Below are 44,759 nucleotides of genomic sequence, written 5' to 3' on the forward strand. Positions count from 1 at the left end.
CGCGGTTCTGGCCAACGACAGCTTCGAGAACCCCGCCCGCGCCATCACCGCGATCAACGGCAGCCCGGTCACGGCCGGCGGCGCGGCGGTGAGCGTTCCCAACGGCAGCGTGCGCCTCAACGCCGACGGCACGCTGAGCTACACGCCGGCGGCCGACTTCAACGGCCTTGCCAGCTTCACCTACACCGTCACCTCCGGCGGCGTCACCGAGACGGCAAGCGTCAGCGTCACCGTCACGCCGGTCAACGATGCACCGGTGAACATCGCCCCGGGCACGCAGTCGGTCGCCGAGGACGGACCGCTCGCCTTCACCAACGGCGCGTCCGTGCGCGTCTCCGACGTCGACGGCGACAGCCTCGTTACGACGCTCACCGTCGCCAACGGCACGGCCACCGTCGCCACTGGCGGCGGCGCGGCAATCTCCGGCAACGGCGGCACGACCGTGGTGATCGCGGGCACCGCCGCGCAGATCAACGCGGCGCTGGCCGGCCTGACCTACCGGAGCACGCCCGATTTCAACGGCGCCGCGCAGATCGTCGTCCAGACCAGTGACGGCACGGCGAGCGACACCGACACCATCGCGCTCCAAGTCACCCCCGTCGCCGACATCGTTCCCGACACCCTGACCACGAGCGAGGACACGCCGCTCACCGCCAACCTGATCCTCGGCACCGGCGGCGCGAGCGCCGACAATTTCGAGAATCCGGGCCGCACCCTGATCGCGGTGACGCAGCCGCCCGCGGGCCAGGGCAGCGTGACCTTCGCCGCCGACGGGACGATCACCTATACGCCGGCCCCGAACTTCAACGGCACGACGAGCTTCACCTACACCGTCGCCTCGGGCGGCGTGATCGAGACCGCAACCGTGACGGTCACCGTCACACCCGTCGACGATGCCCCCGCGAATTTCGTGCCCGGCCCGCAGATCACGGCGGAGGACACCGCCCGCATCTTCTCGGCGGCCAACGGCAACGCGATCGGCGTCGCGGATGTCGACAGCGGCGTTCTCACAGTCGCGATCACCGTGACCAACGGCACGCTCACGCTCTCGGGGATCGCCGGCCTCACCTTCACGACCGGTGACGGCACGGCGGATGCCGCGCTGGTCTTCGCCGGCACGGCCGCCGCCATCAACGCGGCCCTCGAAGGCGCGGCCTACGCACCGAACCCGGACTACAATGGTCCGGCTCAGCTCACGATCCAGACCTCCGACGGAAGCTTGAGCGCCACCGACACGGTCGCGCTCACGGTCACGCCGGTGGCCGACATCGCCGACGACACGGCGGTGACCGACGAGGATACGCCGGTGCTGATCCGGGTGCTCGTCAACGACACCTTCGAGGATACGGGGCGCACCGTTACCGCGGTGAACGGAACCGCTCTGGTCGCGGGCGGCGCGGCGGTCGCGGTGGCCAACGGCAGCGTCACCCTGACGGCGCAGGGCGAGTTGGTCTTCGGGCCGGCCACCGACTTCAACGGCGTCACGAGCTTCACCTACACCGTGAGCGCGGGCGGCGTGACCGAGACGGCAAGCGTGCAGGTCGCCGTTGCGGCGATCAACACGCCGCCGGTCAACACCTTGCCCGCGGCTTTCGCCTCCCGCGAGGATACGGGATTGGCGCTGACCGGCCTCTCCCTCTCCGACGCGGATGCCGGCAACGGCAGCCTGCGCGTCACGCTGAGCGTGAATGCCGGCAGCCTGAGCGCGGTCTCCGCGGCCGGCGTGACGGTCGGCGGCGCGGGCACGGGCGTGCTGACCCTCGACGGCACGCTCGCCGCGCTCAACGCCTATCTCGCGGGCGCCAGCGCGCCGGTCTTCACCCCGGTGCCGAACGCCACGGCGAGCGTCACCCTGACGATGGCGTCGAACGACAACGGCAATACCGGCGGAGCGGCGCTCACCGACATCGACACCGCGACGATCACCATCACGCCGGTCAACGATGCGCCCGCGGGCGCGGACCGGGCCGTCACACTCGCCGAGGACACGACCTACACGTTCTCCGCAGCCGATTTCGGCTTCACCGACCCGGCCGACAATCCCGCCAACGCCCTCGAGGCGGTGATCGTCGACACCCTGCCGGCGGGCGGTACCCTCGCCCTCGGCGGGACGCCCGTCGCAGCAGGCCAGGCGATCACGGCGGCCAACCTCGGGCTGCTCACCTTCACGCCCGCGGCCGATGTCGGCGGCGTCTTCTCCTTCACCTTCCGGGTCCGCGACAACGGCGGCATCGCGGACGGGGGCCAGGACACCGATCTCACCGCCAACACCGTTACGCTCACCGTGACGCCGGTGAACGACGCGCCGGTCAACACTCTGCCCGCGACCTTCGGCGTCGCCGAGGATGCCGGCCTGCAACTGACCGGGCTCGCCATTGCCGACGTCGATGCGGGTGCCGCGTCCGTGACGGTGGCCCTGTCGGTCGATCTCGGGACGCTGACCGCGCTCAGCGGCGCGGGCGTGGCGGTCAACGGCTCCGGCACCGGCCGACTCGTGCTCACGGGCACGGTCGGGGCGATCAACGCCTATCTCGGTGCAAGCTCCGCACCGGCCTACCGGGCGCCGGCTGACTTCAACGGCTCCATCTCCCTGACGATGGTCACGGATGACGGCGGCGCCAGCGGCGCGGGCGGGGCACTGCGCGACACCGACACCACGACGATCACCGTGACGCCGGTCAACGATGCGCCGGTCGGCGCGGACGCGACCGTCGTCGTCACCGAGGATACGACACTGCTCGGCCGCCTGCCGGTGGCCACCGATGTCGACGGCGACGCGCTGACCTACGGGCCGGGCAGCCTCGCCCCCGCCAACGGGCAGCTCACCGTCAACCCGGACGGCAGCTTCGTCTTCACCCCGAACCCGAATTTCAGCGGCGCCGACAGCTTCAGCTATACGGTGAGCGACGGCACCGTCACCCGTACCTATACGGTCGCCGTCGCGGTCGGGCCGGTCAACGACGCGCCGGTCGCCGTGGCCGACGCGGCGGCGACGGATGCCGGCACCCCGGTCGCCGCCAACCTCCTCCTGAACGACAGCGATGCGGACGGCGATCGACTCATCATCGTCGCGGTCAATGGCGCTGCCGGCAATGTCGGGGCGATGGTGGCGGGCTCGGGCGGGGGCATGTTCATCCTCGCTGCCGACGGCACCGCCCGGTTCGATCCGGGGGGAGCCTTCGCCGACCTGCCCGAGGGTGCGACCCGTGTCAGCGCGGTCACCTACCGCGTCGCCGACCCGTCGGGCGCGAGCAGCGAGGCGACCTTCACCGTCACCGTGACCGGCCGCAACGATGCGCCGGTGTCGGTCCCGATCCCCGACCAGACCGCGCAGGACGGCGCCGCCTTCACCCTGCCGCTCTCCGGCAATTTCAGCGATCCTGACAGCGGCGCGACCCTGATCTTCTCGGCCACCGGCCTGCCGCCGGGGCTGACCATCGATCCAGCGACCGGCACGATCGGCGGCACGCTCGCGAGCAATGCGAGCGTCGCCGCACCCTACGCCATCACCATCACCGCGACAGACGCCGCCGGACTGGCCACGAGCCGCGCCTTCACCCTGACGGTGACGAATCCGGCCCCCGTCGCGCGCGACGACGCCTTCACGACGACGCAGAACGCAGCCGTCGCCGGATCGGTTCTGGCCGGCAATGGCGCGGGCGCCGACAGCGATCCCGATGGCGACCCGCTCACCGTCGCCGCGGTCAACGGCGCCTCGGCGCTCGTCGGTGTCGCGGTCGTGGGCTCGGCCGGCGGCACGTTCGTCATCGATGCCGGCGGCGCCTTCAGCTTCGTGCCGGATGCGAGTTTCGTCGATCTCGGTGCCGGCGAGTCCCGCACGACCAGCGCGACCTACACGATCTCCGACGGCCAGGGCGGGACGGCGAGCGCGACGCTCACCGTCGCCGTCACCGGCGTGAACGACGCGCCCGTCGCGCGCGACGACGTCTTCGCCACGATCGAGGAACAGGCGGTCACCTTCGATCCGCGCGCCAACGACGCGGATCCCGAGGGCGATCCGCTGACGATCACGGCAATCGCCGGACAGGCGATCCTTCCCGGCGGTACGGTCGCCGTGACGGGCGGAGCCGTGACACTGAACCCGAACGGCACGCTCACCTTCGTACCCGGCACCAACGTCAACGGCCCCGTCTCGTTTAGCTACACCGTCTCGGACGGCCGGGGCGGCGTCACCACGGCGACTGTCACCGGCAGCATCGCACCGGTCAACGATGCGCCCTTTGCGACAGCCGACAGCTTCGTCACGAACGAGGACACGGCGGCCGTGGTCGCGGTGCTCGGCAATGATGGCGACGCCGACGGCGATCCGCTCGCGATCGTCGCGGTGAATGGCCAGGCGATCACCGCAGGCAGCGCCGTCGCAATCGGAGGCGGCACGGTCGCGCTGAACGGGGACGGCACACTGCGCTTCACCCCGATCGCGAACTTCAACGGTCCCGTCAGTTTCACCTACACGGTCTCGGACGCGCAGGGCGGCACGGCGAGTGCGACCGTCACCGGCTCCGTGATCCCGGTTCAGGACCTGCCGGTAGCCGGAGACGACAGCTTCGTCGGGCGCGAGGACACGCCGTCGCTGATCGCCGTGCTCGGCAACGACGGCGATGTGGACGGCGATCCGCTCACGATCACCGCGATCAACGGGGCGGCGGTGGTCCCCGGCGGCTCGGTCGCGGTCGCCGACGGCAGCGTGAGGCTGAATCCGGACAACACCCTCGTCTTCACGCCGAACCTGAACTTCAACGGGCCCGTCAGCTTCTCCTACACCGTGTCCGACGGGCAGGGCGGCAGCGCCACGGCGAGCGTCTCGGGCAGCATCGCCCCGGTCAACGACGCCCCGGTGCTCGGCGACGACAGCTTCACGGTTGCCGAGGACGGCACCGTCACCTTCGACGTGCGCCTCAACGACACCGATCCCGATGGCGACGCGCTCGGCCTGATCCAGATCAACGGTGCCTTCATCGCCGCCGGCGGCTCGATCGCCGTGGCGGGCGGCACCGTGACGCTGAACCCGGACGGCACGCTCACCTTCGTGCCGCTGCCGAACTTCAACGGCCCGGTCAGCTTCGCCTACTCCCTGTCGGACGGGAACGGCGGCACGGCCAGCGCCACGGTGACCGGCCTCGTCACGCCGGTCAACGACGCTCCGGGTGCGAGCGCCGACAGCTTCACCGGCATCGAGGATACGCCCTCCACCGTCGCCGTTCTGGCCAATGACGGCGACATCGACGGAGATCCGCTCACGATCACCGCGATCAACGGGACGGCCATCGCGCCCGGCGGCTCGGTCGCCGTGGTCAACGGCCGCGTCACGCTGAACCTCGACGGCACGCTCACCTTCGTGCCGAACGCCAACATCAACGGTCCTGTCGGCTTCACCTACACCGTCTCGGACGGCCGGGGCGGCAGTGCCACGGCCGCGGTTTCCGGCAACATCAGTCCCGTCAACGACCTGCCGGTCGCGGCGGATGCGAGCTTCGCGACGAACGAGGACGTGGCGCTCAGCGGCCGGCTCCCCGCTGCCATCGACGCGGACAACGACGCGATCACCTACGAGGCCGGCACAACGACCCCGGCGAACGGCCGCGTCGCGATCAACCCGGACGGCACCTTCACCTACACGCCGAACGCCGACGTCAGCGGCACCGACCGGTTCAGCTACGTCGTCAGCGACGGGCGGGGCGGTACGAGCGAATATTACGTCACCGTAGCGATTGCGCCGGTCAACGACGCACCGGTCTCCACGCCTCTTCCCGATCGCATGCGGATCGACGGCCAAGGCGTCAGCTTCGACGCCTCCGCCTATTTCAGCGACGTGGATGGCGACCGCCTCAGCTTCTCGGCGGTCGGCCTGCCCCCCGGTCTGACGATCTCGCCGGCCGGCCTGGTCTCGGGCACGATCGACCGCAACGCCAGCCAGGGCGGTCCTTCGGGCAACGGAACCTACACGGTGACGGTCACCGCCGATGACGGGCGCGGCGGGATCGCCTCACGCAGCTACGCCGTCGTCGTGACGAACCCGAGTCCGATCGCGGTCAACGATGCGGTTGCCACCAGCGAGGACACGCCCGTCACCCTCAACGTGCTCGACGGCACCGCCAGCGGCGGCACGCCCGATCGCGACCCCGACGGCGATCCCCTCCGGGTGATCTCCGCGAGCGCCGGCCACGGCACGGTGCTGATCGGTCAGGACGGCGCCATCACCTACACGCCGAACGCCAACTTCAACGGCAACGACACGATCGTCTACACGATTTTCGACGGTCAAGGCGGCACGGCGAGCGCCGTGGTCACGGTCACGGTCCTCCCCGTGAACGACGCTCCGGTCGGCGCGCCCATCGCCGACCGCACCCGCAACGACGGCGACATCGACAACATCAATGCCGGCGCCTTCTTCAGCGACGCGGAGGGCCAAGCGCTCACCTTTTCGGCGACGGGGCTGCCGCCGGGCCTGATCATCGACCCCGCGACGGGCCGCATCACCGGCCGCCTCTCGGCGGACGCCTCCGGCCCGACCGGCGCCGCGACCTACTCGGTCAGTGTCACCGCGCGCGATACGGATGGCGCCACGGCCACCGTGCGCTTCGCCTACACAGTGCTGAACTTGCCGCCGCAAGCGCGCGACGACGTCGCCACCACGGCCGAGGACACGCCGGTCGACGTGCCGATTCTGGCCAACGACACCGATCCGGACGGCGACACCGACCGCGTCATCGCGGTCAACAACATCGTCCTGACGGTCGGCGGTCCGGCCGTCGACACGGCCAACGGCAGCGTCCGGCTCGTCCTCGATGCCAACGGAAACGAGGTGCTGCGCTTCACCCCTGATCCGGACTTCAACGGCCAGGAATCCTTCACCTACACCATCATCGACGGCAACGGCGGCACCGACACGGCGACCCTGACGATTACGGTCACGCCCGCCAACGACACGCCGCAGACGCTCGCCCCGATCCCCGACCGGGTTCGGGCCGACGGCCAGAGCTTCACCTACGATCTCGCCGACTTCTTCCGCGATCCCGACGGCGACGCCCTGCGCTTCACCGCCTCCGGCCTGCCGGCCGGGCTCGGCGTCGATCCGGCCACCGGCTTCCTCAGCGGCACGATCGACCGCAACGCGAGCCAGGGCGGAGCGGGGGGCATCTATACCGTCCTCGTCACCGCCGCCGATCCGGGCGGTCAGGCCATCAGCCAGAGCTTCGCGCTGACGGTCACGAACCCCGCGCCCACCGCCAGCAACGACACGGTCACGACGACGGAGGACGTGCCCGTCAGCATCGACGTCCTTGCGGACGACAGCGATCCGGACGGCGATCCGCTGACCATCGTCGCGGCGAATGCCGGCCGGGGCAGCGTCTCTGTCCTGGGCGGTGTCATCACCTACCTGCCGCCCGCCAACTTCAGCGGCACCGATACGGTCGTCTACACCATCTCCGACGGCAACGGCGGCATCGCCAGCGCGACGCTGACGATCGTGGTGAACCCGGCCAATGATGCCCCCATCGCGACCGGCACCATCGCCGACCTGATCGACAACGACGGGCAGCAACTGCTCGGCGGCGATGCCGTCAACCTCTCGGTGTACTTCGCAGATCCGGACGGGGATCCGCTGACGTACACCGCCACGAACCTGCCGCCGGGCCTCTCGATCGACCCCGTGACCGGCATCGTTTCGGGCATGATCACGAGCGGAGCGTCGGGGCCCGAGGGCGGCCGCGCCTACACGGTCACGGTCACGGCGAGCGACACCAATGTCGTCGGAGCGCCCGCGGCGACCCAGACCTTCACCTGGTTCATCGACAACATCCCGCCGACCGCGTTCTCCGACCAGCTGACCGTCTCGGAGGATGCCGGCGCGGCACTCGGCAACGTGCTTGCCAACGATACCGACCCGGACGGCGACGGCTTCGCGGTCTCGGCGGTGAACGGTCTCGCCGTGGTGGCCGGTGCACCGGTCACGGTGACGGGCTCGGCGGGCGGCCTCTTCACGGTCGGCGCCGACGGCGCTTACACGTTCACCGCCGGGACCGCCTTCGCCGACCTCCAGGCCGGTGAAACCCGCGCCACCAGCATCGTCTACACCCTGCGCGACGACAACGGGGGGCTCGACACCGCGACGCTGACCGTCCTGGTCACCGGCGTGAACGACGCGCCCGCGGCGGGCTCGATCCCGGCCTACGTCCGGGCGGACGGCGACGATCTCACCGTCGATCCCTTGAGCGTCAGCGCCTTCTTCAGCGATCCGGAAGGCGATGCCCTCACGTTCAGCGCGACGGGCCTGCCGGCCGGATTGATCATGAAGCCGGACGGGTCTCTCGCCGGCACGATCGCCAACGATGCCAGCCGCGGCGGACCGCTCGGCAACGGGACCTATACCGTCACGGTCACGGCGTCGGACGGCGCCGCACTCACCACGGCGAATTTCGTTCTCACCGTCACCAACCCGGCTCCGACCGCAGTCAACGACGCGATCACGACCCTGGAGGACACGCCGATCGACATCGACGTGGTCGGCAACGACGTCGATCCCGATGGCGACGCGCTGTTCGTCGATCCCGGCTTCGCGCCGCTCGCCGGCAACGGTATCGTCGCGATCAACCCCGACGGCACCCTGCGCTACACGCCGAACGCGAACTACAGCGGCATCGACACGATCGTCTACCGGGTCAGCGACGGTCAGGGCGGTCTCTCGACCGCGGTGGTCAACGTCTCCGTCGGCGCCGTCAACGACGCGCCGATCGCGGCGGCGCCGATCCCGGATGCCCTGCGCAACGACGGCGACAGCGTGACCTTCGATCTCTCCGGCGCCTTCCGCGACCCGGAGGGCGAGCGGCTGACCTTCACCGCCGCGGGCCTGCCGCCGGGGCTGACGATCAGCCCAGCCGGCGTCATTTCGGGCCAGATTCTGGCCGGCGCCTCGGGACCGACGGGCACGCGCGACTACCTCATCACCGTCACCGCCATGGATAGCCAGGGCGGCATGGCGTCGAGCCAGTTCGTCTACACCATCAACAACCTCACGCCGCAGGCTCAGAACGACATCGTTCTCAATGCGGTCGAGGATACGCCCGTCAACGTCGACGTCCTGGGCAACGACATCGATCCCGACGGCGACACCAACGTCGTGATCCGCGTCGAGAACATCACGGTGGTGGTCGGCGGTCCGGCGGTGGCCACGACGAACGGCACGGTGCAGCTCATCGATGTCGGAATCGGCCGCCCGGTCCTGCGCTTCACGCCCGACGCGAATTTCAACGGGACGGAGTCCTTCACCTACACGATCGACGACGGCAATGGCGGCACCGACACGGCGACGGTCGCCATCGTCGTCGCACCGGTCAACGACGCGCCGACCGTGGGCCAGATCCCCGACCGCGTCCGCTCGGATGGCGAAGGCGTCAGCTTCGACGTATCGGGCTTCTTCGCCGACATCGATGGGGACGGCCTCTCCTTCACGGCCCCTGTGCTGCCCCCCGGCCTGAACCTCAGCCCGGCCGGTGTGATCTCCGGGACGCTGACCGCCGACGCCTCGCGCGGCAGCCCCTACCTCGTCACGGTCACGGCGACCGATGCCAGCGGCGCACGGGTTTCCTCGACCTTCGCCTTCACGGTCCTCAACCCGGCTCCGGTCGCCGTCAACGATACGGTCGCGACGAGCGAGGACACGCCGGTCACCTTCAACCCGCTGACCGGCGCCGGCACCGTGAGCGGTGCTGCGGGCGCCGATACGGACCGGGACGGCGACGCGCTCGCGATCGTCCGCATCGATGGCCAGGCGATCACGACGGGCCAGACCGTGACCGTGACCGACGGCGCGGTGACGCTCAATCCCGACGGCAGCCTGACCTTCCGTCCGAATGCGGATTTCAACGGCACCACCACGCTGACCTATGCGATCCGGGATGCCGACGGCGACATGGCGGACGCCGCGGTGAGCATCAGCGTCGCGGCGGTGAACGACGCGCCGGTGATCGACCTCGACCCGACGACGCCCGGACTCGGTAGCACGGTCGTCTTCACCGAGGGCGGCGGCCCAGTCGCGGTGGCGGCCGGTGTCAGCATCGCGGATGCGGAGAACGACATCTTCGCCCTTCTGCTCACCATCGGCGGCGAGGCGGCGGATGCGGGCAGCGAGATCCTGCACCTCAACGGTCTCGTCGACATCGTACGGGCGACGTCGTCGGCCGGCACGATCACCTTCGGCGGAAGCACGCTCGGCTATGGCTACGACGGTGCCGGCACGCTCACGGTGCTGAACGCCGCGGGTGCCGGCACGCCGCTGCCCACCGGCACCCTTCGCGCCTTCGTGGCCGCCCTGCGCTACGAGAACGTTAGCGACAACCCGACGCTGGGTGCCCGCACCTTCAGCTTCAGCGTGGCCGATACCGCCGGAAACCTGTCCGCGGCCGCCCAGGCGGTGGTGACGGTGGCGCCGGTCAACGATGCGCCCCTGACCTCCGACGATGCCGGCACGACGAGCGAGGACGGGCCGATCCTGGCCGGCGCCTCCGTGCTCGGCAACGACCGCGATCCCGAAGGCGCCGCCCTCACGGTGGTCGCGGTAGCCGGCACGCCCGGCGGCGTCGGAACGCTCGTGGCCGGCTCGGCCGGCGGCGTGTTCCTCGTCAGGGCCGACGGCACCTACGATTTCGATCCGGGTATCGCGTTCCAGAACCTGCAGGCCGGCGAAAGCCGCACCACGAGCGTCAGCTATACCGTCGCCGACCCGAGCGGCGCCTCCGCCTCGGCGACGCTCACCGTCACCGTCACGGGCGCCAACGACGCGCCTCTGGCCGCCGACCTCGGCGTCACCACGGCGGAGGACCAGGCGCTGGCCGGCCCGCTGCCGGTCGCATTCGACGCCGATGGCGACGCCCTCGTCTACGCGGAGGTGTCGCAGCCCACGAACGGCACGGTGGCGATCAGCAGCACCGGCAGCTTCACCTACACGCCGAACCCGGACTTCACCGGCCTCGACAGCTTCACCTTCGCGGTCAGCGACGGCATCGCGAGCACGACCTACACGGTCACCGTCAACGTGACGCCGGTCAACGACGCGCCCGTGGCCGGGCCGATTCCGGATCAGACCTTCACGGATGCCCAGGCCGTCGGCCTCGACGTGTCGGACGCCTTCACCGACATCGACGGCGATGCCCTGACCTTCTCCCTGAGCGGCCAGCCCGCCGGCCTCACGATCGATCCCGCCACGGGCGTGATCAGCGGCATCGTGGACCGGTCGGCCTCGCAGGTGAACGGCGGCGTCTACACGGTCACGGTGACGGCGCAGGATCCCTCGGGCACGACAGCCGCGCGGACCTTCAGCCTGCGGATCACCAACCCCGCGCCGGTCGCGGAGAGCGACGCTTTCGCGGCGGTGCAGGATGGCACGGTCACGGGCTCCGTCCTCATCGACAACGGCGCCGGCCCCGATCGCGACCCCGATGGCGACCCGCTCAGCGTCGTCGCGGTGGACGGCACGAGCGCCGGTGTCGGCAGCCCCCGCGCGGGCTCGGCGGGCGGCCTGTTCACGATCCTGGCGGGCGGCGGCTTTACCTTCGCCGCGGGCAACGACTTCGACGACCTGCCCGCAGGCGTCACCCGCGTCACCAGCATCGACTACACGATCTCGGACGGCCAGGGTGGCACCGCGACCGCCGTGCTCAGCGTCACGGTCACGGGTGTGAACGACGCGCCCGTCGGCGCCGGTGCCAGTATCGCCGTGATCGAGGACACGCCCGCGAGCGGCGTCCTTCCGCGCGCCACCGACATCGACGGGGAGCTGCTGACCTACGCACTGGCCGCCGCGCCCGCCAACGGCACGGTCTCGATCGATCCGGCCGGCACCTACACCTACACCCCGGCGCCCAACTTCACCGGGCCGGACAGCTTCACCTACACGGTGAGCGACGGCACGAGCGCCGTGACCTACACGGTTGCGGTCAGTGTCGGTGCGGTCAACGACGTGCCCGTGGCCGGGGCCGACAGCTTCACCACGGCCGAGGATGCGGCCGTGACGGTCGCGGTGCTGGAGAACGACCGCGATATCGACGGCAACCCGCTCGCCGTCACGCAGATCGATGGGGCCGCAATCCTGCCCGGCGGCTCGGTCCCGGTCGGGGCCGGCACCATCACGCTCGGGCCGGATGGCACGTTGCTGTTCACGCCGACGGCGAACTTCAACGGCGCTGTCTCCTTCACCTACACCGTCTCCGACAGTCAGGGCGGTACGGCGCAGGGTCTGGTCACCGGCACCGTCACCGCGGTCAACGATGCACCGCTGGCCGCCGACGATGCGGCCGTGACCGGCCAGGACGCGGAGGTCAGCGGCAACGTGATCCTCGACGCGCCGGGCACGGACACCGACGTCGATGGGGACGCCCTCACCGTAGTCGGCGTCGGCGCACCCGCGGGTGGGATCGCCACCGCGGTGGCGGGCAGCAACGGCGGCACGTTCACGATCCAGGCGGGCGGCGCCTTCCAGTTCGATCCCGCCGCTGACTTCGCCGACCTGCCGGCGGGGCAGTCGCGCACCACGAGCGTCACCTACACGGTGTCGGACGGAGGCGGCGGCCTCGCCAGCGCCACGCTCACCGTCCGGGTCGACGGGGCCAACGACGCGCCCGACGCCGACGCCCTGCCGCCGCTCATGGGATCGGATGGCGCACCCGTCAGCCTCGCGCTCGGCGCATCCTTCCGCGATGTCGACGGCGACGCGCTCACCTTCGCGGCGGTCGGCCTGCCGCCCGGGCTCGGCATCGATCCCCTCACCGGCGCGGTCACCGGCACGATCTCTGCCGGCGCGTCCGGCCCGGCGGGCAACGCGACCTACCGGATCACGGTCACCGCGACCGATCCGGCGGGCGCCGCGGTGAGCCGCAGCTTCGATTGGATGATCCTCAACTCCGCGCCCGTCGCGGCGGACGACGCCATCACCACCAGCGAGGACCTTGCCGTGTCCGGCAGCGTGGCGCTCGACAACGGCGCCGGCCCGGACGTCGATTCCGACGGCGATCCGCTGAGCTACGTCCTCGTCGCGGGGCCGGCCAACGGCAGCCTCGTCCTCGCGGCGGACGGCCGCTTCACCTACACTCCGGCCCCCGATTTCAACGGGATCGACCGCTTCACTTACCGGGTCTCCGACGGGAACGGCGGCACGAGTCTCGCGACCGTCACGCTCACGGTCGCACCCGTCAACGACGCGCCGAGCGCGGGAAGCGACGGCTTCACGGTCGCCGAGGACGGCAGCGCGATCATTGCGGTGCTCGGCAACGACGCCGACATCGACGGCGATCCGCTCACCGTCACCGCCATCGACGGCACCGCAGTGACGCCCGGCGGCAGCGTCGCGGTCCAGGGCGGCACGGTGACCCTTAATCCGGACGGCACCCTGACCTTCGCGGCGGGACCGGATTACTTCGGTCCGTCGACCTTCAGCTACACGGTCTCCGACGGTACGACCGCGACTCACGGACAGGTCGCCGGCACGGTCGGCGCCGTCAACGACGCGCCGGTCAACGGGCTGCCGCCGAGCTTCACCGCGCTTGAGGACACGCCACTCGTCCTCGCCGGCCTCTCCGTGGCTGATGTCGATGCGGGTCAGCTCACGCTCACGCTGAGCGTCGATGCCGGGCGCCTCGACGCGGCCTCGGCGGGCGGCGTGACGGTCGCGGGCAGCGGCACCGGCACACTGACCCTCAGCGGCACCCGCGACGCGCTCAACGCCTACCTCGCCGCCGCGGCGCCGGTCTTCACGCCGCCCGCGAACGCCACCGATCCGGTCACGCTGGTGATGCGGACCCTGGACGACGGCAGCGGTGGCGCCGGCGGCCCCTTGAGCGACACCGACACCGCGACGATCCTGATCGACCCCCTCAATGACGTACCCCAGACCGGTGACTTCGCGCTCGCGACCGACGAGGACCAGCCCGTGGCGGGAGCGATCCCCGCGGCCGATCTCGACGGCGACGCTCTGACCTTCGTGCTGGTGGCGCAGCCGGCCAACGGCACGGTCCGGCTCGATCCAGACGGCAGCTTCATCTTCAAGCCGAACCCGGATTTCAGCGGGACCGAGACGTTCCAGGTCCGCGTCAGCGACGGCCAGGGCGGGGTCGCCGTCTCGACGGTCACCGTCGCGGTGCGGGCGGTGAACGACGCGCCCGTCGGAGCACCGCTCTCAACGGCGACGCTGGAGGACACGCCCCTCAGCGGCACCCTGCCCCCGGCCTTCGATCCGGAAGGTGCGGCGATCGCTTACGCCCTTGGCGCCGCGGCGGCCAACGGTACCGCCACGGTCACGCCGGACGGACGCTTCACCTATGTGCCGGATCCAGACTTCAACGGCAGTGACAGCTTCACCTACACCGTCTCGGACGGCGTTCTGACGAGTACCTACACCGTCACGGTGGGGGTCGGCGCCGTGAACGACGCGCCGGTGGCGGCGGCGGACGGCTTCGTCGTAGCCGAGGACACATCTGTCGTCCTGTCACCGTTGGCCAACGACCGCGACGTGGACGGCGATCCGTTGACGATCACCGCCATCGATGGGCAGGCAATCTTGCCCGGCGGCTCCGTCGCGGTGGCGGGCGGCATCGTACGACTGAACGGCGACGGTACCCTGCTGTTCGCGCCCGCGGCCGACTTCAACGGTCCCGTCTCGTTCAGCTACACCGTCTCCGACGGCCAGGGCGGCATCGCCACCGCGCAGGTGACGGGCACCGTCGCGCCCGTCAACGACGCGCCGGTCGCAAGGCCTGACAGCTTCTCCGGCACCGAGGACACGCCCACGACCCTGGCGGTGCTCGCCAACGACGGCGACGTCGAGGGCAACGCGCTCAGCATGACGGCCATCGACGGGCAGGCGATCCTGCCGGGCGGCTCCGTCGCAGTGGCGGCAGGCTTCGTGACCCTGAACCCGGACGGCACGCTCACCTTCGTGCCGACGGCCAACCTCAACGGCTCTGTCTCGTTCACCTACACCGTCTCGGACGGTCAGGGCGGCTCGGCCACAGCGGTCGTCAGCGGAGTGCTCGCGGCGGTCAACGATGCGCCGGTGCTCGGCCCCGACAGCTTCAACGTGGCCGAAGACACGCCGGTCCTGCTGGCGCCGCTGGCCAACGACCGCGACGTGGACGGCGATCCATTGACGATCACCGCTATCGACGGACAGGCGATCCTGCCGGGCGGCTCCGTCGCGGTGGCGGGCGGTATCGTACGGCTGAACGGCGACGGTACTGTGCTGTTCACGCCCGCGGTCGACTTCAACGGTCCTGTCTCCTTCAGCTACACCGTCTCCGACGGACAGGGTGGCACGGCCACGGCGGCCTTCAGCGGCGGCGTTGCGGCCGTCAACGACGCTCCCGATGCCGGTCCGGACAGCTTCGCCGGCACCGAAGACACGCCCGCGATCCTCGCGGTGCTTGCCAACGACAGCGATGTCGAGGGCAACGCGCTCAGCATCACGGCCATCGACGGACAGGCAATCCTGCCGGGCGGCTCCGTCGCGGTGGCGGCGGGCACGGTGACCCTGAACCCGGACGGTACCCTCGCCTTCGTGCCGGCGCCGAACGTCAACGGACCCGTCAGCTTCACCTACACCGTCTCGGATGGCACAGGGGGCCTCACCACGACCGCGGTCAGCGGAGTGCTCGCGGCGGTCAACGATGCGCCGGTGATCGGCCCGGACAGCTTCAGCGTGGCCGAAGACACGCCGGTCCTGCTGGCGCCGCTGGCCAATGACAGCGACGTGGACGGCGATCCGCTGACGATCACCGCCATCGACGGGCAGGCGATCCTGACCGGCGGTTCGGTCACCGTCGCGGGCGGCGTGGTCACGCTGAACGGTGACGGCACCCTGCTGTTCACGCCAGCAGCCGATTTCAGCGGGCCGATCGCCTTCAGCTACACGGTCTCAGACGGCCAGGGCGGCACCGCCACGGCGGCGTTCGACGGCAGCGTGGCGGCGGTCAACGACGCGCCGGTCGCGGGCGCCGACAGCTTCATCGTGGCCGAGGATAGCGCCGTCGTCATCGACGTGCTCGGCAACGATCGCGACGCCGACGGCGATCCCCTTGCCGTCACGGCGATCAACGGCATCCCCCTGGCGGCCGACGGGGCGGTGGCGGTCGCGGGCGGCAGCGTGCGGCTCGGGGCGGGAGGCACCCTCGTCTTCACGCCCGCTCCCGACTTCAACGGGATAATCGGCTTCGCCTACACGGTGACGGACGGACGAGGCGCCAGCGCCTCCGGATCGGTGCTCGGCACGATCACGCCGGTGCCGGACGCTCCGGTCGCCGCGGACGACCTCTTCCTCGGCGACGAGAACGGCGTCTCCATCATCCCGGTGCTGGCCAACGACCGGGACGCGGACGGCGACCCGCTCACGGTGACGGCGGTGGACGGTCAGGCGATCGCACCGGGCCGCTCCGTTGCGGTCACGGGTGGACGCGTCACCCTGAACGCGGACGGGAGCTTGAGTTTCACGGCGGCCGCCGGCTTCACCGGCGCGACGGGGTTCACCTACGCCGTCTCCGACGGCCAGGGCGGCAGTGCCACTGCGACGGTTCGGGGGGCGATCGCGCCGTTCCAGGCCGGGGACAACGTCTTCCGCGACCGCGGTGACGAGAGCCGTGAGCGGCTGTTCTACGGCACGGGCTGGATCGTCGAGGCGGTGCCGCTGCCCGCGCCGCTGCCCTGCCCCGACGTGGGATCGCTGCGGATCCTCCCTCACGTCATCGAGCACGCGCGCTTCCGCTACGGCACGGGCTTCCCCCTCGCCGACGCCCTCCCCCACCACGCACCCGGGGCCGCGATCGACATCCTGTACGAGGGCCGTTCCCTCTGCACGAGCCTGCGGATCGAACCCGAGGTCGTGGCGCCGCTCCAGGCCCTGCGGGTCTGGAGCGGTCCGTTCCCACCGGTCGAGCTGCCGCCCTTCCCCTCCCTCTTCACTACCCCCTCCCCCACCCCCTTCCCCGCACCCATGCCCGAGCCGGCTCTGCCGCGCGAAGGCCCCGGGACACCCGCTCCGATCGAGCGCCCGCCCGTGCTGATGCGCAAGGGCGCGTCGGCCCCCGCCGACTGGATGTTCCGGGACGATCCTGCCGAGCCCTCCCCCGCCCCCGGTGAGGCGAGCGCTGCAGAGTTCGCTTCGGGCTTCGACCTGGGGCTCGCCCAGAAACTGCGCGGCTTCGCGAACCGGTTCGAACGCGGTCAGGACCGCCTCGAAGCCGCCTTCGCGGAGCTTCCGCCCCCCGACCTCACCCATTCCCATCGCGACATCCAGGCCGAGGCCGACCGCTCATGATCCGCCGATCCGCTCGCCCCACCCTGAACAGCCGCGGCGGATGCCGGCCTGTGCGGCCCGGCCGTCTTGCCGCGGCGGCCCTGCTGATCGGCGCCCTTGGCGGCTGCGTCCTGCCCGAACCGGTTACCGAAGCGGAGCGCCTCGACGTGGCGCTCAAGGATCTCGACGCGATCACCCGCGCCCAGGCGCCGGTCGAGGGCCGGATCAACCTGTACGGGGCCATGGCCCGGGCGCTGCGCTACAACCTCGACCGCCGCATTCGGCTGGTCGAGCAGTTCTATGCCTCCGGCGAATTCGATCTCGCCAAGTACAAGCTCCTGCCCGATGCCAGCATCGGCGGTGGCTATCTCGGCCGCAGCAACCAGGCCGGCTCGTCGAGCCAATCGCTGCTGACGGGCCGCCAGTCCCTCGAGCCCTCGACCTCGCTGGAACGCAATCGCGGCGTCGCCGATGCCCGAGTGCTATGGAGCACGCTCGACTTCGGCGTGAGCTATGTGAAGATGCAGCAGGACGGCAACGCCGTTTGGCTGGCGCGTGAAGTCGAGCGCAAGACCACCGCCCGCATCCTCGCCGACACCCGCCGGGCCTACTGGCGAGCCTACGCGGCCGAGCGCATCGGCGCGCAGCTTCCGGCGATCGCGGAAGCCGCCAACGCCGCCATTCGCGCCGCGCACCAGGCGCAAGCTCGCGGGGACCTCACGCCGGAGGTCGCCCTCGATTACGAGCGCCGGATGCTGCGGACGCTGCGCGAGATCGAGCGCCGCCAGGAACTGATGGCGCTCTCGCGCGCCGAACTCGCGGCGCTCATCAGCGTCGATCCGGCCACGCCCCTGCGGCTGGGCAGCCACGAGACCCTGACACCGCCGAAGCTCCCGGGCGACGCCGAGGGGCTGCGTACCGTCGCTCTGATGTACCGCCCCGAACTCTACGAGCACGATTACAAGCTGCGCATCGCCGGGTTGGAGCGCCAGATCGAGATTCTCTCGACCATGCCCGGCCTGCGCATCGATACGGGCTACAGCTACGACACGAACCGCTACCTCTACAACAACAACTGGCTCGATCTGGGCGCGCGCCTCTCCCTGCAGCTGACGCAGTTCATCAGCCTGCCCGCGCGCCTGGAGCAGAACGAGACCAAGCAAGTCCTGATCGAAACTCAGCGCAAGGCGATGACGCTTTCCGTCATCACCCAGGTGCATCTCGCCATGCGCGCCTACGGCACCAAGCTGCGCGACTTCGCGCTCGCCAACCGCATCCTGCAGAACGAGGGGCGCGCGCTCACCACCATGCGAGCCAACAAGGAGGCGACCACCGCCGGCGAGGCAGCGCTGATCGAGGCCCGGGCCGCCCACGCGCTCGCCTCGCTCGACTACTACTACACCTATGCCGAGCTTCAGGAGGCCTACGCAACGGTGCTGACCTCGCTCGGCATCGACAACTTCGATGGCGAGCGCGAGGGCGACCTGCCGGCCCTCACCGCGTCGCTTCGCGACTTCGTGGAGCGTGGCCTGACCGAGCGCCTCGCTCGCCACCTCGCAGAAGCGCGCGAAGCTCGCCGCACCATCACCACCGGCTCGGTCGGCGTCCGAGAGGAGAGCAATTCGGCCCCGGCTCCCGAGGCCGCAGCACTGGCCCGGCGCCGAGAGGCGAGTGCGAGCGTGACGGTGGCAGAATGAGACCGCATCATCGTCTCGCGATCCTCGTCCCTTTTCTGCTCCTCGCCCTTCTCGGCGAAGCGGGGGCGCAGGAAGTGCGCGCCATGCTCCTGCCCGACCGGGAGGCGACGCTGACCTCGGACGGCCCGCTCCTGCTCGACCGTGTCGAGGTCGATCTCGGCGACCGCTTCTCGGCCGATCAGGTGCTGGTGCGCTTCGACTGCTCCCTGCGCGAAGCCAGGCTCACGGCAACGAGTGGCGTACACAAAGGGGCGCTCGCCCGGCTCGCCTCCAAGCAGCGCCTCGTCAAGCTCGGGGCGGTCGGCGCCCTCGAGGTCGAACTCGCCACCGCCGATGCCCAGAAGTCGGAGGGCGAGCTGGCGGAGGCGCGAAACGCCGTCAACCATTGCGTCCTGAAAGCGCCGTTCGCCGGCCGCGTCGCCAAGCGCCACGCCAATGCCCACGAGGTGGTGGCCGCCGACCGGCCGCTCCTCTCGATCGTCAGCGACGGGCCGTTGCGTCTCACGACAATCGTGCCCTCCTCGTGGCTGCCGCGGCTCAAGGTCGGCGACCGGTTCACGATCCGGGTGGACGAGACCGGGCGCAGCTACCGCGCCTCGGTCGCGGCGGTCTCGGGCCGGGTCGATCCGGCAAGTCAGTCGGTCGAGATCCTGGGGCGGATCGAGGGCGCGGAGGATCTCCTGCCCGGTATGAGCGGCACGGCGATCTTCCCCGGCGCGACGGCGGCGCGGTGAGGCTTTGATGACGAGCCATCCCCCGCCCCACAGCTTCTCGACCGATCGCCGGGCGCAGCGGCTCGCCGCCGCGCTCCAGTTGGAGGCGGCCTTCCGGACCGCGCGAAATGCGGCGGAACTGGCCTTCGCGGCGGTCAACGAGATGCAGCGGGTGGTGGTCTACGACACCGCTGCCCTGTTCTGGGCCGGGCGGCTCCGGCCCGGCCTCGTCGCCGTCTCCGCCGTCGCCGAGATCGACCGCAACGCGCCCTTCGCCCATGCCCTGGAGCGCCTCGGCGCGGATCTTCGCGGACAGGATGCCCCCTCCCTGGCCCTGGAAGCGTTCGCCGGCCCGGTCCCGGACGTGTCGCCGGCCGGTTCTGTCGCGGTGAAGGCCGTGCCGGAGGCGGCTTGGCCGGAAGGCATGCCGCGCCATGCGCTCTACCTCCCGCTGCGGCGCGGTGGCCATGGTCTGGGCGGCTTGATCCTGTTCCGACGGAGTCCCTGGACCGAGACCGAGCGCCACGCGGCCGAGCACATGGCGGAGGCGCTGGCCCATGCGGCGGCCCTCTTCCGTCGTCAGGAGCGTTCCTGGCAGGATCTGACGAGCCTTCGTACAGGGGTCGTTGTCGCGCTCGTCCTGGCGTTGCTGGCCGCCCTACCGGTGCGCCAGTCGGTGCTCGCCCCGGCCGAAATCGTGCCCAGGGAAGCGGCGATCGTCGCCGCTCCGGCGAGCGGCGTGGTCACGGGCATCCTCGTTGCCCCGAATGCCGAGGTGGCGGTCGGGCAGCCGCTGTTTCGCCTCGACGACACTGAGCTGCGCGGCAAATACGAGGTGGCGCTCCGCCAGCTCGAAGTGGCGCGGGCCGAACTGCTCGGTGCGCAGCAGAAAGCTTTCGGCGCCGACAGGAACGCCGACCGGAACCGGACCGAGGCGGCGGTGCTGGAGCGCCGCATCGACCTGAGGCAGGCGGAGGCCGCCACCTACCGCGAACTTCTCGCGCGCACGCAGGTGCTGGCTCCCCGTGCCGGCATCGCCGTGATGGGAGACCCTGAGGAGTGGAGCGGGCGCCCGGTGAAGCTCGGCGAGCGGGTGATGACCATCGCCTCGCCGAGCCGGTCCCGCCTCCAGATCTGGGTCCCGGTCGACGACGCCATCGACCTCGAACCGGGCGCGTCGGTCCGACTCTTCCTCAACATCGATCCCTTGCGTCCCGTCGAGGCGCGCCTCGTCCAGACGAGCTACGACGCCGAGATGTCGCCGCTCAACGTTCTGTCTTACCGTGTCCGCGCCGAGTTCGAAGGCGAGGGAGGGGAAGCAGGCGGGGCGACGGCTCCGCGCCTCGGCCTGAAGGGAACGGCGAAGCTCTACGGCGAATCCGTCTCGCTGGCCTATTTCGTCTTCCGGCGTCCGCTCGCCGTGATTCGCCGGACGCTCGGGCTGTGAGCGCGGCCCCCATCCCCCTCGGCCGGATCATTCCCGACCTGTCCGGTTCTGCCGGACCCAAGTCTCCGCCGCGCCTGCCTTCCTTGCGCCAGGAACTCGATCTCGTCGAGGGACCGCGCACGAAGGAAGGCGCTCCGACCTGGACGCTGCACGATCCCGTGCGCAATGCCTATTTTCGCCTCGGCTGGAGCGCGTTCGAGATCCTGGCTCGCTGGGCCCCCGTCACCGCTGACGAATTGGCAGCCCGCGTGAAGGCGGAGACCCGGCTCGACGTCGATCGCGAGGAGGTCGAGTCGCTGCTTCGCATGCTGCAGGACAATCATCTGGTGGCGGCCGGGGCGCCGGGCGCCTGGCGCGTCTACGCCGCCCACCGCGAGCGGCGCCGCGCTGGGCCTTGGTCGTGGCTGCTGCACCATTACCTGTTCTTCCGGGTGCCGCTGCTGCGGCCCGATGCGGCCCTGGACCGGCTCTCTCCCTTCGCGCGTCCGTTCTTCACGCGGCGTTTCGCTTCCCTCGTCGTCCTCGCCCTTATCGCCGGGCTCTATCTCACCGGGCGGCAATGGGACGGCTTCGTCGCCCGGCTGGCGGCCCTGACCTCGTTCGAGAATCTGTCCTGGCTGATCCTGGCCCTGGCCGGGGCCAAGGCGGTGCACGAACTCGGCCACGCCGTGGTGGCCAAGCGCTTCGGCGTGCGGGTACCCTCGGCGGGACTCGCCTTCATCGTGTTCTGGCCCCGCTTCTACACCGAGACGACCGACGCGTGGCGCCTGACCGATCGGCGTGCTCAGGTCGCCATCGACGGGGCGGGCATCGCAGCCGAGCTGGTGCTCGCGGTCGCCGCGCTTCTCGCTTGGAGCTTCTTGCCGGACGGAACGCTGCGGGACGCTGCACTGATGATCGCGACGGTGAGCTGGGCATCGACGCTGGCGATCAATCTCAACCCGTTCATGCGCTTCGACGGCTATTATCTGCTCGCCGACGCCGTCGGCATACCGAACCTGCAGCCGCGCGCCTTCGCTCTGGCCGTCTGTCATCTGCGCCGGACGCTCCTCGGCTTCGACGAGGCCGCGCCCGAACTCGTGCCATCGACCGTGCGGGCGTGGATGATCGCCTATGCCTGGATGGTGTGGATCTACCGGCTGGTGCTGTTCGCGGGCATCGCGCTCGTGGTCTACCACTTCTTCATCAAGCTCGTCGGGATCGGCCTCTTCCTCGTCGAGATCGGCTGGTTCATCGCGCGGCCGGTCTGGCGGGAGGCGCGCACGTGGTGGGGCCGGCGCGCGGAGCTTCGCCCGACTCGTTCGGGAATCGCCGCCCTCGCCGTTCTGACCGCGGGCTTCGTGGCCCTGGTGGTGCCGTGGCGCGGACGCGTCGAGGCGCCGGCGGCCCTGCGCGCGGCCGAGTTCGTGCGGGTCTTTCCTGCCACCCCCGGCCGGCTCGCGACGGTCCATGTCGCGGAAGGGGCGCGGGTCGCGGCCGGCGATCCGCTCGTAACCCTGGAAGCGCCCGACATCGAAGGTCAGATCGCCGTCGTTCGAGCGCGGATCGCCGAGACGCAGAGGGAGATCGACCTGAGCGCAGTGGCGCAGGCGAGCGCGGAGCGCCTGGGAATCCTCGCCGAGACCCTCGCCACGAATCGACGCGAGCTGGCCCTGCAGGAGGACCTCAAATCGCGCCTGACCGTCCGTGCCGCTCTCGGCGGTCAGGTGCGCCAGCTGGGCGAGCATCTGGCACCCGGTCGCTGGATGTCGGAGACGGAGAGCATTGCCCTCTTGGTCGCCCCGGAAGTGTGGACCATTCACGCCTACGTCTCGGAGAGCGATGTCGCCACCGTCGAGCCGGGGATGCAGGCACGTTTCCACGCTGCTCAGGCCGATGTGGCGCCCGTTCCGGCCGTGATCGAGACCGTCGAGCGGACCGACCTGCGTACGCTACCCGACGCTGCCCTAGCCGAACCGCTCGGTGGCCCGATTGCCGTGCGCCAGCGGGAGGGACGCTACGAGCCTGTCTCGGCCTTTTACCGCGTCCGCCTCAGGGCCGAGCCCCCCACAGCCGCATGGCATCGGACGATGCGCGGCGAGATCGCCATCGCAGGCGCGCCCCGCAGCCTGCTGCGGCGCTGGTGGCAGGCTATCGCGGCCGTGCTCGTTCGCGAGAGCGGATTCTAGAGTCATATCCGCTCCACTTGCATCCGCGGGGCATAACTGAATTAGCAGCAGGCCTCGTGAAAGTGGACATGGCCCGAATCGATAGCTCGTCGAGAAGCTGTTCTCAAAGTTGAGCACGTTCGGTGAGACTTGGAGCGCTTTGATTTCAGGTAGTGCACATCCTAGGAACAGCATAAGGCTATTGACCTGATCGTGATGCCGGCCGTTTGGGAACGCCAGCAGCTCTCGCCGGAACGCCTCAGCCACGGCGCCCCGCGTTGCAGTAAGTCACGACCGCTCTCGAGCCGCGCTGTCTGCGCCTTGAGCCCCATGCGCTTGTCCCGTCTGACCGGCCAATCGACGGCGTACCGTGCGCGGTTGCGCTCCTCCTGGCTCACTTGCTGCAGCATCGTGACGGGCCTGAATGCCGGCTCGACCCATCTCGTCCCGATGATCGGCCTGACGCCGATGGGCCGGCCAGGTGAGCCGGCGAGGTCGCCCGCCTCGTTCGCTTCCTGGCGGGCGACGAGGCGAGCTTCATCACCGGGGCGAATTTCGTGATCGACGGCGGCTTCACCGCCGGCGGCGCCTATCGCAGCGTCGCCGTAGAGCCGCCGGTGCCATCACATCGGCGACGCTCCGGCCCTGCGCGATCAACACCTCCGCCTGCCGCAGCTTGGCGACCACATCCTCCGGCTTGTACCGCTTCGTTCCCATCTGTCCGTCCTCGTCCTGGCCCGCGGGCCATACCTCAGAGAGGACCACTTCGAGGGGGACGGATCATCCGGGTGTTGTGGCTGCCGGGACCTGCCATTTCATGCCGGTGGCAGCTTTCGGAGGCCAAGCGGCCATTCCGCTGTTTCTGAGTGAAGATCTGCAAATGGCGCACCGCAGAACAAAACGAGCGCGAACTCCTGACCCTAAGCTGACTTCAAACGCTGATCCCTCGAAGGGCTGCTCTCCACCCCAAAGCAGACGCCTTGCGGACAGCCATAATGTCATAATATCATTTCCATTAACATGGACCTGCGGGCGTCTACGACATTGGTTCAGGCCAGGGACAGTTGCCAGCGTAGATTCTGCCGTGAGATAGGTCACATCCGCCGGATCGTCCGGCCACCCGTCGATTTAAGAGCGCCTAACAAAACGGGTTATGGCGCGTTGGCGAGGATGGCCAAACCGATCCTCCCCGACGATCTCTGGCTGGAGATCGCCCCGCTTCTTCCTGCCGCGAAGCCTCGTCCACAAGGCGGTCGTCCTCCCCTGGAGAACCGAGCTGCTCTGACTGGCATCCTGTTCGTTCTGCGCACGGGCATCCCGTGGGAGTGGCTGCCGGTCGAGATGAAGTGCGGCTCGGGCATGAGCTGCTGGCGGCGGCTGCGGGACTGGCAAGAGGCCGGCGTGTGGGCTCGGCTGCATCAGGGTCTCTTGAAGCGCCTTCACGCAGCCGGCGAGATCGACTGGAGCCGAGCGAGCCTGGACAGCGCCTCCGTCCCGGCGAAAAAAGGGGCTCTGCCACTGGCCCGAACCCGACGGACCGGGGCAAGCCGGGCACGAAGCGGCACCTCGTCACCGATGCCCGCGGCACGCCGCTCGGCCTCCTCCTGACGGGCGCCAATCGGCACGACAGCCCGCAGATGGCGCCTACTCTCGATGCCATTCCGCCGCTGAGCACGGGTCGGCGCGGCCGGCCGCGGCACCGGCCGGACAAGCTGCACGCCGACAAAGCTTACGACGCGAGGATCCGGCGGCAGGAGTGTCGTGCACGCGGCATCGTCCCGCGCATCGCCCGCAAGGGTGTCGAGAGCAGCGAGAAACTCGGCCGTCACCGCTGGGTCGTCGAGCGGACCCACGCTTGGTTCAACCGCTTCCGGCGCCTGCCCGTGCGCTACGAACGCCGACACGACATCTACGAGGCCTTCACGACCCTCGCTGCAAGCCTCATCACCCTGAACCAGATCAGGCGGTTCTGTTAGGCGCTCTAAGTCGTGGGTCCTGCGGCCGATCCTAGGATCCGGACGCCCATTCGGTTGGAGGCCGGGCCTCTTTCGTATTTCTTACCCGCTCATTGGATGGCGTGCCGATGCCTGCGCTGGATGGTCAATTTACCTCAAGTTTTTGATGCCTGACGGTTCCGGCATCCGGGTCAGGAGAAGAGCCGAGGCGGTCCCGACGGCGCTGGAGACGAGGAACGCCGCGGTGAACCCGCTGAGGTCGACGATGCTGCCGGCGAGCACGTTCGACAGTGCGATGGCTATCCCCTGGACGGTCGCGATGGCTCCCGAGGCAAGGTTGTAGCGGCTCTTGTCCTCCATGAAGTCGGCGATCATCAGCGGCTTGATGGCGCTGTAGAGACCGGTGCTCACGCCCTCCAAGGACTGGACGGCGAACAGCCAGATGGGGTCGTCAGACAGGGTGTAGAGCAGCGCCCGGACGGGCAGCATCGCGAATGCGAACAGGATGATGGGCTTGCGCCCCCAGCCGTCGGCGAAGCGCCCGACCATGATGGCCATCGGCAGCATCACCACCTGGGCCGCGATGATGGTCGTCGACGTGATCGCGGCCGACCAGTCCTCGTGCGCCAGCGAGATCTTCTGGGCGACGAGCGAAGCCATAGGTCCGTTCGCCAGCTGGAACAGGAAAATCGACGCGGCGAAGATGAGGAGGGGGCGGTTGCCGAGGAGCACCTTGAGCGCTGAGCCGCCCTTCCCCTTCGGCTTCACCTCCTCGGCGAGCGCCTGGCCCACGATCTCGCGCGGGATGGACAGCACCGCCGCGGCGGCGGCGAGTGACAAGGCGGGAACAATGAAGAAAACGGCCCGGTCCGGGAAGCCATAGCCGACCAAGGCGATCAGGACGGCGATGCAGACGTTGCCACCGCGGTACCAAGCGCTGTTGCGGCCCATGCGGCGCGACAGGCGCGCCTTCGGAAAGATGCCGAGCGTGAGGCCGGCGATGGTCGGGGTGAAGCTGCTGCCCGCCGCTGTCAGCACCGTGAAGGCTACCAGCACCGGCCAGAACTGGGGCCAGACCGCGATCACAGCGGCTCCGGCCGACGCCGCCAGAAGGGCGGCCACGATGGCCATTCGCTTGTCGCGCGCCGCGTCGATGACGGCGCCGAGGGGGGCCTGCAGGCCGACTCCGATGAGACCCGCGATGGTGGTCACCAACCCGACCGTCGTCGCGCTCCATTCTCGGTGAACGAGCAGGAAGACGTTAAGATAGGGCCGGAGCCCGCCGTTCACGTCGACCAGGGTCAGGTTCAGAAGGTCGAACTTGCGCGGGTGCAGATCCCGCGCCTGCTTGTCTCCGTCCGCCGTGTCCGGCCGTTCTGCCGTCCCGCTCATGCCCTCATGACACCTGTTCCGTTGCCGACGTAACGGGAAGTGACGTCCATCCACCGATTGCGTTCCATCGGTGCGGTCACTCGCTCCCTTGCAGCGATGGATGTCGCCGATCGTGTCATCGGCACCCTGGCGCCATCAAGGATCGTGCTGATCCGGACCGGGACGGTGCGCGACCTGCTGGACAACCGGCCTGGCATCGCCCGCGGGCTGCGGCTGGCCGGGCTGGTGGAGGCGGCGACGGCGCGGCAGTGGTTGGCGAGCGTGGGGCGCCGCTCGTGCGATGAGCGACTGACGCACTTCCTGTGCGAGCTCCTCGTCCGGCTGGGTACCGCGGGCCGCGCGTACGCGATGCCGTCCTGGCTACGCGCCAGACGCCGAAGCGTTGCGCCCGTCCGGTGGATCCCGACCGCTGGTCCCCTCCTCGGATATTGGGTTGCGTTCGCTGCGTCATCGGCTCGGATCCGGCGCCGCGGTCCGGCCGGCGAGTGGGCCGCCCCGTCCGCGACGATATCGCCTAGGTCGGATCCAACGGTCCGGGGCCACCAATCTTTGACAGCCCATGTGCGGCATGGAACGGACGAGGCATGTCGAGCACGCCGACCCGCAACATCGCCCTCACGCCTGTCCTGGAAAGCTATATTCGAGCGCAGGTCGCATCCGGCCACTACTCGAACGCCAGCGAGGTCGTCCGAGCCGGGTTGCGCCTGCTGATGGAGCGCGACTTGGTCGCGCCTCGGCCAACGGCGCCCGACGCGGGCCGGCCGGCCCGATGAGCGCCCTCGCATACGCCGATGTCTCGCGCGACTTCCAGGCCGACATCGGCCTCGTCGGCGGTATCGAGGCCGTGGCTACCATCCTCGACGTCGCCTGCCGCGTCACCGGCATGGGCTTCGCCGCCGTCGCCCGCGTCACAGAAGACCGCTGGGTCGCCTGCCGGGTCAAGGACGAGATCGCCTTCGGATTGGAGCCCGGCGGCGAACTGGAGGTCGCCTCCACCATCTGCCATGAGATCCGTCAGAGCCGGGCGCCCGTCGTGATTGAGCACGTGGCCAAGGACGCCGCCTACTGCGACCACCCGGCCCCAGCGCGCTACGGCTTCCAGAGCTACGTCTCGATGCCCATCGTGCTGCCCGACGGCAGGTTCTTCGGCACGCTCTGCGCCATCGACCCGAAGCCGGCGCCCGTTGACCGGCCGGAGGTTGTCGGCACGTTCCGGATGTTCGCCGACCTGATCGCCTTCCACGTCGACGCGCACCGGCGCAACGCCTCGGCGAACGCTGCCATCCGCAGCGAGGCGTTCGTCCGGGGCATTCTCGCGGCGAGCCCGGATTGCGTGAAGGTGCTCTCATCCGAGGGGAGGCTGGAGTACATGAACGAGCGCGGGGTCGCGATGAACCAGCTCGGCTCGTTGGAGGACGTGCTTGGGCAGCAGTTCGCCGACCTCTGGCCGGAAGGCGAGCGCGCCAAGATCCGGGACGCCATCGGCCGCGCCGCGGGTGGCGAGATCGCGCGCGCCGAAGGCTTCTGCCCGACCGCCAAGGGGGAGCCGCGTTGGTGGGAAGCGAGCTTCGCCCCGTTTCGGCTTGAGGGCACGGGCGAGCTCAAGCTGGTTGGCGTCTCGCGCGACATCAGCGAGCGGGTGAAGGCCGAGGAGGAGCGGCGGGCGAGCGCCGCCGCGCTGGAGGTCCTGAACGCCACCCTCGCCGAACATGTCGAGACGCGGACGCAGGAGCGCGACCGCATCTGGCAGGTGAGCCACGACATGCTCGGGGTGGCGGACGGCAACGGAATTTGGCTCAGTGTCAACCCGGCCTGGACCGCCATCCTCCGCTGGCCGTCCGACGAGGTCATCGGACGCACCTCGGAATGGCTAGAGCACCCGGACGACCGCGAGGCGACGCGGGCGGAGGTCGGGCGGCTCGCGGCCGGCCGGTCGACGCTCGCGTTCGAGAACCGGTTCCGTACGCGCGACGGCGACTACCGCACCCTGTCGTGGCGGGCGGTTCCGGTCGAGGGACTGCTCTACTGCGTCGCCCGCGACGTGACCGAGCAGCGCGAGCGCGCCGTGCAACTCGAACATGCCGAGGAGGCTCTACGGCAGTCGCAGAAGCTGGAGGCGGTCGGACAATTGACCGGTGGCGTCGCGCATGACTTCAACAACCTGCTCACCATCATTCGCTCGTCGGTCGACTTCCTGCGTCGGCCGAACCTGCCGGAAGAGCGGCGGAACCGCTACATGGACGCGGTATCGGACACCGTCGACCGGGCCGCCAAGCTCACCGGGCAACTGCTGGCCTTCGCCCGACGCCAGACGCTCAAGCCCGAGATCCTAGATGTCGGCGCGCAGTTGCGGGCGGTGGCCGACATGCTCGACACCGTCACCGGCTCGCGCATTCACGTGGTGACGGAGGTGCCGGACGCGCCCTGCTTCGTGCGGGCCGATCTCAGCCAGTTCGAGACCGCCCTGATCAACATGGCGGTGAACGCGCGCGACGCCATGGACGGCGAGGGCACGTTGACCCTGCGGCTAACCTGCGCCGGGGGCCTGCCGCCCATCCGCGGTCATGCCGCCGCACCAGGCCCCTTCGCCGCCGTCTCGATCACGGATACCGGTAGCGGGATCGCCGCCGAGCAGCTTGGGCGCATCTTCGAGCCGTTCTTCACGACCAAGCCCGTCGGCCAGGGTACGGGGCTCGGCCTCAGCCAGGTGTTCGGGTTCGCCAAGCAGTCGGGCGGCGACGTCGATGTCGAGAGCGAGCTCGGCCGTGGAACAGCCTTCACGCTCTACCTGCCGGAGGTCTTGGAGGTGATCCGCGACGAGCCGGCGGTGGTTCGCGACGGGGAGGCGTTCCCAACCGGCGACGGACAAAGCATCCTGGTCGTCGAGGACAACGTCGAGGTCGGACGCTTCGCCACCCAGATCCTGGAGGATTTCGGCTACCGGACGCCCTGGGCGGCCAACGCCGAGGAGGCGCTGGAGAAGCTCGGTTCGGACGGTGCCGGCTTCGACGCGGTGTTCTCCGACGTGGTGATGCCCGGCATGGGCGGCATCGAGCTGGCGAAGATCCTGCAGCGCCGCCTGCCCGGCCTGCCGGTGCTGCTGGCCTCGGGCTACAGCCACGTGCTCGCCCAGGACGGGCTGCATGGGTTCGAGCTCCTGCACAAGCCCTACTCGGCCGATCAGCTCGGGCGTATCCTCGGCAAGGTCGCGCCGTCCCCGGAGCGCCGCCGCTCCCCATCGGAATCCCGCTAGGATGGCACCCCACGGACGTACCGAGCGCGCCCGCCTCACCGACCGCGCCTGCACCAGCGAGGACGAAGCCGCCCGCCTCCGCGCCCTGGACCGCTACCGCCTGCTCGATACCCCGCGCGAACGGGACTTCGACGATATCGCCGAGGCCGCTGCAGACCTCTGCGAGACGCCCTTCGCGGTGGTGAACCTCGTCGGTGGCGGACGCCAGTTCTTCAAGGCCGAGGTCGGGCTCGGCGTGCGCGAGACCCCGCTAGAAACCTCGTTCTGCCGGCAGGCCCTCCTGCAGGAAGAATTCCTGTACGTCCCCGACGCGAGGCTCGACCCGCGTTTCGAGGGCAACCCGCTGGTCACCGGCGAGCCCGGCCTGCGCTTCTATGCCGGTGCCCTGATGAAGACTTCGGAGGGTCATCCGGTCGGCACGGTCTGCGTCCTCGACACCAAGCCCCACGAGCTCGGCGACCGGCAACGCCGCGGCCTGATGCGGCTCGCCCGCCAGGCCATGGCGCAGATGGAGCTGCGCCGTTCGCTTCGGGAGCAGGCGGAGCAGCGCCTGCTGCATGAGCGCATCCTCGACAGCGCCACCGACTACGCCATCGTCGCGACCGACCCGCAAGGCTTGGTCACCCGCTGGAACGAAGGCGCCGAGCGCATCCTGGGCTGGACCGAGGCCGAGATGCTCGGGAGCACGGTCGAGGCGTTCTTCACGCCGGAGGACCGGGCTCGGGACCGGGCCGGCACCGAGATGCGGCAGTCGCTTGAGCACGGCAGCGCCCCGGACGAGCGCTGGCACATGCGCAAGGATGGCAGCCGCTTCTGGGCCTCCGGAGAGATGATGCCGCTCAGGACAGAGGCGGGCGAGACCATCGGCTTCCTTAAGATCCTGCGCGACCGGACCGAGCAGCGGGAGAGCGGCGCCGCCTTGCAGGCGAGCGAGATGCGTTACCGTTCGCTGGTCGAGGTCAGCCCGCAGGTGGTCTGGTTCGGCGATGCAGCCGGCAACGTTACCTACTGCAACGTCTATTGGTACGACTACACGGGCCTGCCCGCCGGCGAGACCGGCGAGGCGAGCTGGATGGGCGTGATCCATCCCGACCACCGCGAGGCCACGCGCGCGGCCTGGCTGGCGGCAGCCGGATCGGGTCGGCCCTACGAGGTTGAGTTCCCCCTGCGCCGGGCCGACGGGCAGTACCGCTGGTTCCTGTCCCGGGCCCAGCCCGTGCGCGACGCCGACGGGGCGGTGCGCAGTTGGATCGGCACCTCGCTCGACATCCACGAGCGCAAGTTCGCCGAGGAGCGGTTCAAGACCCTCACCGAACTCGCGCCGGCCATCATCTGGTTCGGCAACCCCGACGGCAGCCTCAGCTACCTGAACGACCGCTGGTATGCCTACACCGGTCAGACCCCGGAGCAGGCGCTGCCCCTCGGCTGGGGCGAGGTCATCCATCCCGACGACCTGCCGGGCCTATTGCGCGTCTGGGAACACGCCCGCACGAACGAGGTCCTCTACGACACCGAGGCCCGCCTGCGACGCCGCGACGGCGAGTACCGTTGGTTTCTGATCCGGGCCGAGCCGATGCGCGACGCCGGCGGCACGGTGGTAGGCTGGCTCGGCAGCGACAGCGATATTCACGACCGCCGCCAGACCGAGGAGGAGTTGCGCCGGGCGCGCGAGCAGTTGCGCCTCGCCGTCGAGGCCGCCGGAACCGGCGTGTTCGACTTCGACCTCGTCTCGAACGAGCTGAATTGGGATGCCCGTCTCCGCTCCTTCTACGGCCTGGCGCCGGACGCCCCCGTTGATCTGGCCGTCCACCTGGCCCGCGTGCACCCGGATGACCACGCCGGGGCGGACGAGGCCGTGCGCGCGGCGGTCGACCCGGCGGGCGACGGCGTCTACGACATCACGTACCGCACGGTGGCGCCGGAAGACGGGACCGAGCGCTGGGTGTCCGCCAAGGGCCAGACCCTGTTCGAGGACGGGCGGCCGGTGCGCCTCATCGGCTTCGCGCGCGACGTGACCGAGAGCCACCGTGCGGGGCAGGCCTTGCGCGAGACCGAGGAACGCTACCGGCTTGCCTCGCGCGCCACCAACGACGCGATCTGGGACTGGGACCTCGCCACCAACCACGTCCTCTGGAACGAGGCCCTCGGCGAGGCGCATGGGTACGCCCCGGACGCGGTCGAGCCGACCGGGGACTGGTGGATCGGCCACATCCACCCCGATGACCGGGCCCGCATCGACCGCTCGATCCATACGGTCATCGACGGCCTAGGCTCGGCCTGGTCGGACGAATACCGCTTCCTGCGCGCGGACGGTTCCTACGCGGACATCCTCGACCGCGGCTACGTCATCCGGGACGCAGCGGGCCGCGCTGTGCGCATGATCGGCGCCATGCTGGACATCAGCGAGCGCAAGCGTGCCGAGGAGCACCAGCGCCTGCTCACGGGCGAGCTGCAGCACCGGGTCAAGAACACGCTGGCGCTAGTCCAGGCCATCGCCGGCCAGACTTTCCGCAACGCTTCCGACCTCGCCGCGGCCAACGAGGCTTTCTCCGCCCGCCTGATCTCGCTGGGCCGCGCGCATGACATCCTCACCCAGTCGAGCTGGTCGCAGGCGCCCATCGCCGAGGTCGTCGAAGGGGCCCTGGCGGTCCACCGTGGCGGGGCGTCCCGCATCCGCGCGAGCGGGCCGAACGTGCCCCTGGCCGCCAAGGCCGCCCTGGCGCTGGCGCTGGCCCTGCACGAACTCGCCACCAACGCGGCTAAGTACGGGGCGCTCTCGAACAATTGCGGGGCAGTCGACCTGCGCTGGCACGTGGTGCACGAGGGCGGGGCACCCCGCTTCTGCCTGACATGGTCCGAGCAGGGTGGGCCGCCGATCCTGGCCCAGCCGACGCGTCGCGGCTTCGGTTCGCGCCTGATCGAGCGCAGCTTCGCCGATGAAGTGGGTGGCGAGGTCAAGCTCACCTATGCCCCGACCGGCCTCGTCTGCCGCCTTGAGGCGCCGCTCGCCTCCATGCAGGAGGCCAACGACGAGGCCGCGGCCTGACGGGGGCAAGGCCTCCGGTCGCAAAGGTGCCGCGGCCCCTCGCAATTGCCTCACCCCGGCACTGCCCCTGGGCTTCACTGGGGCGAAGCGGCGCGGCAACCCGGGGCGCGGCCGCAGGTTAGGCATCACGAGCCCGGTTTCGGGCTGGCATATTCGGGGGCGGCTGAACGACGGCTGATCCTGGAGGATGGGTGGGCCGTGCGGGACGATACGGGTAAGGGGACCGCGGAACTGAGGCTGTTGCGCGCCGCCGTCGAGGCTTCCGGCGAAGCCATCGTCATCACCTCGGCGGAGCTTGAGGAGCCGGGTCCCAGCATCGAATACACGAACCCGGCCTTCACCCGCATGACCGGCTACGAGGCGCACGAGGTCATCGGCCGGACGCCGCGCCTGCTGCAGGGACCTGAAACGGAACGCGCCGTGCTCGACCGCATGCGGGCCGCGTTGGTCGCCGGTGAGCCGTTCCAGGGCGAGGCCGTGAACTACCGCAAGGACGGCTCGACCTACACGGTGGAGTGGCTGATCACACCGGTGAAGGATGCCGATGGATACATCACGCACTGGGTCTCTGCCCAGCGCGACATCACCGAGCGGCGCGGCGGCGAGGACCGGCAGGCGCTGATGGTGCGGGAACTCCACCACCGGGTGAAGAACACCCTTGCAACGGTGCAGGCCGTGGTGAACGCCACGGCGCGCTCCTCCCTCACCGTCGCCGAGTTCACACGCGCCTTCTCCGGTCGGATCGGGTCGTTGGCCCGCACCCACGCGCTGATCACGGAGGACCTCGCCCAGGCCGCCTCGTTCGAGGGACTGCTGAGGGCGGAGCTCGACCCCTACGACGAGAGGGGCCGCCTTTCCCTGGACGGAGCGAGGGTTGTTCTGCCGTCCGAGCTCGCCGTGCCGGTCGGCATGGCCTTGCATGAGTTGACCACCAACGCCCTCAGGCACGGTTCGCTCGCTGACCCGAACGGCCGCCTCCAGGTGACTTGGCGGGTCGAGGACGGGCCTGCCGGCCGCGCCTTGCGCTGGGCTTGGAGCGAGCACGACGGCCCGCCCGCGGCGCATCCCACGCGCGAGGGCTTCGGTCACCGCCTGCTCAAGAAGGTGCTGGCCTCCCAGACCGGCGCCGAGGTCGAAGTCGATTTCGCGCCCGACGGCCTGCGGGTCTCCGTGCGCATCCCGTTGCCTGCCGGGCCCGCCTGACCGTCTACACCTGCGGCCTGGGACGCAGCGCGACGACGTTCCCGGCCCCGGCGACCAACACAGAATTGGTCCCGAGCGTCTCTGCTACCTCTTGGGCGCGTTGCTCGCGCTTGAACGGCTTGCCGATGAGTTGCATCTGGCGCCTCAGCCCCTGGCGAGGCGCAGCGGGTGCATCTTGCCCCTGCCTGCCCCGACCGGGCCGGGGTCGCAGCGGGTCCGGTTACGCCCACCGGACTTAGCCTCGTACAAGGCCGCGTCGGCGGCTTGGTACAATCCTTCCGGCCGCTCCTGCGCCGAACCGTGGTCGGTCGCGAGGCCGATGCTGACGGTCACTGCGCCGGCCCCGATGCCCGCCGATGGCACCGCCAGCCTCGCGACCGCCTCGTGCCCCTTGCCGGCGATGCGCATGGCGCCGTCCCCGTCGGTGTCGGGAAGCAGGATCGCGAACTCCTCGCCGCCGACCCGGGCCACCAAGTCGTCCGGCCGGTGCACGGCGGCGGAGAGGGACCGGGCAAGCCCCTTGAGCACCTCGTCGCCCACCGCGTGGCCGTAACGGTCGTTGTAGCGCTTGAAGTGGTCGGCATCGACGACGAGCAGCGAGAGCGGCCTGCCGGTGCGCCGCGCGCCGTCCCTGGTCACCTCGAACGCCTCCTCGAAGCGGCGCCGGTTCGGCAGGCCCGTCAGCGCGTCGGTGAGCGACAACCGGGCGAGTTCAGCCTGCATGGCGGCGCGGTGGCGGAGCTCGCGTCCGAACAGGAGCGACAGCGCGACGGTGAAGCCGCACAGCACGAGCACGACGGTTCCGATCACGACGGCCTTCGCCCGCCACCCGGCCTCGACTTCGTCGACTCCGAGCGCCACGTTCAGGATCAGGGGAAGGTCACCAACCCGGCTAAACGTGTAGAGCCGCCGGACGCCGTCGCGGACGGAGGTCTCGACGAACGTACCGACGCCCTCCCGCGCGAACCGGTCGAAGGTCCGGGACCCGGCGATGTTCACGCCGACGTCGGCCTCAAGGTAGGGGTGGCGGGTGATGCGCGTGCCGTCGCGCAAGTAGAGGTTGATTGCGCCCTCGCGCCCGAGGCCGATCTGGTCGAAGAGGTGGCCGAAGTAGCTAAGCTTCAGGCTGCCCAGGACCAACCCGCCGAACGAACCGTCGGGCTTGTCGATGCGCCGGCTGAAGTTGACCATGCGCTCGCCGGTCAGGCGCGAGACGATGGGGCGGCCGACGTACAGGCCGAGATGGCGGTTGGCCTTGTGCGCCTGGAAGTAATCGCGGTCGGCGTAATTGCCCTTGCGGGGCGGTGAGGCCGCAGCGTCCTCGACGACGTCGCCGTTCTCATCGAGGACGAACATGACGCCGAGGTCGCGCGCGCTCGTGGCGCGGTCGAACAGGACGAGCTGGCGCATGTCCGGGTCGAGCTTGACCAGGCCCGGCATTCGCAGGTTGTCCTGCGCGGCCCGGAGGGTGAGGTCGATGACCTCGACGTTCCGGGCGATGTCGCGCTCAATGACTTGGAGCAGGTTCCTCGACGTCTGCTCCGCCTTGTCCCAGGCGTCCTGGCGCAGGTCGAGCAGCATCAGCCCCGACACCAGGAGCATTCCAAGCGGTGCGAGCACACCCAGGCCGATCTAGGTGCGGGTGGAGCGGAGCCGGCACGCGATAGGGGACGGCATGACCATCGGCGGCTCTCCCAAGCTTCGTTGACTTGCTTGGTTGATAAGGCGCGAGTCGCTGACGGGTGCTTTCCGTCAAATCCGTTCCTGGCCCTTTAACTCCGTCGTGCCTAACGAAGGGTGCCCGCAATGCGGCGGATCCTTCCGAGCGCACCTCGGCCTCCCCCGAGGCCCTTGCGTATCTATCCGACGGCATCGCACCCGCGCTGGGTGCGTTACAGGTCCCGCAGTCCCTGCCGGAGCTTACATGTCGAACCCCTTTTGTGCCGCATTCCTGCTCGCCGTCGAGGCGCAGAAGGTTATCGAGTTGCGGCTGGTCCGCATCGCCTGAGCGGCGCGGAGGCACGACTCATAGTGCCGAAGATCTGTATCAACAGTTCTTTGGGTCGAGCGACGTCTCTCTTGTAGCATGAACTCAGGATGTTGTGAGTGCCTGGATCTACTGTTCGACGTTAATGGCAGCTTTCGAAGGCTAAGCGGCCATTCTCTTAGCTCTGTTCGATAGACCGCTTGCGACACACAGCAGTCGTTCGGTGGGCAAATGCTAAAACGCATCAATCCACCCTTCTCAGACATGCTGCCCGCGCGATCGCAATATACGATGTTGACAAACGCGGTTGTTCGAAGTCTTTCCGCTGAATATCCGAATGGGATTGGAGGCGGTCACTCAGCACTCCGCTTTCCTATGCGCGGCATCCATTTTACGCCGATCACAACTCATTTGTCCGAATCAGAAAACATGCATCGAATATAAAAATTCACAATCCAACGCGGTCGAAGTCTAGTGCAGAAGCGCAGAGAGCTACCTGGGTCCGGTTGCGGACACCGAGTTTACGCATGATCTCGGAGACGTGGGCCTTGACCATCGAGTTGCCGATACCGAGTTCGAACGCGATCTGCTTGTTCAGCTTGCCCCGCTTGATCATCGACAGGACATTCATCTGCGCGGGCGTCAGTGCGGCGATGCGAGCGGAGGCGTCCGCCGTCTCGCTCGCGTCGGGCTCGTGGGCATGGGCGAAATCAGGCACATAGATCGAGCCGCGCATGATGCTGTCGAGCGCCTCCATGTAGGTCGCCCGCGTCGCCGATTTCGGCACGAAACCCGCCGCCCCCAGCCGCAGTGCCTCTCGGACGATCCGCCCCTCCTCCAACCCCGAGCAGATCAGGATCGGGATGCGCGGGAAGCGGATGCGCAAGCTCATCATCCCATCGAAGCCGGTTACGCCCTTCATCGACAGGTCGAGCACGATCACGTCGATGTTGGGGCGCTCGGCCAACACGGTCTTGGCTGCCTCTATCGACTCCGCCTCCTCGATGCGGGCATGGGGCAGTCCGAGGCGGATCGTGCTGCGCAGCGCCTCGCGGAACAGCGGATGGTCGTCCACCAAGATGATGTGCATCGCGCCAACTCGTGCGGGGCGTCGGTCTCGGCCGCGGCTTTCCGTGGGCCGGCCCAGCGCCTGAACTTGTAAAAGTGATGGCCGCGCTGCGGGACAAGCGTCAAGGGAGTGATTTCAAACAAATTATTTATGATCATTAGTCTCAATTAGCATTCCTATTTTGCAAATCTATGCGGGATGAATACGCAATTCTAAGACTTCTCTATGAGGTATGGACAAAAGTTAGCGTGCGACGGGTAATCTTTCCCGCCATACCTGCATTCGAGCCCGGCCTCGGGTCGCCAAGCTCTCACGGAGCACTCGGCTCTTTCGTCTTCGCGGCGGATCGTCGGATGACCTGAGGCTCCCGCAGACCGGCTCCCCATCAAAATCGAAAGACGCGGCGCGACACGCGCGACCGCCAGGGAGAGACGCATGGCCAGGAAGAAAGCGGGGCACGCGCCCCGCACGCTGATGCTTGCCACCGCTTCGTCGTTGATCCTGTCCGGCCTGCTGCTCGCGGCACCCGCCTCGGCGCAGAAGGCCGAGACGGTCTCGACCGGAGCCGCGGTGACCTGGGAGGACATCCTCAACGACCAGAACACCGACAAGGACGTGCTCATGTACGGCATGGGCATCAAAGCCCAGCGCTATTCGGGGCTCGACAAAATCAACATCAAGAACGTCAGCCTGTTGAAGCCGCGCTGGTCGTTCTCCTTCGGCGACGAGAAGCAGCGCGGCCAGGAGGGCCAGGCGCTGGTGCATGACGGCGTGATCTACATCACCGCCTCCTACTCGCGCATCTTCGCGCTCGACGCCAAGACCGGCAAGAAGCTGTGGTCATTCTCGGCCCGCCTGCCCGACGACATCCGCCCCTGCTGCGACGTGGTGAGCCGTGGCGCCGCGATCTACAACGGCAAGATCTATTTCGGCGCGCTCGACGCCTCGATGTACGCGCTGGACGCCAAGACCGGCAAGGTGGTCTGGAGCAAGAAGTTTGACGACCACGCCGCCGGCTACGCCTATACGGGTGCGCCGAACATCATCAAGGACAAGAAGACCGGCAAGGTCGTCCTCATTCACGGCAATTCGGGTGACGAGTTCGGCGCGCAGGGCAAGCTCTATGGCCGCGATCCCGAGACCGGCGAGGAGATCTGGATGCGGCCCCTGGTCGAGGGCCATATGGGCCGCCTCGCCGGCAAGGACTCGACCACTACGGGCGACGCCAAGGCGCCGTCCTGGCCCAACGACAAGGACGGCAAGAAGGTCGAGGCCTGGAACCACGGCGGCGGCGCACCCTGGCAGACCGGCGTATACGACGAGAAGACCAACACGTTCGTCATCGGCACCGGCAATCCGGCCCCGTGGAACCACCATTACCGCTCCGGCCCCGGCGGCGACTGGAAGCCCTACGACAGCCTCTACACCTCGGGCCAGATCTACATCGACCCGTCGAACGGCGAGCCGGTGGGCTTCTTCCAGCACACCCCGAACGACGCGTGGGATTACTCGGGCAACAACGAGATCATCCTGTTCGACATGGAAAAGGACGGCAAGACCATGCGTCTCGGCGCTCACGCCGACCGCAATGGGTTCTTCTTCCTCACCGACACCGACAAGCTCACCGCGCGCGACGGCCAGATCAGCAAGCAAACCGCGCTGGTCGCCGCCTATCCCTTCGTGCGTGACATCACCTGGGCGACGGGCTGGGACCTGAAGACCGGCCGTCCGATCGAGGTCGAGGGCCAGCGCCCGCCGGCCCCGGAGGAGGGCCAGGCCAAGGGTAAGTCGATCAAGGTGACGCCGAACTTTCTCGGTGGTAAGAACTGGAACCCGATGTCCTATTCGCAGCAGACGGGGTTGTTCTACATCCCGTCGAACGACTGGACCGAGGATTACTGGACCGAGAACGTCACCTACAAGGCGGGTTCGGCCTATCTCGGCCAGGGCTTCCGCATTCAGCGCAAGTTCGACACCCATGTCGGCGCGCTCCGCGCCCTCGACCCGAAGACCGGCAAGATCGTCTGGGAGCACCTGGAGGCGATGCCGCTCTGGGCCGGCACCATGACGACCAAGGGCGGGCTGGTCTTCACCGGCACCTCGGACGGCTACGTGAAGGCGTTCGACGCCAAGACCGGCAAGCAGCTCTGGGCGTTCCAGACCGGCTCGGGCGTAGTCTCGGTGCCGAGCACCTGGGAGATGGACGGCAAGCAGTACATCGGCATCTCCTCGGGCTACGGCGGCGCGGTGCCGCTGTGGGGCGGCGACATGGCCGACCAGACCAAGCTCGTCTCTCAGGGCGGCTCGTTCTGGGTGTTCGAGCTGCCGACCGACACCGCCTCGGCGCAATGACCTGACGTGCGGGAGGGCTTTTTGGGAGCCCTCCCGCCGCCACGGCCGGGCCGGCGCACCACCGCATCGGCCCAATGCGACACATTGCAGAATCCGAAAAAAGGAGCTGACCCGATGTCGGCCCGGACCCGCGGCGCGCGGCGCGCCCTCCTGATCGCCGGCCTGTTCGCGTACGCCCTGCCGGCGGCCGCCCAGACGGTGGTCCTCAACCGCGAAGAGCGACCAGACCCCTGGGTGGTCGGCGGCTGCACCATCGGCCCCAATGCGAAATGTGCGGGCGCCGACCTGCGCCACGCCGACCTGAAGAACGCTGACCTCGGTGGGGCCGACCTCACCGGCGCCAACCTCGCCCGCGCCGACCTGCGCGGGGCGAATCTGCGCGGCGCCGTACTGGAAGGGGCCAATCTCAGTGGAGCTCAGCTCCAGATCGCCTTCATGCAGGGCGTGAAGGCGCGGGACGCCCGCTTCGTCGGGGCCAATCTCGACCACGCCCGCATCGTCGGCGGCGACTTCAGCGGCGGCGACTTCACGGTCGCCGACCTCGAAATGGTCCAGGCCAAGCGCGCCCAGTTCGTCGGCGCGCGTTTCATCGACACCGACCTGCAGGAGGCCAAGTTCTACGAGGTCAACCTGACCGGCGCGGTGATGGACGGCGCCAAGATCCGCTTCGCGATCTTCCAGGACGCCTGGATGCAGGATTGCAAGGGCTGCCCGGTCCACTGGCAGACCGACAAGCCCGTTTGGGAGGCCTACCCGGCCGCCACCGCCCCGAAGCACGAGGACGAACCGCAGGCGGGCAAGTGACGGCGCAGCCGATGGCGTTGGCGATGCTCGGCACGGTCCTCTCGCTTCCGGCGCTCGCCGCGGGCGAGGCGGAGGCCGGGATGCGCGCTGCCTTCGCCAAGTGCCGCGCGACGGCGGACGTCACCGAGCGGCTGGCCTGCTACGACCGGCTCGCCGCCCACCTCGCGCCGCCCCGCTTCCAGGGCCGCCTGACCGCGCAGACGGACCTCTTCGAGATCACTGCCCCGACTGTGCTGCGCTACGAGAGCGATGGTCCGATCTTCGTCCTCTACCTCAAGGACGCGGCCGGCGGCATCGTTCAGAACCTCCACATCGGCGGCGGCGGCAGCGCCACCCACCGCATCGACACGCCCGGAACCTACTCGCTGCAGGTCAGCGGGTCGGAGACGTGGCGCATCTGGCTGGACCCGGCCCCGTGATCCGCCCGGCCGAAAATTTCTCCATCGAGACGAAAGGCATCCGCCGATGATCCGCACGCTTCGGGCCGCCGCCCTCGCCCTTCCGCTCGCCCTCGCCACGACGGCGCTCGTCCACGCCCATGGCGACGGCGCCCCCTCGGCCATCGACACGACCGGCCTGGAGCCGCTCGGCGAGAACGACCGCGACAAGAACCCCTATGTCGGCAACGCCAGGGCGATCGAGATCGGCGCGTCCGGCTACAACAAGAACTGCGCCCGCTGCCACGGCATCGACGCCAAGTCCGGCGGCATGGCCCCGGACCTGCGCGAACTCGACAAGACCGAAGCCTCCGACATCTACTTCCTCACCCGCGTGCGCGGCGGTGCCCAGCGCGACGGTCGCTACCGCATGCCCCCCTTCGCCGACATCCTGAGCCAGGAGGCGATCTGGGCGATCCGCACCTACATCGAGAGCGAGGCTGACAAGGACCCGGCCATCGCGGCCAAGATCAATTGATCTCGCGGATGCTCGCGCATTCGGCCTCGGCGCTCGCGCTGGTGGGGGGACTGCTCGTGCCAGCGCCCGCGCGCGCCGAGATCAAGGAATACCAGATCCGGCGCATGCTGATGCTGAAGACGGACTGTACGGTGACCGGCCTCGACACCGCCCGGATCGCCGACGATCCGCGCCTGCGCGAGCGCTTCCTCGCGACCTGCGAGAACGTCAGCCACTATCCCGACGGGGTCGAGATCGTTTGCCCCGATACAGAGGACGAGCGCGACTGCACCCTGCTCACGGCCAAGCGCGAGTTCCCCCACCTGAGGCTGCTCGCGCGATGACGGTCCCCGCGCCCAGGCTCGGCCGCCTCTCGCTCGGCCTGCACTGGAGCGTCGGCACGGGCGTGCTCGGGCTGATCGCCTTCGGCTTCTGGCTGCGCACCGTGCCAGGCGGGCAGGACAAGACCGCGCTCGTCCAGATTCACAAGTCGGTCGGCGTGCTCGTCCTCATGGCCGCGCTCGCCCGCGTGGCGTGGCGGATGCGCGAGGGTTTTCCCGCGCCCGCCGGGCCGCACGCTGCATGGGAGCGGCGCGGGGCGATCGCGCTCCACGTCTTCCTCATTGCGGCGACGCTGCTGATGCCGCTCTCCGGCATCCTGCGCTCGCGCGCCTATGCCCGCCCGGTCTCGGTGTTCGGGCTGCCGCTGATCCCGAAGCTGTTCGAGGCCAAGCACGAGACGCTCTACGCGATTGCCTCCAACCTCCACGACGGATTGGCGCTCGCTTTAAGCGCGGCGCTCGCGCTCCACGTGGCGGCGGCCCTCAAGCACCACTGGATCGACCGCGACGCCACGCTCACGCGCATCCTCGGCCTCGCCCGCAGGACTGGGCAATGAGGCGCGCCGCTCTTGCCGCAGCCTTCGCTCTCGCCGTCCTCGCGAGCGCCGCCCGGGCCGATCCCGCGTCCGACTTCGACAGCGACGAGACCACGGGCTACCGCGTGCAGAATTACCGCGCCCCGGTGACCCGCCCGGTCGAGGGCGGGACGCGGATCGATCTCGCCACCCTCGACAGCCTGCGGGACGAGGGCGCGGTGCTGATCGACACCATGCCCCAGCGCGGCGGCACCGATCCCGCCACGGGCGCGTGGCGCATCATCGACAAGCGCGAGACGATTCCCGGCGCGACGTGGCTGCCCGAGACCGGCCGTGGCCAGCTCGAACCGCGGCTGTCCGCCTACTTCGCCCGCCATCTCGCCCGCCTGACCAGCGGCGACCGGGGGCGTCCCATCGTGTTCTTCTGCCTCGCCGATTGCTGGATGTCGTGGAACGCGGTCAAGCGCGCCGCCGCGCTAGGCTACACCCGCCTCTACTGGTTCGCCGACGGCACCGACGGCTGGATGGAAGCCGAGCGTCCCCTGGTCGAGGCCGTCCCACCGTCCGTCCCGCCCCACGAAGACCGCTGAGCCGAGGCCCCGCGATGCCCTTCCTGTCCCCCTTCAGGCCCTTCATCGACCGGCCGTTCGCGCGCGCGGCAGCCCCATCCAGCGGCAGCCGCGACCCGCTCGATTCGCCGCTCTGGCCGACCATGGCCGAGCGCTATCTCGGCGGGCGCCGCGCCGTGTTCGACGACGCGGTTCAGGTGGTTCTGCCCCCCGTCACCGAGGACCAGACCCAGGTGCCGGTGACCGTCGATGCCCGCGCGCTGGGAAGTGCCGACGAGGTGCTCGTCATCGCCGACCTCAACCCATTCCCGCTGACCCTGCGGCTGGAGCCGGTGGCGGCCAAGCCCTTCGTGGCGTTCCGCATGAAGATCGAGCAGGGCACACCGATCCGCGCCGCCGTGCGCCGGGGTGACGTGTGGCATGTCGGCGGGCGCTATCTGGATGCGGCGGGCGGCGGCTGCTCGGTGCCGCCGGTGGTGGAGAAGTCGGTCGATTGGAAGAGCCTCGGCGAGACCCGCGCCCGGGTCTGGAGCGAGGAGGACGGCCTTCGCCTGCGGCTGCGCATGACCCACCCGATGGACACCGGCATGCTCGCCAACATCCCGCTCTTCCTCATTGAGGACCTGAGTGTGACCGACGCCGCGGGCACCGTGCTCGCCCGCCTCAACCTGCAGGAGCCGGTGGCCGATAACCCGACCCTGACGCTCCTGCCCGACCGTCCGGCCGCGGGCGAGGCGCTGACGCTGCGGGCGCGCAACACCAACGGCGCGGTCTTCACTGTGCGGGTGCCGATCCCGCCGAATGCGGCGGACCGGCAGGAGGGACGGCTGTGAGCAAGGAAACCATGATCACCCGCCGCGACGGCCTCGCCCTCGGTCTCTCCGCCGTGGCCCTGCCCTGGCTTCAGGCCGAGGCCGCGCCGCTCGCCTACCCGCTCGCCCCGGTCGAGATCGCCCCCCGCGTCTGGACGATCTACGGCGCGCCCGAACCCATCACCCGCGCCAACGGCGGGGCCATCGCCAACATCACCGTGCTCGACACGAGCGACGGCGCGGTGCTGATCGATGCCGGCCCCTCGCACCGCTACGGCACGGCGCTGAAGACGCTGGCCGAGCGCCTCACCGGCAAACCGGTGGTGCGGGTCTACCTCACCCACATCCACACCGACCACGTGCTCGGCGCGACCGCCTTCGACCCCGGCACCGTCAGCGGCGGCCCGGCGCTCCGCGGCGACCTGAAGCGCGCCGGCACCGACCTCACAAACGGCATGTACCGGGTCGCTGGCGACTGGATGCGCGGCACCGGCGTGCCCGAGCCCGGCCGCGTCGCGGAAGCGGGCGTCGAGACCATCGGCGAGCGCCGCTTCCGCATCCTGCTGCTTGCCGGTCACACCCGCGAGGATCTCTGCCTGTTCGAGGAATCGTCTGGCCTGCTGTTTCCCGGTGACCTCGTCTTCCTCGACCGCGCCGCCACCACCCCCGACGCCGATCTTGAACGCTGGCGCGGCGCGCTCACGACGCTCGCCGAAATCGACCACCGCCTGCTGATCCCCGGCCACGGCCCGGTCGAGGCCGGACGCCGCGGCATCGATCAGACAATGCTCTGGCTCGACACGGTTGAGGCGCGCATTGGCGACGGCTTCTCACGCGGACTCGACGTAACTGAGCTGATGGAGACGCCCCTGCCGGATTGGACCGCCGGCATCGCTGTGGCACGCTACGAGTTCGCACGATCTGTGATGCACCTTCTACCGGCCCTCGAGCGCCGCGATCTGCCACGCCTTTCCCAAGCTTGAATCAGGACCCGGTAAACTGGGTATGACCCATCCCCTTGGTTCCGCCTTTCGGAGCGTGCGGGCGCTATCCTGCGCAGGATTGGCTTTGTTCGTCGCACCCTTCGCCCACGCTTAGAGGTCGTGTCCCTTGGCGTGGTGTAGCTTGCAGAGGGCCACCACGATCACCGGCCAGGGCCGGATCGGTCAGGCTGCCAGTGTGGGCAGGCCGACGAGGGGATCATCGCCGGTTGGGGCGATGCTTTCCAGGGTCATGTAGCGGG

The 44,759-nt window shown here is 69.4% G+C and carries 22 protein-coding genes and 1 pseudogene; 20 read left to right on the forward strand and 3 right to left on the reverse strand.

The window, feature by feature from the left end; translation table 11 throughout:
* Nucleotides 1-52 precede the first annotated feature (52 nt).
* The 7 genes and pseudogenes from BY998_RS22090 to BY998_RS22130 all read left to right on the forward strand — a co-directional run bounded on the left by BY998_RS22090 (nt 53) and on the right by BY998_RS22130 (nt 25,279).
* A complete protein-coding gene (locus tag BY998_RS22090) occupies nt 53-17,320 on the forward strand; it encodes an Ig-like domain-containing protein (protein WP_245421704.1) in 17,268 nt (5,755 codons plus the stop codon).
* 50 nt (nt 17,321-17,370) lie between these two features.
* On the forward strand, nt 17,371-18,996 hold the full coding sequence (locus BY998_RS22095) for a TolC family protein (RefSeq protein WP_181425593.1): 1,626 nt from the start codon (nt 17,371-17,373) through the stop codon (nt 18,994-18,996).
* A complete protein-coding gene (locus BY998_RS22100) occupies nt 18,993-19,730 on the forward strand; it encodes an HlyD family efflux transporter periplasmic adaptor subunit (RefSeq protein ID WP_110353854.1) in 738 nt (245 codons plus the stop codon). Before BY998_RS22095 ends, BY998_RS22100 begins: the two co-directional genes overlap by 4 nt.
* A 7-nt stretch (nt 19,731-19,737) precedes the next feature.
* Entirely contained in the window at nt 19,738-21,156 is a 1,419-nt protein-coding gene (locus BY998_RS22105; protein ID WP_110353855.1) for an HlyD family efflux transporter periplasmic adaptor subunit, read from the forward strand.
* Nucleotides 21,153-23,324, forward strand: a complete 2,172-nt coding sequence (locus BY998_RS22110) for a biotin/lipoyl-binding protein (protein WP_110353856.1) — start codon at nt 21,153-21,155, stop codon at nt 23,322-23,324. Before BY998_RS22105 ends, BY998_RS22110 begins: the two co-directional genes overlap by 4 nt.
* A 464-nt stretch (nt 23,325-23,788) precedes the next feature.
* Nucleotides 23,789-23,884: pseudogene (locus tag BY998_RS24890) on the forward strand (SDR family oxidoreductase); the annotation flags it as partial.
* A 589-nt stretch (nt 23,885-24,473) separates the two neighbouring features.
* Nucleotides 24,474-25,279 (forward strand): IS5 family transposase gene (locus BY998_RS22130; RefSeq protein ID WP_110353858.1). Its coding sequence is split into 2 segments (ribosomal slippage): nt 24,474-24,816 and nt 24,816-25,279, totalling 807 coding nucleotides; the frame shifts between segments, so codons are not numbered across the junction.
* Nucleotides 25,280-25,408: 129 nt separating this feature from the next.
* Here BY998_RS22130 and BY998_RS22135 read toward each other — a convergent pair.
* Nucleotides 25,409-26,650 carry an MFS transporter gene (locus BY998_RS22135; RefSeq protein WP_110353859.1) on the reverse strand — a complete coding sequence of 414 codons (1,242 nt, stop codon included), beginning with the start codon at nt 26,648-26,650 and terminating at the stop codon, nt 25,409-25,411.
* Nucleotides 26,651-27,234: 584 nt separating this feature from the next.
* Between BY998_RS22135 and BY998_RS22140 the strand changes: the two genes are divergently transcribed.
* From BY998_RS22140 to BY998_RS22155, 4 genes are all read left to right on the forward strand, one after another.
* Nucleotides 27,235-27,423 carry a type II toxin-antitoxin system ParD family antitoxin gene (locus BY998_RS22140; protein ID WP_110353860.1) on the forward strand — a complete coding sequence of 63 codons (189 nt, stop codon included), beginning with the start codon at nt 27,235-27,237 and terminating at the stop codon, nt 27,421-27,423.
* On the forward strand, nt 27,420-29,903 hold the full coding sequence (locus BY998_RS22145) for a PAS domain-containing protein (RefSeq protein ID WP_110353861.1): 2,484 nt from the start codon (nt 27,420-27,422) through the stop codon (nt 29,901-29,903). The genes BY998_RS22140 and BY998_RS22145 overlap by 4 nt, the downstream gene beginning before the upstream one ends.
* A gap of 1 nt (nt 29,904) precedes the next feature.
* Entirely contained in the window at nt 29,905-32,949 is a 3,045-nt protein-coding gene (locus BY998_RS22150) for a PAS domain S-box protein (RefSeq protein ID WP_110353862.1), read from the forward strand.
* Between the two features lie 198 nt (nt 32,950-33,147).
* On the forward strand, nt 33,148-34,152 hold the full coding sequence (locus BY998_RS22155) for an HWE histidine kinase domain-containing protein (RefSeq protein ID WP_110353863.1): 1,005 nt from the start codon (nt 33,148-33,150) through the stop codon (nt 34,150-34,152).
* A 144-nt stretch (nt 34,153-34,296) separates the two neighbouring features.
* Here the strand turns inward: BY998_RS22155 and BY998_RS22160 are convergent, their stop codons facing one another.
* A complete protein-coding gene (locus tag BY998_RS22160) occupies nt 34,297-35,754 on the reverse strand; it encodes a sensor domain-containing diguanylate cyclase (protein WP_110353864.1) in 1,458 nt (485 codons plus the stop codon).
* Nucleotides 35,755-36,587: 833 nt separating this feature from the next.
* The gene (locus tag BY998_RS22165) at nt 36,588-37,229 is read right to left on the reverse strand and encodes a response regulator transcription factor (protein WP_110353865.1); all 642 of its coding nucleotides are present in this window, start codon (nt 37,227-37,229) and stop codon (nt 36,588-36,590) included.
* A 414-nt stretch (nt 37,230-37,643) separates the two neighbouring features.
* On the opposite strand from BY998_RS22165, the gene BY998_RS22170 reads away from it, so the two are divergent.
* From BY998_RS22170 to BY998_RS22210, 9 genes are all read left to right on the forward strand, one after another.
* Complete coding sequence (locus BY998_RS22170; RefSeq protein ID WP_245421701.1) at nt 37,644-39,560, forward strand: PQQ-dependent methanol/ethanol family dehydrogenase; 1,917 nt, start codon at nt 37,644-37,646, stop codon at nt 39,558-39,560.
* A 114-nt stretch (nt 39,561-39,674) separates the two neighbouring features.
* The gene (locus tag BY998_RS22175) at nt 39,675-40,364 is read left to right on the forward strand and encodes a pentapeptide repeat-containing protein (protein WP_110353866.1); all 690 of its coding nucleotides are present in this window, start codon (nt 39,675-39,677) and stop codon (nt 40,362-40,364) included.
* Nucleotides 40,361-40,783: a hypothetical protein gene (locus tag BY998_RS22180; RefSeq protein ID WP_245421702.1), complete on the forward strand. Its 423-nt coding sequence runs from the start codon at nt 40,361-40,363 to the stop codon at nt 40,781-40,783. Before BY998_RS22175 ends, BY998_RS22180 begins: the two co-directional genes overlap by 4 nt.
* Nucleotides 40,784-40,829: 46 nt before the next feature.
* Nucleotides 40,830-41,279, forward strand: coding sequence for a cytochrome c-550 PedF (gene pedF, locus BY998_RS22185; RefSeq protein WP_110353867.1), 450 nt, complete (start codon nt 40,830-40,832; stop codon nt 41,277-41,279).
* An 8-nt stretch (nt 41,280-41,287) separates the two neighbouring features.
* A complete protein-coding gene (locus BY998_RS22190) occupies nt 41,288-41,602 on the forward strand; it encodes a hypothetical protein (RefSeq protein ID WP_146221829.1) in 315 nt (104 codons plus the stop codon).
* Nucleotides 41,599-42,156 carry a cytochrome b gene (locus tag BY998_RS22195; protein ID WP_110353869.1) on the forward strand — a complete coding sequence of 186 codons (558 nt, stop codon included), beginning with the start codon at nt 41,599-41,601 and terminating at the stop codon, nt 42,154-42,156. The genes BY998_RS22190 and BY998_RS22195 overlap by 4 nt, the downstream gene beginning before the upstream one ends.
* Entirely contained in the window at nt 42,153-42,725 is a 573-nt protein-coding gene (locus BY998_RS22200) for a rhodanese-like domain-containing protein (RefSeq protein ID WP_110353870.1), read from the forward strand. Before BY998_RS22195 ends, BY998_RS22200 begins: the two co-directional genes overlap by 4 nt.
* Before the next feature lie 14 nt (nt 42,726-42,739).
* Nucleotides 42,740-43,537, forward strand: a complete 798-nt coding sequence (locus BY998_RS22205; protein ID WP_110353871.1) for a quinoprotein dehydrogenase-associated SoxYZ-like carrier — start codon at nt 42,740-42,742, stop codon at nt 43,535-43,537.
* Nucleotides 43,534-44,499, forward strand: a complete 966-nt coding sequence (locus BY998_RS22210) for a quinoprotein relay system zinc metallohydrolase 1 (RefSeq protein WP_245421703.1) — start codon at nt 43,534-43,536, stop codon at nt 44,497-44,499. Before BY998_RS22205 ends, BY998_RS22210 begins: the two co-directional genes overlap by 4 nt.
* Nucleotides 44,500-44,759 lie beyond the last annotated feature (260 nt).

Origin of the sequence: Methylobacterium sp. B4 (assembly GCF_003201865.1) — a bacterium.
Taxonomy (GTDB): Bacteria; Pseudomonadota; Alphaproteobacteria; order Rhizobiales; family Beijerinckiaceae; genus Methylobacterium.

Coding starts and splice junctions, on each gene's coding strand:
- BY998_RS22165 (WP_110353865.1), bottom strand. CDS start 37,229: ATGCACATCATCTTGGTGGACGACCATCCGCTGTTCCGCGAGGCGCTG.
- BY998_RS22150 (WP_110353862.1), top strand. CDS start 29,905: ATGGCACCCCACGGACGTACCGAGCGCGCCCGCCTCACCGACCGCGCC.
- pedF (WP_110353867.1), top strand. CDS start 40,830: ATGATCCGCACGCTTCGGGCCGCCGCCCTCGCCCTTCCGCTCGCCCTC.
- BY998_RS22175 (WP_110353866.1), top strand. CDS start 39,675: ATGTCGGCCCGGACCCGCGGCGCGCGGCGCGCCCTCCTGATCGCCGGC.
- BY998_RS22190 (WP_146221829.1), top strand. CDS start 41,288: ATGCTCGCGCATTCGGCCTCGGCGCTCGCGCTGGTGGGGGGACTGCTC.
- BY998_RS22140 (WP_110353860.1), top strand. CDS start 27,235: ATGTCGAGCACGCCGACCCGCAACATCGCCCTCACGCCTGTCCTGGAA.
- BY998_RS22145 (WP_110353861.1), top strand. CDS start 27,420: ATGAGCGCCCTCGCATACGCCGATGTCTCGCGCGACTTCCAGGCCGAC.
- BY998_RS22200 (WP_110353870.1), top strand. CDS start 42,153: ATGAGGCGCGCCGCTCTTGCCGCAGCCTTCGCTCTCGCCGTCCTCGCG.
- BY998_RS22205 (WP_110353871.1), top strand. CDS start 42,740: ATGCCCTTCCTGTCCCCCTTCAGGCCCTTCATCGACCGGCCGTTCGCG.
- BY998_RS22195 (WP_110353869.1), top strand. CDS start 41,599: ATGACGGTCCCCGCGCCCAGGCTCGGCCGCCTCTCGCTCGGCCTGCAC.
- BY998_RS22100 (WP_110353854.1), top strand. CDS start 18,993: ATGAGACCGCATCATCGTCTCGCGATCCTCGTCCCTTTTCTGCTCCTC.
- BY998_RS22105 (WP_110353855.1), top strand. CDS start 19,738: ATGACGAGCCATCCCCCGCCCCACAGCTTCTCGACCGATCGCCGGGCG.
- BY998_RS22135 (WP_110353859.1), bottom strand. CDS start 26,650: ATGAGCGGGACGGCAGAACGGCCGGACACGGCGGACGGAGACAAGCAG.
- BY998_RS22160 (WP_110353864.1), bottom strand. CDS start 35,754: ATGCTCCTGGTGTCGGGGCTGATGCTGCTCGACCTGCGCCAGGACGCC.
- BY998_RS22170 (WP_245421701.1), top strand. CDS start 37,644: ATGGCCAGGAAGAAAGCGGGGCACGCGCCCCGCACGCTGATGCTTGCC.